This window comes from Nocardia elegans NBRC 108235 (assembly GCF_001612845.1).
Classification (GTDB): Bacteria; Actinomycetota; Actinomycetes; order Mycobacteriales; family Mycobacteriaceae; genus Nocardia; species Nocardia nova.
In genome coordinates, this window is sequence record NZ_BDBF01000049.1 from 1 (window position 1) to 57,264 (window position 57,264).

Below are 57,264 nucleotides of genomic sequence, written 5' to 3' on the forward strand. Positions count from 1 at the left end.
GCCGACCTTGTTCGCGATCCCGGCCTTCACGTTGGCCTCGTGCACCACCAGCGGCACCCGGCGCGAGCGCCGCAGCACTCCCCCACCGGCCGCGAGGTAGGCGGGCACCGAGACGTAGCCGCCGAATCCGATGATCACATCGGCCTCGACCGCGTCGATCACCGCGCGGGTGCGGGCGACCGCGGAGCGGACCCGGCCGGGCAGGCGCAGCAGGTCGGCGGTGGGTTTACGCGGCAGCGGGACCGGCGGAATCAACTCCAGCGGATAGCCGCGTTCGGGGATCAGCGTCGTCTCCAGCCCGCGCTGGGTGCCCAGTGCGGTGATCCGGATCGAGGGATCCAGCCGGCGCAGTGCGTCCGCGACCGCCATCGCGGGTTCGATATGCCCGGCCGTGCCCCCACCGGCGACGATCACCGAGAGCGTCCGTTGCCCGGAACCCGTCGTGCCGCCGCTCTCGCCGGTTGTCACCTCGAATTACCTCGTTCTCTCGCATGTGTCATCGGATAGCTGGGCTCCCAGGCCCGGGTCGTGCGCCACGACGACGCTCCGCGCGCCTCCCGCCGCCCGGCGTCGGCGCTGCGTCGTCGTGCCGAATCCGAATCTATCGACCGCCGGGGTATCGGCGCACCCCCACCCCGCGCCTGAGCGGCCCCGCGGGACGTGCCCGCGCCGGGCGACCGACCGGATTTGTCCGACCGCTTGCGCGCCGGCGGCAGTTCCCGCCGGCGCGGGCCGGAGACCGCGCGGGCCCGGCCGGCGCGAGCGGGTGCGTAGGTTTCCGGGATCGGCAGCCGCAGCAACCGGCTGAACCGCCCGTCCTGCCCGGCCTTCAACGCGGCGATCGCCTCGGGTTCGTGCCGGGCCGCACTCGCGATCAGGCCGAACATTATCAACGTGATCGCCAGCGACGAACCACCGGCCGACACCAGCGGCAACTGCAGGCCCGTCACCGGCAGCAGACCCACCACGTAGCCGATGTTGATCAGCGCCTGCCCGGTGATCCAGGTGGTCGCGGCCGCGGTCAGCAATCGCAGGAACGGATCGGCCGACCGGCTGGCGATGCGCAGGCCGACGAAGACGAACAGCGCGAAAAGCCCCAGCACCAGGGCACATCCGAGAAATCCGAGTTCCTCGCCGATGATGGCGAAGATGAAGTCGTTGTGCGCGTTGGGCAGATAACTCCACTTGGCCCGGCTCTGGCCGAGCCCGCGCCCCCAGATCCCACCGTCGGCGAGGGAGAACAGCGCCTGGCGCGCCTGATAGCCGATGCCCTGTGGATCGTCGCCGGGATTGAAGAACGCGCGCATGCGATCGGACCGATAGCCGGCCGACAGCGCCAGAATTCCCGCCGCGACCGCACCCGAGACCGCGATGGTCACGAACAGCCGCACCGGCAACCCGCCGAACCACAACAGCGCTACCAGCACCAGGCCGACCGCGATGGTCGTCGACAGGTTCGGTTCCAGCACGATCAGCAGACAGACCAGCAGACCGGCCGGCACCAGCGGCACCAGAATGTCCTTGTAGCCGGTCTGGTCGCTGCGGCGGGTCGCCAGCAGGTGCGCACCCCACAGGATCAGGGTGACCTTCACGATCTCCGACGGCTGCACCGAGACGAATCCGAGGTCGAACCAGCGCCGCGATCCCTGTACCTGCGAACCGATGCCGGGAATCAGCACCAGCACCAGCAACAGCACCGACGCCGCGAACAGCGGGAACGACAGCTGCCGCAGCACGCGCATCGGGATCCGCAGCGCCACGTAGAACAGCGCCGCGCCCAGGGCCGCGAAGAACGCCTGCTGCATGAACAGCGAATACGCCGAACCGCCGTCGGCGTAGGCCTCCACGCTGGATGCCGACAGCACCATCACCAGCCCGAGCACGGTGAGCAGGGTGGCGATGGTGACGACCAGGTGGAAATCGGCCAGCGGGCGCGCCAGCCAGGCACCGAACCAGGTGCCCACGGGCTTGCGCGCCGGTTTCGTCACTGCTGGCTCCCGATATCTCTCTCGTCCAGGGCCTGCACCGCCGCCACGAAACTGCGGCCGCGGTGGGTGTAGTCGGCGAACATGTCCAGGGAGGCCGCGGCCGGGGCGAGCAGGACGGTGTCACCGCGCCCCGCGTATCCGGCGGCGATGCGTACCGCGCGGGCCATCACCGCGTCGGCGCCGTCGATCTCGGCGACCAGAGAGGCCGTGGAGGGTTCCCCGCTCATCTGTGCATCGTCACCCGAACCGAGCTCGACCACCGGGACATCCGGCGCGTGTCGCGCCATTGCCGCCGCGATGATCGGCGCGTCCTGACCGAAGACCACCGCGGCGACGAGGCGCTCGGCGACCTCCTCGATCAGATCGTCGATATGGGCGCCCTTGAGCTGACCACCGGCGATCCACACCACCTGCGGATGCGCCAGGATCGACGACCGCGCGGCGTGCGGATTGGTCGCCTTCGAATCGTCGACGAATCCGACTCCGGCCAGTTCCCGTACGAAGGCGGCGCGATGCGGGCCCACCTTGTGCTCGGCCAAGCCCTCCTTGACGAACTGCGGGGCCACGTCGATGGCGCGGGTCAGCGCGGCCGCGGCCAGCGCGTCGGCCACACCGGCGGGTCCGGGCGGGCTGATATCGCCGACCTCGGCCAGGATCGCGGCCTTGGTGAAGGCGCGGTCCAGCAATTTACCGTCGACCACGCCGAGTTCGCCGTCGGCCGGCACCCCGATCCGGAAGCCGACGGTGCGGCGCGCCTTGGACTTTCGCGCCAGCGCGGCCGCGACGGGGTCGTCCAGGCCGACCACGCCGACCCGTCCGGTCAGGGCACGCGCCTTGGCGGCGGCGTAGGCGTCGAGGCCGCCGTGCCAATCCAGATGATCCTCGGCCACATTCAGCACCACACCTGCCTCCGGGCGCACCGACGGCGCCCAGTGCAGCTGGAACGACGACAGCTCGACCGCGAGGATCTGCGGCCCCGGGGTGCGGCGCAGCGCGTCCAGGATCGGCAGTCCGATATTGCCGCAGGCGACGCTGGGCAACCCGGCCGCGCGCAGAATGGCGTGGGTCATCTGGGTAGTGGTGGTCTTACCGTTGGTTCCGGTGATCACCAGCCATTTGCGCACCGGACCGTAGAGCCGGGCCTGATCCACCCACCAGGCGAATTCCACATCGCCCCAGACCGGAATGCCCTCGGTGACCGCGGAGACCAGCACCGGCGAACCCGGTCGCCAGCCCGGGCTGGTGATGACCAGCGCGAACCGTTCCAGCGCACCGGGTTCGACCAGTTCGGCGGCGGTGGCGGTGTCGAGGCCGAGTTCGGCGGCCTCGGCCATCGCCTTCTCCCCGGCGTCGGTGACGACGGGGCGGGCGCCGATATCGCGCAGCGGCTCGATCAGCGAGCGGCCCGACACCCCCCATCCCGCGACGAGAACGTCACGGCCACGCAGAAATTCGAGCATGGGACCCGGTGATCGCAGGGCCCGCGGAGTATGTTCGACCATCGCTGCTTACCCGACCTGAGAGAGGTATTCGCTGTAGAACAAGCCCAGACCCACCGCCGCCGCGATTCCGGCGAGCAGCCAGAACCGAATGATGACCGTCGTCTCCGCCCATTTGCTCAACTCGAAATGGTGATGGAACGGCGCCATCTTGAACAACCGGTTGCGGGTGGTCCGGAACACCGCCACCTGCAGCACCACCGACACGGTCTCGGCGACGAACAGCGCGCCGATCACGACCATGAGCAGTTCGGTGCGGGTGGTGATCGACAATCCGGCCAGCAGGCCACCGAGGGCCAGCGAACCGGTATCGCCCATGAAGATCTTGGCGGGAGCCGCATTCCACCACAGGAATCCGATGCACGCCGCCGCGCCCGCGGCACACACCAGCGCCAGATCCAGCGGATCGCGCACGTTGTAGCAGCCGGCCTCGGCCTTGAACTCGCAGGCGTGGTAGTACTGCCAGAACGTGATGATCACGTAGGCGCCCAGCACCAGGCTCATCGAACCCGCGGCCAGGCCGTCCAGGCCGTCGGTCAGATTCACCGCGTTCGACCACGCGACCACGACCAGGCAGACGAACGCCAGGAAGATGATCACGCTCATCGAGACGGTGTTGATCTCGCGCACGTACGACAGATGCCGGCTGGCCGGGGTGCGCCCGCCCGCGCCGCGGAACTGCAGCGCGAGCACCCCGAAGATCACCGCGGCGCCGAGCTGGCCGATGTACTTACCGGCGGCGGTCAGGCCCAGGTTGCGCTGTTTGCGCAGTTTGATGAAGTCGTCGATGAAGCCGACCACGCCGAGCGCGGTGGCCAGACCGAGCACCAGCAGACCCGAGACAGAGGGCCCGTCGGCGTGATAGCCGATCCCGATCAGATGCGAGCCCAGATATCCGGCCCACATGCCGATCAGGATCGCGACGCCGCCCATGGTCGGGGTGCCGCGCTTGGCCTGATGACTCTCGGGGCCGTCGATACGGATCTCCTGGCCGAATCCGCGGCGGGCGAACATGCGGATCAGCAGCGGCGTCAGCAGGATCGATACCGCCAGCGCGATCCCCGCCGCGAACAGAATCTGCCTCATCCAGCTGCCTCCGTGCCCTGCCCACCCGATGCGAGCACGTGCTGCGCCACCGCCCACAGACCGGCGGAGTTCGACGCTTTGACCAGTACCACGTCACCGGCCGCGATCTCGTTGTCCAGCAGGGCGATCGCGGATTCGATATCGGGTACGAGGATCGATTCCTCGCCCCACGAGCCTTCCATGACCGCGCCCTGGTGCAGCGCGCGGGCCGGGCGCCCGGTGCCGACCACGATCAGCCGGTCGACGTCCAGCCGCACCGCGAGCCGTCCGATGTTGTCATGTTCGACGACCGATTCCTCGCCCAGTTCGGCCATTTCGCCCAGGACCGCCCAGCTGCGCCGGCCGCGCGGCGCATCCGGCGTACCGCCGGCGCGCGACATCGACACCAGCGCCTTGAGCGCGGCGCGCATGGAATCCGGATTGGCGTTGTAGGAGTCGTCGACGACGGTGACCCCGTCGGCCCGGGTCCGCACATCCATCCGGTGCGCCGAATCGACCGTCGCACCGGCCAGAGCCCGGGCCACGGTGTCGAGATCCGCACCGCATTCCAGCGCCACGGCGGCCGCGGCCAGCGCGTTCGAGATCTGGTGCTCGCCATACACCGCCAGATGCACCTCGGCGTGAGACCCGTTGGCGTGCAAGGTGAATCGCGCCCGCGCCGCGGAGTCGAGCACGATGTCGGTGGCCCGCACGTCCGCGCCGGACGCCTGACCGAAGGTCACCACCCGGGCCCGGGTCCGCTCGGCCATGGCCGCCACCCGCGGGTCGTCGGCGTTGAGCACCGCGACGCCGGTGGGCGGGAGCGCTTCCACCAGTTCGCCTTTGGCCTGCGCGATGGCGTCCCGGCCGCCGAACTCACCCAGGTGCGCGGTGCCGACGTTGAGGACGACACCGATCCGCGGGGGTGCGATCTCGGTCAGCGCCTTGATATGGCCCGGACCGCGCGCGGACAGTTCCAGCACCAGGAAGCGGGAGTCGGCTCCCGCGCGCAGCGCCGTCCACGGATGGCCCAGTTCGTTGTTGAAGGATCCCGGCGGGGCGACCACCGCGCCCAGCGGCGCGAGCACGCGCGCCAGCAGATCCTTGGTGGAGGTCTTTCCGGCCGAACCGGTCACCCCGACCACGTTCAGGCCGGCGGCGGCCAGCCGGTCCACACTCGCCCGCGCCAATTTCGCCAGCGCCGCCAGCACCGCGGCGCCCGAGCCGTCGGTGTCGTGGGCCAGCACATAGGAACGATTCGCCGACGCGCCGGCCGCGGGGGCGAAGGGTTCGACCACGATCGCCGGCACGCCGACCGGCCGCGCCGCCAGCACCGCCACCGCACCGGAGGCCACGGCCTTGCCCGCGTAGTCGTGCCCGTCGACATGCTCCCCCGGCAGGGCCAGGAACAGGTCGCCGGAATTGATTCGGCGCGAATCGAATTCGACCGCACCGGTCACCGTCACCGCGGGATCGCTCACATCGTGCAGCGTGCCGCCGACGATCTCGGCGATCTCCCGCAGAGTCATTTCGATCATGAAACCGTCAGGTCTTTCGTTTTACGTTCCAGGGCCTGTCCCAGCACCTCACGGTCGTCGAACGGATACTTCACACCCGCAATCTCCTGCCCGGTCTCGTGTCCCTTACCTGCCACCAGCACCACATCCCCCGGCCGTGCCCAATCCACGGCGGCGGCGATGGCGGCGGCCCGATCGCCGATCTCGCGCACCTCACCGCGTTCGGCCTCGGCGATGCCCAGCGCGCCCGCGCGGATCGCGGCGCGGATCTCGGCCGGATCCTCGGTGCGCGGATTGTCGTCGGTGATGACCAGCAGTTCCGCGCCGCGCGCCGCGGTGGCGCCCATCAGCGGCCGCTTACCGGCGTCACGATCGCCACCGGCGCCCACGACCACGGCCAGGCGGCCGCCGGAGTCGCGCAGATGCCGGCGCAGCGTCGCGATCACCGATTCCACCGCGGCCGGCTTGTGCGCGTAGTCGACGACAGCCAGGAAATCCTGTCCCGCGTTCACCCGCTGCATCCGGCCGGGCACATCCACCTCGCCCAGCGCCGCGGCCGCCACCGCCGCGTCGACACCCGCCGTGGCGCACACCGCGATCGCGAGCAGGCCGTTGGCGATGTTGTAGCGCCCAGGCAGCCGCAGCCGCGCCGGAATCTCGCCCGCGGGGCCGATCGCGGTGAACTGCTGCCCGCCGTCGGCCAGCGCGGCGGCGCCGGTCACCGTCCACTCCGGTTCGGTCTCCCCGGTCGGGCAGTCCGCGGTCGCCACGGTGACGACCCGGGCGCGCCCGCCCGCCTCCCGCGCCAGCCGCCGGCCCCAGGCGTCGTCCACGCAGATCACGCAGGTGTCGGCCGCGACCTGTCGCTGCGGCGCGCCCGGATCCGGGACGAACAGCCGGCGCTTGGCGGCGAAGTAGTCCTCGAAATCGGCGTGGAAGTCCAGGTGATCCTGCGACAGATTCGTGAACGCGCCGACGGAGAAGTGCACACCGTCCACGCGGCCCAGCGCCAGCGCGTGGCTGGACACCTCCATCACCACGGCCTGCACGCCCTGTTCCACCATCAGCGCGAACATCGCGTGCAGCTGCGGCGCCTCCGGTGTGGTCAGCGCGCTGGGCACCCGGCGGTACTCGACGGCGGCGCTCGCACCGGCCGCGGTCTCCTCCGGATTCGGATCGACGCGCCGCGCGATCCGCGTCTCGATCGTGCCGATCAGCGCGGTAGACAGCCCGGCCGCGGTCAGGCCCGCCTCCACCAGATACGAGGTGGTGGTCTTGCCCGAGGTGCCGGTGATGCCGATGACCTGTAGTCGCCGCGAGGGGTGACCGTACACAGCCGCCGACAGCTCGCCGAGTACCGCGCGCGGATCGTCGTGCACGAGCACCGGCACATCCAGTTCGCCGATCAGCTCCGCCCCCGCGGCGTCGGTGAACACCGCGACGGCACCGCGCTCCACGGCGTCGGCGGCGAAGCGGGCGCCGTGAGCCTTGGCGCCGGCCAGACCTGCGAACAGGTCACCGGGCTGCACGGCATTCGAGCGCTGTTCGATGCCGGTGATCTCGATCCCGGCCGGGTCGCCGGAGTTCAGCCGCGCACCGGTCAGTTCGGCAACGGCCTGCACCGGCGTCGACAACGCAACGGCGGGGCGAAGCACCTGCGGGCTGGGCTGCACGGGCACCAGGCTCCTTTCGTGGGCGCACATCTGTGCATCGGGTCGAGATTCGGGGTCGGGGAGTCAGGTTACCTGTGGGGGATCGGCGGCCACGCAGCGTGGCCGCCTCGCGCGCACCGGCTCCTCGGCCTCACCGCGCCCGCACCCGCCCGTGCGGCGGGCCGCAGACGGACACCCACGGTTCCGAAACCGGACATTGAGCCGCGCACACCACTACATCGCCTGGAGCACAAGCTGTTTCGGCGGCACGGTGGACGGCGGAATCCGATCGCGCTGCAGCGCCCAGGAGGCGATGCTGTGGAACAGCGGCGCCGCCGACTGCCCGCCACTGCCGTCGGTGCTGCGCACGGGTGCGTTCAACATGATGCCGATGACGTAGCGCGGATTGTCGGCCGGGGCGATTCCGGCGAAGGTGATCCAGTAGCGATCGCTGGAATAGCACTGGCATTTGTCGTCGATCTGCTGCGCGGTTCCGGTCTTCCCGGCGATCTGATAGCCCTCGATCGCCGCGGGAGCGCCCGTACCCTGCTGATAACCCATCGGATCGCGCTGCACCACGGCCTGGAACATCTGCCGCAGCGTACTCGCGGTCCGCGGGCTCACCACCCGCACGCCGTCCGGCTGCGGTTCGCCGGTGCGGTGCCCGTCGGGGCCGATCACGTCCTTGACGATGCGCGGCGGGATCCGCACACCGTCGTTGGCGATGGCCTGGTACATCCCGGTCATCTGCAGCAGCGTCATCGAAAGGCCCTGTCCGATGGGCAGATTCGCGAACGTCGAGCCGGACCACTGGTCGCGCGGGGGCACGATGCCACCGCTCTCGCCGGGCAGTCCGACACCGGTGCGCTGCCCCAGGCCGAAACGCTTGACCATATCCGCGAAGCGGTCCTCACCGACCCGCTGCGCGAGCATCAGCGTGCCCACATTCGACGACTTACCGAAGATGCCGGTGGTGGTGTAGGGCATCACGCCGTGCGACCACGCGTCGTGCACGACCACACCGCCCATGTGGATCTCACCGGGGACCTGGTGCACCTCGTCCGGATTGGTCAGGCCGTACTCGATGGAGGCCGCCGCGGTGATGATCTTGTTCACCGAACCGGGCTCGTAGGCATTGGTCACCGACGGATTGCCGATATCGGCCGAGGCCCAGAACTTCGGATCCTGCGCCGGATTGAAGGTGTTGTCGTTGGCCATGGCCAGCACCTGGCCGGTGTGGGCGTCCAGCACCACCGCCGAGGCGTCCTGCGCGCCGGATTTGTCCTTGGCCTCCTGGACCTGCTGCTGCACGTGGTACTGCAGATCGGAGTCGAGGGTCAGTTCCACATCGGAGCCGTTGACCGCGGGCACCTTGTCCCGCTCGCTGCCGGGGATGACCGCCCCGTCGGAGCCGCGATCGTAGGTATGCGAACCGTCGGTGCCGGCCAGCGTCGCGTCCATCGACGCCTCGAGCCCCACCTGGCCGTGCCCGTCCCAGCCGGTCGCGCCCACCACGTTGGCCGCCAGCGCGCCGCCCGGATAGACCGGCGTGTCCTGACGTTCGGTCCCCACTTCGGGGAACTTCTCGGTGATCTCGTCGGCGACCCGGGAGTCGACGTTGTAGGCCAGATAGGTGAACTGGTCGTCGCTGCGCAGTTTGGCGAGCAGTTCCGCTTCGGGGGGCGCGTCCTTGCCCAGCTTCTCGTGGATCGTCTTGGCGATCTCCTCCAGACGCTTGTCGACCTCGGGCGCCTTGTCGCTCTTCGCCCGCGCGTCGGCCAGATCCTTGCGCACGGCCACCGGCCGGAAGTGGAGCTTCTTGGTCACGACGGTGAACGCGAGCCTGCGGCCGTCCCGATCGAGGATGGCGCCGCGTTGCGCCCAGTCGGTCTGATGCACCGTGCGCTGGCTGGCCGCCTCGGCCGACAGGTTGGGCGCGGAAAACGTTTGCAGCCAGAGCAATTGCATCGCGACGACGAGCAGCGCCACCAGCATGAGGACGCGTCCGACTCCGAACCGCAGCCGCGTGGAGGCATCCGCGGGTGAACCCGCCCGCGGCCGGGGAGTGCGACGCGGCCGGGCGGGCGTGGATCGCACACCCGCCCGGCCGCGTCCTGTGGCACCCCCGCCGGTTCTGCCTCCGCCGCGGCCGGTCATCGATCGGCCCCCTCGGGTGCCGCCTGGACCATTGGCTGGGTCCCGGCCGGCTGCGCGGCGGGTGCTACGGGTGCGGGCGGACCGGCCGGTGCCGTCGGTTGCGTGCCGGCGGGTGCGACCGGCGCCGCCTGTGCCGCGGGCTCCGGCTCGGCAGCGGGTGCGGCCGGGGCCGCCTGTGCCGCCGGTTGGGTACCGGCCGGCGGTGCGGCCGGCGTTGCCGGTGCGGCCTGCACCGGGACCGGAACCTGTGTCGGCTGCGCGGGCGGCTGCGGCGCGGTCGTCGTCGGCGCCGGAGCCTGGTTCTGCTCGGCCGGGCCGGGAGCGGGCGCCGGCGGGGCCGGGGTGGTGGTCACCGGGACCAGCCGTTCGCCTTGGGCTTGAGCGAGTTTCGGCGGGAGTTTGGCGGGACTCGTGTTGAGCGGCGGCACCGGTGCGCCCTCGGCCGGCGTCTCCTTGCCGACCACCGTGACCGAACCGTCGGGCGCCACGAGCAGGCGGGCGGGATCCTTGGCCGGGATCATGCCCAGTTCGCGTGCGCGGTCGGCCAGTTCGGGCGCCGAGTCGGCGGCCTCGACCTCGCGCTGCAGCGCCGCGCGCTCGTCGAGCAACTGCCGGTTGATGCGGCGGGCGTCGCTGAGCTGATAGCTGTCCTCGGCGGCATGCGTGGTCAGCACCAGGGTCGCGAGCAGACCGCAGCCGAGCAGAGCGAGAATCGCCGCCACGAACGGCAGCCGCCCGGCCATCATCGACCCGGCGCGCCGGGGCAGCGGCGGAAGCACGCGCTCCCCCGCCCGATTGCGCCGGCGCGCATAGGCGCGTTGGGCCGCACCGGATTTCACGCGGTCGGCGCTGTGCGCTCGCCGCGGCGCGGACCGCTGCGTCCGCTGTGGTGCGTCCACCCGTGTCCGCACGCTCATATTCCTGCCTCCCCTACCGATTTCCTGTGGGACTGCCCGTCGTAGTGCTGCCGAACCGGCAATACCCCCGTCGCCGGATCGCTGTCACCCGGCCGCCTGTATTCGCTCCGCGGCCCGCATGCGCACCGGCGCCGCGCGTGGGTTCTCCTCGATCTCCGTTTCGCTCGCCTTCTCCGCGCCCCGGGTCAGAATCGCGAATTCCGGTCCCATGCCGGGCAATTCGACCGGCAGGTCCAATGGTGTGCGCGAGGCCGAGGCCTGCGCGAAGATGTGTTTGACGACCTTGTCCTCCAGCGACTGGTAGGACATGACGACGATCCGGCCGCCGACCTCCAGCGCCGCCAACGCCGCGGGCACCGCGGCCTCGAGCGACTCGAGTTCGCGATTGACCTCGATCCGCAGGGCCTGGAAGGTGCGTTTGGCGGGGTGCCCGCCGGTGCGCCGGGTCGCCGCGGGGATCGCGTCGTAGAGCAGTTCCACCAGTTGAGCACTGGTCGTGAACGGACGCTGCGCGCGCCGGCGGACGATCTCACTCGCGATCCGGCCCGCAAAGCGTTCCTCGCCATAGGTTTTCAGGATCCGGGCCAGATCGCCGTGGCTGTAGGTGTTGAGCACATCGGCCGCGGTGAGGTCGGAGGTCGGGTCCATCCGCATGTCCAGCGGGGCGTCCACCGAATAGGCGAATCCCCGCTCGGCCTCGTCGAGCTGCATCGAGGAGACACCGAGATCCATCAGCACCGCGCGCACGGAGCCGCGTTCGGGCAGCCCGGCCTGCCGCAGCGCGCCGGGCAGGCCGTCATATCTGGTGTGCACCAGCGTGATTCGATCGGCGTAGGGCGCGAGCCGCTCGCCCGCCAGGCGCAGCGCCTCGGTATCGCGATCCAGCCCGATCAGGCGGATCGCGGGATAGGTCCGCAGGAAATGTTCGGCATGCCCGCCCAAACCGAGCGTGGCGTCGACCAGGACTCCGCCGGATTCCAGTGCGGGGCCGAGGATTTCGTCGGCACGACGCAAAAGAACCGGAACATGGCGGGGGCGGTCGCTGTCATGGTTCACCTCGACCTCCCGGATCCTGGCTCACGGTGCTTGCGACGGGTGGATGGCCTAACGAGTGGACAGCCAATGCCCCGGGGTCTCTGACCGAACACGGCACCTGGCGTTGGGGAAGTACGTCAGGGTCCGTGCCGGGCAGAGGCCGCAGGGCACTCGCCTGTCTCGGATCAGAAAATTCCGCCCAGCGACTCGTCTCCTGCCAGCGAGTAGTCCTCCTCGTGCTCGGCGAGGTAGGAATCCCACGCCTGTTTGTCCCAAATCTCGAGGAAATCGACCGAGCCGATCACCACGCAGTCCTTGGACAGATTCGCGTAGCGGCGATGTTCGGCCGACAACGTGATCCGGCCCTGCCCATCGGGACGTTGCTCGTCCGTGGACGCCGCCAAGGCACGAACGAAAGCCCTTGCCTGCGGGTTGCTTCGGGACGCCGCCGCGGCTCGCCGCGCCAGGGCGGTGAACTCTTCTTTGGGATAGACGGCAAGGCTGTGGTCCTGACCTTTCGTGACCATCAACCCTCCCGCCAGTTCGTCGCGAAACTTCGCAGGCAACGTCAGTCGCCCTTTGTCGTCCAGGCGAGGCGTGTAGGTACCGAGAAACACAGTCTCGACACCTCCCGCTCGATCACCTCGTCTGGTCGGCTCTTATCAGTGCGCGCTCCACATTACCCCACTTTCCCCCACTTTCAATCGAAAGCCGCGGTGATCTCGGTCCCCGGCTCGGGGATTGAGCAGGTCAGCTCAGCTATCACCGCGGTGGGGAGATTTCGTCGAGTTCCCCCGACACGCGCCGCCGGCGGGCCGGGCGGCCCGACAACCATCAGCAAACCCGCAGCTGGGAGCGGCCCCGACCGGTGGTGGGTGAGAGTGGGGACCGGGCGTGGGGAAAGGTGGGGAAATACGGGGACCGACGAATCCGCCACCCCGTGAACGCGATCCGGATCACTCCGTGACAAGAAAAACGACACGCCGCACATCACGGCGTGTCGTTCGAGGTGGTTCAGTTGTCGGCTACTCGCCGCTGGGCGCGGCAATCATCGCGCAATCACGTTCGGCCGCTCGCCTCCGCTTTCGCGGACGCGAGCGGAGGCTCAACTGTCCTGCTCGAAGCGGCGCCTGAACCGATCTTCCATGCGGGCGGAGAAGCCACCGGCCTTGCGTTGCTTACCCTTTGCCGCACGGCCGGGAATGCCACCGGGACCGGAGGGGGCGTCGCCGCTGCCTCGGCCGCTCTTGGTCATACCCGAGCCGCCCAGCAGCAACAGCACACCCGCGCCGAACATCACGATGAAGCCGAGCAGGCTGATGATGGGGAATCCGCCGGGCTTGACGGGCAGGGCGATTCCCGCAATGAGAAGAACGAGGCCGAGGACGAAGAGCGCGGCCGCCTGAAGTCTGCGTCTTCCGGTGGCAGAGCGAAGCCGACCACCACGCACGGTCGAGGCGAATTTAGGGTCCTCAGCATAGAGCGCGCTCTCGATCTGTTCGAGCATGCGCTGCTCGTGCTCGGAGAGTGGCACGGTACCTCCCCCGGCACTAGGTCCTGGTTGTCGCCTCCGGGTAGACGACAAGTAGCCGACCTTGGCGGCTACTGCCACCAATGATACGAGTTCGATCAGTGCGCTACCACCTACTCGCCGATGTTCACGCCGTACCGTCGGCGAGCCAGCCCGGCGCGGGACGCAACCGTGCCGCCGTAATCGCCAGCGCATCCTCCACATCACGCAGGAATGCCTCCACCCGCGAGGCGAACTCGTCGGCCTGGGTATCGCTGATCGCCCGGTCCAGTCCGGCTTCGAGCGCGGCCCGGGTCTCGGAGAAGGAACTGAAGTAGTCCGACCACATCACGAATTCCGGTGCGGCCTGCTGCATCAGCACCCAGGCGTTGCGGGAGCGGGCCCGCGGTGCGCGGTCGGCACCGGTCGCGGCCAGCACCGCCCCGGCCCCGCGCAGCGCCGCCAGGTAGGCGCTGCGCAGCCGCTCACGCGGATCGGGTTCGGCCCAGGCCTGCTGCACCATCGTGTCCGCCCGGTCGAGCAGTCCGCCCGCCCGGCCGGTACGTCGTGGATCGTCCATCCGACCAGCCATCTCGACACCTCCACATTTCGCATACCGCGCCCGGTCGACCGTGCCGAACCGAACAGGTATTCGAACGTTTCAATTGAATGTGAATATAGAGACGACCACCGACAGACTTTCGCGCCGAACGCGCGCCGCGCACCCTGGATGGGGACCCCCGCACCCCACGCACCCAACTCCGACGCCCGCCCCCGACACCACAGACACCTTCGACAGACAGAGACGGCCCCGAAGATATGGCTCCCCGCTCATGACCGCCGTCAGGCCCCGCCACACTCCCGCGCCCGTCGTCGTCGACCTTTCGGCCGCGACGTTGCGCCACCGGCTGCACGACGCCCTCGCCGTGTACGTCGCGGCGATGGACTATCCACGCGGCACCGAACACCACCGCGCCCCGATGTGGGCCGAACACACCACCCGGCCGGGCTGGCAGGCCGTCGCCGCGGTGGTCCCCGACGACAGCGGCCAGGTCGATCTGCGCACCGCGCCGATCGTGGCGATCGCCTACGGCTATCGCGGCGCGCCCCACCAGTGGTGGCATCAGCAGGTCCACACCGGCATGCGCCGCTCGGGCTGGCCGGAGCAGACCGCGCGGGCCCTGCTGTCGGACTACTTCGAACTCACCGAACTGCACGTCCATCCGTCCGCTCAGGGCCGCGGCATCGGCGAGACCCTGCTGGTACGGCTGCTCGAGCAGCGCACGGAGGCGGCGGTGCTGCTGTCCACCCCGGAGGTCGACCGCGAGGCCAACCGCGCCTGGCGGCTGTATCGCCGGCAGGGATTCACCGATGTGGTCCGGCATTTCGTCTTCTCCGGCGATACCCGGCGCTTCGCCGTGCTCGGCCGCCGGCTGCCGTTACGGACGCCCGAACAGTGACGACACTGGTTCTCGGCTCCGGCCACAACGCACTGGTCGCGGCCTGCTATCTGGCACGCGCGGGACATCCGGTCGAGGTCCTCGAGCGCGACGAGGTGCTCGGTGGCGCGGTGTCGACGGTCGAGCGTTTCCCGGGCCATCTCATGGACCGCGGTTCCTCGGCGCACATCATGATCCGCCACACCGGCATCATCGAGGAACTCGAGCTGGAGAAGTTCGGCCTGCGCTACATCGATTGCGACCCTTGGGCTTTCGCGCCCGCACCGGTGGGCTCGGATGCCGAGCCGATCGTCTTCCACCGCGATGTCGACCGCACCTGCGCCTCGATCGAACGGGCCTGCGGTCCCCGCGAGGCCGAGGCCTACCGACGGTTCGTCCGCACCTGGGGTCCCCGGGCCCAACGGGTGATGCGGGCATTCGGCGGTGCGCCGACACCGGGCCGGTTCCTGCGCGCGTTCTGGGGCCTCGACGCCCGGGGCGGCGGCAGCGCGCTGTCGCGGGAATTCCTGCAGTCCGGGGATGCCTTGCTGGACAGCTGGTTCGACGACGAACGGCTGAAGGCGGCGCTGGCCTGGTTCGGCGCGCAGTCCGGACCGCCGATGTCGGAACCCGGCACCGCGCCGATGGCCGGTTTCGCCGCCCTGATGCACACGCTCCCGCCCGGCCGCGCGGTCGGCGGCAGCGGTGCGCTCACCACGGCACTCGTGGCGCGGCTGCGCGCCGACGGTGGCACCGTCTCGGCCGGTGACGAGGTCACCGAACTGCGCCGCTCGGGCGAGGGCTGGCGGGTGCGCACGGCGAGCGGCCGCGACCTGTCCGCCCGCACCGTGATTTCCGGCACACACGTGCTCACCACCCTGGAGTTGTTGCGGCGCGGCGGATTCGACGACACCGTTCTCGCCGACTGGCGGCGGCGTATCCGGGTCGGCCCCGGCATCGGCATGGTCGTGCGGACCGCGACCTCCGCGCTCCCCGTATACCCCGGTGCCACGCCGGAGGAGTCGACGCGCGGACTGCAATTGCTGGTGACCGATCGACGGCAGTTGCGACTCGCCCACGCCGCCGCGCTGGCCGGGGAACTGCCGCCGCGTCCGGTGGTGCTGGCCATGAGTTTCAGCGCCCTCGACCCCACGATCGCACCGCCCGGCGAACATCAACTGTCACTGTGGGCGCAGTGGCATCCGCACCGGCTCGCCGACGGCAGCGAGTGGAGCGCGCACGGTGAGCGCGAGGCCGACCGCATCATCGCCGAAGTCGATTCCTACGCACCCGGTTTCGCCGATTCGGTGCGGCAGCGGTATGTGCAGACACCCGCCGATCTGGAGACCGAATTGGGGCTCATCGGCGGCAATGTCATGCATGTGGAGATGTCGATGGATCAGATGTTCTTCTGGCGGCCGATTCCGGAACTGTCCGGACAGAAGGTGCCGGGGGCGCCCGGGCTGTATCTGACCGGCGCCTCCACCCACCCCGGCGGCGGGGTGTCGGGCGCCAGCGGGCGTACCGCGGCGGGGCTGGTGCTGCGATCGCTGCGCCGCGGTCGCTTCACTCGGCGATGACGGCGCGGCAGTGGCCGGCGGTGACCGCCGTGGCCTGGGTCGCGGCCCAGATCGCCTATCCCCTCACCGACGGCTCGGCGCGCGATCGGGTGACGATATTGATCGTCGGGCTGTCGGCGGCCACCGCATTGCTGCACGCCTGGGTGGCTCGAGGCATCGGCTGGGCGGCCGGCTATGCGGTGATCGTCGGCGGCGTCGGCGCGGTCGCCGAAATGATCGGCACCGCAAGCGGATTCCCGTTCGGCTGCTACCACTACGCGCACGGCCGGCTGGGTCCCGATCTCGCGCAGGTGCCGCTGCTGGTGCCGGTGGCCTGGGTCGGCGGTCTCTACCCGATCTGGGTGGCAACCGGGCTGCTGTGCCGCCGCACCGTCACCCGCGTCGCCGCGACGGCCGTGGGGGCGGTGGGCTGGGACCTCTACCTCGACCCGCAGATGGTGGCCGACGGGCAGTGGACCTGGTGTTCGGCCCAGCCGGGCCTGCCGGGAATCGGCGATATCCCGTATACGAACTATGTCGGCTGGTTCGCGGTCGGCGCCCTGATGGCGACACTGCTCGCGGCGCTCGAACGCCGCTGCGCACCGCGCGGCGCCGGACCCGCGGTACCGATCGCGGTGCTGTTGTGGACCTGGTTCGGATCGGCCCTGGCCCATGCGGTGTTCCTGGATCTGCCCGCGTCCGCGGGGTACGGCCTGATCGGTCTCGGGCTGGTGGCCGTACCCACGGCGGTGTGGGTGCTGCGGGCGGCGCGGCACCGCGACCGGCTGCCCGCGCCGCCGTAAACGCCCGTCGCGTGCCGACGATCACTGCGACTCATGGCACGATGTGTGCCGTGCAGCCGAGTCCGACACCATCGATGCCAGAGTCGACCCACACGCCGCGGCGAACCCGGCGTCATCGCCTCTGGTCCGTAGCCCTGCTGGCGCTGCTGCTGGCGCCGCTGCTGACCGGCTGCCTGCGGGTCCAGGTATCGATGGGCGTGTCCTCCAACGACCGCGTGTCCGGCCATCTGGTGGCCGCCGTGATCCCGGCCAACGACAAGGACAAGGGCCCCGAGCTGAAGGCCCCCGAAACCCTGGCCGCGAAGATCCGGGTCGAGCCCTACAGTCAGGACGGCTACGTCGGCAGCCAGGTCTACTTCGACGACCTGACCTTCGGCGAGGTGCAGCAGCTGGGCGCGCTGTCGGACCAGACGCAGGGCATGTTCAACCTGCAGTTCATCCGCACCGGCGACAAGGTCACCCTCACCGGCCGGGTCGACCTGAAATCCGTTCCGCCGCAGGGTTCCGACGTGCAGTTCACCGTCGCCTTCCCGGCCCGGGTGGCTACCACCAACGGCACTCGCCAGGGCGATTCGACGGTCTCGTGGAAGCTGCCGGCCGGCGATGTGAGCACCGTGCGCGCCGAGGTCAACTACGCCGACCCGAACACCCGCTCCTTCGCCGGATGGGCCGGCATCGTCGGTGGCATCACCCTCGCGGTGGCCGCCATGGTCGCGGTGCTGGCGTATCTGAATCGCAACCCCACGCCGCCGTGGCGTCCGCGGGTGAAGCAGGACGCCTGATCAGGGACCACGATGGGCGCCCGTGAGCACCGCCTCCGCCGACTCGGCCCAGCCGCCGGGAACGGCCACATGACACGGCTCGGTGCGCGGTCGGTCGTCGAGCCGCTCGTCACGGCGGGCGCGATCGTGGCCGGCGCGGGATGTGCGGTGGCCCTGGTGAACCGGCTCGGCATGCGGCGGCTGCGGGCCGATGCCACCCCCGCCATCGAGCCGGTGATCATCGCGATCCCGGCCCGCGACGAAGCATCACGACTACCGCGGCTGATCGCGGATCTGCGTGCTCAGCAAGGTGTTTCGCGCATGCGGATCTGGATCCTCGACGACGGATCCACCGACGGCACCTTCGCGGCCGCCGTCGAGGCGATCGGTGACGACGATCGATTCACCGTGGTCGCCGCCGACACCGACCCCGAACCCGGATGGACCGGCAAGAACGCGGCCTGCGCGCGTCTGGCCGAACTCGCGGGCGTCACCGCCGACCCGCCGCCCGGCGTCCTGATCTTCCTCGACGCCGACGTACGGCTGCGCCCGCAGGCGATCGCCGCGGCGGTGAGCGAATTGCGCCGCAGCGGTGCGGGTTCGGTGTCTCCCTGGCCGTATCAGCGGGCGGGATCGCTCGCGGAGGCGCTGGTGCAGCCGCTGCTGTGCTGGTCGTGGGCCACGACGCTGCCGGTGCGACTCGCCGATCGCGGCCTGCGGCCGTCGACCGCGGTGGCGTGCGGGCAGTTCCTCGTCTTCGACACCGCGGTCTATCGCGCGGTGGGCGGGCATGCGGCGGTGGCCGGTTCGATCACCGAGGATCTGGCGCTGGCGCGGGTGCTGCGCCGCGCCGGACATCGCACCGTGCTGGCGTCGGCGGGGACGCTGGCGAGTACCCGCATGTACCGCGGCGCGGCCGAAGTCGAGGGTGGCTACACCCGCTGGCTGTGGTCGGCCTACGGCGGCCCGGCCGGTGCCCTGGCGGTGGATATGGTGGCCGCGGTCGCGTACGTGCTGCCCGCCCTCGCCGCGCTGTTCGGTCGCGGCCGGATCCGGCGAATCGGTATCGCCGGCTACGGCTCGGGTGTCGCGAGCCGGCTGCTGGCCCGCTCACTGGAATCCGGGACGCTGCCGCGCGGCGCCGATATCGGTGCGGCGCTGGCACATCCGGTGTCGATCGGCGCGTATCTGCGCCTGTCGGGCCGGTCGTGGCTGCTGTATCGGCGCGGGGCGCTGCGCTGGAAGGGCCGCCCGGTGCCGGACGGCCCGGACCGTTCCCGGCCCGGGCGCGCCGAACTCAGGGCACCGAGGTAACGCCGACCGTCGGCAGGAACGCACAGGTGTTGGCGCCGTTGCGGACCGTGCCGAACACCGCCGCCAGCACCGTTCCGGAGCCGGTATCCACCGGCACCGCGCGCACGCCGCCGACCGGCAGCGCCGCCAGGAAGAAGTTGCGGATCGCCTGCTCGAACGCCGGGCGCACCTCCGGCGGCAGATTCGGCGGCACCATCGAGCCGACGACCTGGGACAGCGGGCCCATCGCGGCGAATCCACCGCGGCCGTTGGACACGTTGAACCAGGCCACCTGCATACCGGTGGTGTCGGCGCCGTCGGGGCCCATGCCGTAGGGGACGAAGGCGAACATCGTCTGCCCGGCCTTCACCGCGGACAGATCCAGTCCGGGCACCGGCACCGCCAGCTTGGGCCACGGCCCGGGTACCGCACCGGCGAGCGCCGGGACGAGTCCGAGGGTGCTGCCGTCCTGGCAGAACGCCGACCCGGACGGATACAGGAACGGCTGGATGCCCAGCTGTTTCAGCGATTCGACCGCGGTCTGATAGGCGGTCAGCAAATCCGTCGCCGCCGCCGGGTTCTGGCCCACGGCGGCGATGGTGGCGGCGGGGTCGGGCGGGGCGGCGGTCGCGACGGCGGCGCCGGCGAAGGTCAGCGCACCGGTCACGGTGAGCGCTGCGGAAAGACGGACGAGACTGGTCACCACGGCCATCGGGGTTCTCCTGAGTTCAGCGGAACATCCGCACCAGGGTCGGTCCGCCGGGCCGCACAGCATGACTCGGGGACCTCCGCGTCGTCACGGTGCACGAGAGGGTACCGCCGGTGGAGGCGTATGCGCGGCAACTCGCCCGCGAAACGCCGATCAGGCGCTGACGGCCGCCGGGGTCACCGTATAGCCGAGGTTGGTGAGCACCTCGGTGGTCGCCTTGGCGAAGTTCAAGGTGATGAAATGCAGGCAGGGCGCACCCTCGTCGATCAGTCGCTGCCCGATCTCGGTGGCGATCTCGATGCCCACCGCGCGCACGGCGTTGCGATTGGCCTCCGGATCGTTACCGGCCGCCTGCTCGAGCCGCTGCATGACCCGCGCGGGCAGCGGCCGGCCCGACAACTCCTCGGCCCGCTGCACGGTGCGCAGCGAGGTGATCGGCATCAGCTCGGGAATGATGGGCTTGGCGCCTTGTTCGGCATCGTAGGCCGCGACCCGATCCCGCAGGCGCAGATAGTGTTCCACGTCGAAGAACATCTGCGTGATCGAATACTCCGCTCCCGCACGCAGTTTCGAGACCAGGTAGCGAGTGTCGTGCTCCAGGTCGGGAGACCGGTAGTGGCCCTGCGGGAACGACGCCACTCCCACGTGGAAGTCGCCGAGCTCGCAGACCATGCGGACCAGTTCCTCGGCGTATTCGACACCGTCGGGATGTTTGCGCCACTCCCCCAGCGGATCGCCCGGCGGGTCGCCGCGCAGCACGAGCATGTTGCGGATGCCGGCATCGGCGTAGCTGCCGACGATGGACCGCAGTTCGGCCACGCTGTGCCCGACCGCGGTCAGATGCGCGACGGTCAGCAGTGTGGTTTCGCGGGCCAGCTGCCCGGTGATGCGCGCGGTGCGATCGCGGGTGGATCCGCCCGCTCCGTAGGTCATCGATACGAACGCCGGATGCATCCGCTCGAATTCACGGGCGGCGCGCCACAGCCGCGCCTCGGCCGCGGCATCGCGCGGCGGATTGAATTCCACCGAGAACGGGATGGTGCCGTCGGGGCGGCGGCCCAGCTGCCCCACCACGGAGGGAGTTCCGGACGGCGTCCGGGAAGGTCGGCCTGGGGTCGATCGTCCCCGTACGTTGTCGAAACTCACCGGTCCAGTGTAGTAGGACACCCTCTCCGGACGGGCCGCCCGGCCCGGATCCGCGCCGGTCCAGCGGCTGGTGCGCCTCCGGCCGGAGCTGTGCGTCGCCGTCGCGGCCCACCGGCCGGCCCGACGACGCCGGGCCGGCGGTCCCCACCCGCCTGCGATCTGTCGACCGACCACCCCGAGCGCCACGAGACGGTCGCGCACGGACCGGCCGACCGGCCGCGATCTCTCCCGTGCGATGCGATGCGGTGCCGGTAACGCGCGGGCTACGGCGCTGTGGGGCGACGGAACCGACGCAGTAAGGTTCACGGTGGTCCGGCAGCCGCGACGCGAACCCGTTCGCGATGGCCGGCCGGAGGGAATCGGCGGGACCGCCGCAGCCGTCGCCGGTGCAGACGCAGGGTCTCGCCGGCCACATCCTCGGCACGCCGGAGCCGCCCCGGCGTACCCGGTATCGGCTCGCCGATACGACGAACTACCTGGAGGTTGCGTTGTCCGTTGGTCCGGCCAGCCCGGCACGTCCGGCGCCGAACGACTCCGCGGCGCTGGTGCGCGCGGTCGAACAGGCGCTGACCGGATTCTTCGCCGACCGCCGCGAACTGGTCGCCGAACTGGGACCGGTCGTCATCTCCGCGACGGCCGCCCTCGAGGATTTCGTGTTGCGCGGCGGCAAGCGGACCCGGCCGTCGTTCGCCTGGACCGGATGGCTCGGCGCGGGCGGCGATCCATCCGGTGACCAGGCCGAATCGGTGCTCACCGCGTGCGCGGCCCTGGAACTGGTGCAGGCGTGCGCGCTGATCCACGACGACATCATCGACTCCTCACGCACCCGGCGCGGCTTCCCGACCGTGCACGTGGACTTCGAAGATCGCCACCGCGACCACGGCTGGGGCGGCGATTCGGCGCATTTCGGAGTGAGCGTGGCGATCCTGATCGGCGATCTCGCGTTGACGTGGGCCGATGACATGATCGCCGCCGCCGGTCTGGACGCCGCGGCCCGGGCGCGGTTCGCACCGGTGTGGGCGGCGATGCGCACCGAGGTGATGGGCGGCCAGCTGCTCGACGTGCACGGTGAGGCCGGCGCCGACGATTCGGTGGCCGCCGCGCTGCGGATCAACCGGTACAAGACCGCCGCCTACACCGTGGAGCGGCCGCTGCATCTGGGCGCCGCGCTGGCCGGGGCCGATCCGGACCTGATCGCCGCCTACCGGGAGTTCGGCACCGATATCGGCATCGCGTTCCAGTTGCGCGACGACCTGCTCGGCGTCTTCGGCGATCCGGCCGTCACCGGCAAACCGTCGGGGGACGACCTGCGCGAGGGTAAGCGCACGGTCCTGGTCGCCGAGGCGCTGCGCCGCGCCGACGCCACCGATCCCGCCGCGGCGCGGCTGTTGCGCTCGTCGCTGGGCACCGACCTCGCTCCCGATCAGGTCACCCGGTTGCGCGACCTCATCACCGGGCTCGGCGCCGTCGACGATGTGGAGCGCCGCATCACCGAACTGACCGACCGCGGCCTCGGCGCGCTGGCGGCCAGCTCGGTCACCCCCGAGGCCGGCGAACGGCTGCGCGCGATGGCGCTCGCCGCGACCAGGCGGGTCTCGTGAAAACCGTTGCCGGACGGTGCGATCGGATCGTCGTCGTGGGCGCCGGCCTGTCCGGGCTGGCGGCGGCGCTGTATCTGACCGGAGCCGGGCGCCGGGTGACCCTGCTCGAACGCGCCGATCATCCGGGTGGGCGAGTCGGCCTCTATCGCGGGCCGGACTACGAGATCGATTCCGGCGCAACGGTTCTCACCCTGCCCCGGCTGATCGACGAGGCGCTGGCCGCGGTCGGCACCGACGCCGCGGCCCACGGACTGCGGATCCACCGCCTCGATCCCGCCTATCAGGCGCATTTCGCCGACGACAGCGTGGTCGGGGTGTATTCGGATCCGGAGCGAATGGCGGCCGAGGTGCGCCGCGCATGCGGAGCCGCACAAGCACAACGCTATCGGAACCTGCGCGACTGGCTGGCCCGGATCTACGCCGGCGCCTACGACCAGTTCATGGACACCAATTTCGATTCCCCGCTCGATATGGTCCGCATACCCGAGAAGCGCGCGGCGCTGTGGGAACTGGTGCGGCTGGGCGCGTTCGGCCGGCTCGGCCCGCGGGTCGAGCGCATCCTGGGCGATCCGAAGCTGGCGCGGCTGTTCACCTTTCAGGCTCTCTACGCCGGGACCGCACCCGCACAGGCATTGGCCGTCTACGGCGCGATTCCGCATATGGACACCTCGCTGGGCGTCTACTACCCGGTCGGCGGCATGCGGGCGATCACCGCGACGCTGGCGGCCGCGTTCACCGGCGCCGGTGGGCAACTGGAACTGAACTGCGAGGTCAGCGGTATCGATTACCAGGCCGGGCGCGCCCGGCGGGTCCGCACCGCCGGCGGGCGCGACTTCGACTGCGATGCGGTGGTCCTGACCGCCGACCTCGGCTCGCTGAGCCGCTTCGGCATTCGCCGGCACCGCCCGCTGCGAGCGGCCCCTTCCGCGGTGGTCGCGCACGGCACCATCCCGGCCGAGGTGGCGGCGCGGTGGCCGCTACAGGCCCACCACACCATCGATTTCGGCCGGGCCTGGGAGGAGACGTTCGCCGAAATCGCCGCCCGGCGCGGCCGCGGGCGACTGATGAGCGATCCGTCGCTGCTGATCACCCGGCCCGCGCTCAGCGATCCCGGCCAGTTCGTCGAACGGCCCACCGGCCGCTGCGAACCGCTGTCGGTGCTGGCACCGTGCCCGAATCTCGATGCCGCGCCCCTGGATTGGCCGCGTCTGGGGCCGGCGTACCTGCGAGAACTGCTGGCCGTACTGGAGCAGCGCGGATACCGGGGTATCGCCGGACATTTCACCGTCGATCACCTCGACACGCCACAGACGTGGTACGAGCAGGGAATGATCGCCGGAACTCCGTTCTCGGCCGCGCACCTGTTCCGCCAGACCGGACCGTTCCGCACCCGCAATCTCGCTCGCACCCCGGCCAACGTGGTGCTGGCCGGATGCGGGACCACGCCGGGGGTCGGCGTGCCGACCGCGCTGCTGTCGGGAAAACTGGCCGCCGAACGCATTACCGGCCCCTTCCGGCACGCCACGGCGCCACGGCGCCGACCGGCGCGCTAGGGTTGCCGACAACCCATTAAACTGGCCCGCGAACTGACCACTCCCGCGGTTCCGCACCGCACCGACATTCCCGGGGGGAAGACGAACCATGCCGACCCCCGATATGGACACGGCCCCCGCGACAGCGCCGATGACCAGCACCGTTACCACGGTGCCGGTGACCACCGTGCCGGTCCCCGAGCCGGCCGTGCACACCGTGCGCTGGTGGGTGCGCTGGGCCGGCGACTTCTTCCGCAGCCCCGAGGGCCACGCCGCCCTGCTCGGCTTCTGGGGCGCGGTTCTGATCACCTTCGGCGGCTTGGGCGCCGGCGCGGTGCGCCGCAGCGATCCCCTGCTGGAAGCGGCCCACCTGTCCTGGCTGCGATTCGGGCACGGCTACGCGCTGGCCACCATCGTGGTGTGGCTGGGTGTGCTGTCGATGATCATCGCGTGGGTCCGGTTGGGACGCATCACCATCGGCACCGGCGCCCGTCGCGGCCCCGGCAGCACCGTGACGCTGAACGAACTGCGGGTGATCGTCGGCATCTGGATTTTGCCGCTGCTGTTCGCGGTGCCCATGTTCAGCCAGGACGTGTACTCGTATCTGGCGCAGGGCGCCCTGTTGCGCGACGGTTTCGACCCGTACAAGGTCGGGCCGGTGGTGAATCCCGGTGTGCTGCTGGACAATGTGAGCCCGGTCTGGACCACCACCACCGCACCCTACGGCCCGATCTTCCTGCTCATGGGGCAGGCCATCACCAGCATCACCGGTGACAACGTGGTGGCCGGCACCATCGCGATGCGACTGGTCATGCTGCCGGGACTGGCCCTGATGATGTGGGCCGTCCCCCATATGACCAAACACCTCGGCGGTAAGCCGACGGTGGCGCTGTGGCTGGCGGTGCTCAACCCGCTGGTGCTGATCCATCTCATCGGCGGCGTGCACAACGAGATGCTCATGGTCGGCCTGATGGCGGCCGGCATCGCCCTGGTGCTGGAGCGCCACCACGCGGCCGGCATCGTGGTGGTCGCGATCGGTGTCGCGATCAAGGCGACGGCCGGGGTGGCGCTGCCGTTCCTGGTGTGGATCTGGATGATTCACGAACGGGAGCGGCGAGCCGCGGAGAACAAGGGGCCGCTGCCGCACCCGATTCGGACCTTCGTCAAGATCGCGGGCCTCGGCGTGTCGGTGTTCGCGGTGGTCTTCGTGGCCGCCTCCGCGGCCGCGGGTGTCGGTATCGGCTGGCTGACCGCGCTGTCGGGGTCGAAGAAGATCATCAACTGGCTCTCGCTGCCGACGATCATGGCGCACATGGTCACCTGGGTAACGCCGCTGAATCTCGGCGAGGTGCTGGTGTGGACGCGCGGACTCTGCGCGCTCGCACTGGTCGCCATCCTGGTGTGGACCTGGTGGCGCTACAAGAGCTCCGAACGCGATGCGGTGATGGGCATTCTCATCGCCTTCGTCGCGATCGTGATCCTGTCGCCCGCGGCGCTGCCCTGGTACTACTCCTGGCCGCTGGCGCTGGCCGCCGGATTCGCCATGTCGACCACCACCCTGATGATCCTGGTGGGGTTGTGCACCTGGTTGATGCTGGTGTTCCAGCCGGGCGGCTCGATCGGCCTCTACAACGTCTGGCACGTCGCGGCGGCCACCTTCGTCGCCGTGGTGGCGGCGCTGTCGCTGCGCAAGGTGGATCCGCTGCGGCTGCGCGCCGATTCGGGCAGACCCAAGCAATGACCGGCCGCGGCGCCGACGCCGAACTGGCGGCCGCATACCGGCACTGCAGAGCCATCGCGGCGGAACACGGCCGCACCTATTTCCTGGCCACCCGGTTACTGTCACCACCGCAGCGGTCCGCGGTGCACGCGCTCTACGCGTTCGCACGTACCGTCGACGACGTCGTGGATTGCGCCGAAAGCACATGCGACGCGGCCGATTTCGGTGCGCTGGGCGCCCAGCGCTCCGGGGCGGCACGGGATCTCGCCTCCGGTCGCACGAGCAGTCAGGCCGCGCCCGATTCCGGAAACGCCGACCTCACGGCGGCATTGCGCCTGGACCGAATCGACACGCAACTCCGTACCGCACTGACGGATGCGGGGCTCCTCGCCGAGATGCGGTGGACCGCTGCCGGCACAACGGAGGCCGAGACCCCGCACGCGGAAAGCGTGGCGATCGACGCCCCGGTACTCGCCGCCCTCGTCGACACCGTCGCCCGGTATCGCATTGCGCCCGAACACTTCCGGGTGTTCCTCGATGCCATGCGGATGGATGTGCCGGGTAGCCCGCTGTTCCGGAATCGGTATGCGGATATGGGCGAATTGCGGGAGTACATGCGCGGTTCGGCCGCGGCGATCGGGCTGCAACTGCTCCCGATCCTCGGCACGGTGGTGCCGGTGGCCGAGGCCGAACCGGCGGCCGCCGCGCTGGGTGAGGCGTTCCAGCTCACCAACTTTCTGCGGGATGTCGGCGAAGATCTCGATCGCGGGCGCATCTACCTGCCGGGCGACGAACTCGCGGCCTTCGGCGTCGACGCCGATCTGCTCGCTCACTGCCGGCGTACCGGCCGGACCGATCCGCGGGTCCGCCGCGCCCTGGCACATCTGATCGCGACCAACCGCGCGGTCTATCGCACCGCCGCGCCGGGCATCGATCTGCTCCGGCCGCGGGTACGCCCCGCCATTCGCACCGCGGCCGTGTTGTACGGCGGAATCCTCGACGAGATCGAGCGCCACGACTACGCCGTATTCGACCGCCGCGCAACGGTTCCCACCGCACGGCGGCTCCGGGTCGTGGTCACCGAATTGGGTTCCGGATTGCGCCGCCCGGCGAATCCGGCCTCGCCGCTGCGCGCCCCGCTCCCCCGCGCTTCTCACACCGCGGTCCCCCGCGCGTTCCGCACGGCACGTCCGAACGCGCCCCGCGCCTGACACCGAACTCACCGTCACCGACGGACCTCTGCCCCGCCATCGCCCTCGACCCGTCCGCGGCGACCACCGCGCGGCACACCTGCGACGGCCTGCAGGCCGCGACCAGGGCCGCCACCGGCGTCACCGCGGTCGGACTGCCCGACGCCGACCGCCACTGCGCGGCGGACGCCTGAACGGACGGTTTCCACCGCCCGACCGTCGACGATCCGACGAGGGTGGTCAGTTCGTACCCCCCGAACCCGGCGGCCACAAACACCGCCGACTATCTCACGCGGCGGTCGCGGCGCCGAGCGGCCGCGCTCCCGAGCCGAGGCCGAGCGCTCGCCTCAGAACGGTTCGGCCGCGGCCCGGCGGACGACCTCGCGGGCGAGCGGCCCGTGGATGGCGTCGATCGGGCGGCCGGGCAGGGTGTCGTCCTCGGCGTAGATCCACTCGAGGATTTCCTCGTTCGTATATTTCGCATCCCGCATCACCGTGATGAGGCCGGTCAGGGGCTTGGCGACCGCGCCCGAGGAATCGAAGAAATCTTTCGGGATACCGGCGATACCGCCGCGGCGGATCGCGATCAATTGATGATCGCGCAGCATCTGATGCACTCTGGTCACCGCGATGCCGAGGTTTTCGGCCACATCCGGCAACGGGAGCAGGGTTACCGATTCGGGAACGACATCGTCGCTGCAAGGAAATGCACTCACCCGCACAACGGTAGTCCGTCGGCATCCGGATACGGCGTACGCCCGGTTTCGACGGGGGCGTTAGCACGTCATCAGCGACCGGGACGGCGCACGCCTATACGATCGGGGGTGCCGTCACGGGGGCGGCAACCGCTAGGTGAAATTCGGAGGACAGCAGTTGATCGGCCAGATGCTGGACGGGCGCTACCGCATCGACGCGCCGATCGCGCGCGGTGGGATGTCGATGGTGTTCCGGGGAGTCGACACCCGGCTGGACCGGCCCGTGGCGATCAAGGTGATGGACCCGAAGTTCGCCGGCGACCCGCAGTTCCTGACCCGCTTCGAATTCGAAGCCCGCTCGGTGGCCAAGCTGAAGCACCCCTCGCTCGTGGCGGTCTACGACCAGGGCATCGACGGGGAGTATCCGTTCCTCATCATGGAGCTCGTCGAGGGCGGCACCCTGCGCGAACTGCTGCGCGAACGCGGCCCGATGCCGCCGCACGCGGTGCGCGCGGTCGCCGAGCCGGTGCTGCGCGCGATCGGGGTCGCGCATGCCGCGGGACTCGTGCACCGCGACGTCAAACCGGAGAACGTGCTCATCTCCGATGCCGGTGAGGTGAAGATCGCCGACTTCGGCCTGGTGCGGGCGGTGGCGGGCTCGAATATGACCTCGGCCAGCGTCATCCTCGGCACCGCGGCGTACCTGTCGCCGGAACAGGTCACCGCCGGGAACGCCGACGCCCGCAGCGACGTGTACTCCTTCGGCATCCTGATCTTCGAAATGCTCACCGGCCGTGCGCCGTTCACCGGCGACACCTCGCTGTCGATCGCGTATCAGCGGGTCGAGAAGGACGTGCCGAGCCCGAGCCGGTTCATCGAGGGCGTGCCGCCGGAATTCGACGATCTGGTCGCGCACGCCACCGCCCGCGAACCCGCGCATCGCTTCGCCGATGCCACCGAGATGGCCGCCGAACTGAATCGCATCGCCACCGTGCTGCATCTGCCCGACTACCGGGTACCGGCCCCCCGGGAATCGGCCGAACACCTGTCCGCGCGATACCGCGTCGTGCAGACCCCGGCCGCGGCCCCCGGACCGGCCCACACCCCGCAGCCGGTCACCGAGGCGACGACCCGGCTCGCGTCCGAACCGTCCCGCACCCGGGTCATGACCGCGGCCCATCCGATGCCCGAGCCCGAACCGGAGCGTCCGCACCAGCCACCGGCCCCGCCGCATCGGCCGGAATTCGTACCCGATCGCGGCAGATCCCGGCGCCGGGTGCTGATCTGGGCGGCCGTGGTGGTGGTGCTCGCGCTGCTGCTGGGCATCGGCGGCTGGTGGCTGGGCGTCGGCCGTTATTCATCGGTGCCGGCGATCGCCGGGATGACCACGGAACAGGCGACCGCGAAGCTGAAGGACGCCGGATTCGGGACGACCGTGCGCGACAAGGCCTCCGACATCATTCCGGTCGGCGGGGTGGTCGGCACCGATCCCTCCGCCGGGGCCAAGGTGCTGAAGGGGTCGACGGTCGCCGTCCTGGTGTCCAGCGGACAGCCGCACGTGCCGCAGTTTCAGCCCGGCCAGGACACGAAGGCGGTGAACCAGCTCATCCGCGATGCCGGGCTCACCCCCGTCGACGGTGGCGAGAAACCCAGCACCGCCCCGAAAGGGTCGGTGGCGCAACTGGATCCGGCCCCCGGCACGGTTCTGCCGACCGGCGCGCAGGTGAAGGTCTACCGCAGTAAGGGTTCGCAGCCGGTGAAGCTGCCCGATGTGCGCGGCAAGACCGTCGAGGAGGCGAAGGCGGCGCTGCAGAACGCCGGACTCTCCGTCGGTGACACCCGCACCGACTTCGACGCGAGGATCAAGTCGGGTCAGGTCGCGGGCACCGATCCGGCCGCCGGCACCCAGGTGCTCTCCGGCGCCACGGTGACGCTGATCGTCTCCGACGCCATCCAGGTTCCCGATGTCACCGGCAAGAACGCCGCCGTGGCCCGCTCCGAACTCGAGGGGATGGGCCTCAAGGTCGTGCTGAACCAGGTGTTCAGCGGCGACCGCGGCACGGTCCGCGTGCAGTCGCCGTTCGGCGGTTCGAATGTGGCGCCCGGATCCACGGTCACCCTCACCGTCCTGCCGTTCTGATCCGAGCTCAGCCGAGCACGCCACCCACATCCGCGCCGCCGAGCAGTTCGGCCTCGCTGATGCCCAGCCGCCGACTGGCCAGGTCGAGCGCCTGCTGCAGCACCGCGCTGGCACTGGCGCCCACCACCTGGGAATGTTCGAGTCGGCCGTTGCCGCGCACCACCCGCACCCGGCAGCGCCACGCGATTCCGGCGCGGTCGACCTCCGGGCGTTCGATCACGATCGTCACCGGGACACCGTCGATCTCGAGCACATGTTCGGCGAGGGCGGCGATCGGCCTGCTCGCAGCTTGCAATCCCCTGGCTACCGATGCGCTCTGCATAGCGATCCTCTCAGCACATTTCCCGCACAGCCCGTTGCCGCTGCAGTGTCACGCCTGGAAACCTAGTGCAGGTTCGAGCGTTCAGCAACTGGACAGCTAACTTTTGCGGATCATGTCACGATCGCGTGATTTCCCGGCAGACGGTGTCAGCCGACCGCCAGCAACGGATCACCGGTCTCCGGATCGTTGATCGCCACCACCGCCGCGGTGGTGAATACCTCCACCGGCACCCCGCCGATACTCGGGCTGATGTTGGTGGTGATCTGTGCGGCGGCAGCGGCAGGCGCGTAGCCGTGGGACACGTCGAACTCCCAGGAGATCTCGTAGCCCCAGCAGATGTTGAAGATCAGCAGGCGACTGCCGTCGCGCAGCACGACCTCCGACGGAATCCCGTCGCGGTCGCGATCGCGCAGCAACCGCAGGATGGTGCGATCGGCGTTGCCGATCCTGAGCGCGCTCTGCGCGCTGGCCGGACCTTCCCCGCGCGGGCGGCCGTCACCGCGCGAGGGGCCCTCGTCATTGCGAAATACGACGTCCACTACGGCCGATCCGTCACCGCAGCATCTCGGCGACCAGGAATGCCAATTCCAAGGACTGCTGGGTATTGAGGCGCGGGTCGCAGGCCGTCTCGTAGCGGTCCTCCAGGTCCAGATCCGAGATGTCCTGGGCGCCGCCGAGGCATTCGGTGACGTTCTCGCCGGTGAGCTCGATATGCAGGCCGCCCGGATGGGTGCCCAGCGCGTGGTGCACCTCGAAGAAGCCCTGCACCTCGTCGACGATGCGGTCGAAGTGGCGGGTCTTGTAGCCGGTGGAGGATTCGTGGGTGTTGCCGTGCATGGGATCGCACTGCCAGATCACCTGATGTCCGGTGGCCTGCACCTTCTCGATGATCGGCGGCAGCACGTCGCGGACCTTGGTGTTGCTCATCCGCGCGACCAGGGTGAGCCGGCCCGGCTCGTTGGTGGGATCGAGCCGCTCGACATATTCCACCGCCTGATCCGGCGTGGTGGTCGGGCCGATCTTGATGCCGATCGGGTTGGCCAGAAGTTCGGCGAAGGCGATATGGGCACCGTCGAGCTGCCGGGTGCGCTCACCGATCCACAGGAAATGCGCGGACAGGTCGTAGAGCACCGGATCGCCGGCGGCATTGTGGGACAGCCGCAGCATCGCCCGCTCGTAATCGAGGACCAGCGCTTCGTGGCTGCAGTAGATCTTCGCCGACTGCAGGCTGGGATCCTGCACCCGGCAGGCGTTCATGAACGCCAGGCCGCGGTCGATCTCGGAGGCCATCTGCTCGTAGCGGGCACCGGCCGGCGACTGCGCGACGAAATCGCGGTTCCAGTCGTGCACCTTGTGCAGATCGGCCATCCCGGCGCCGGTCAGCGCGCGCACCAGGTTCATCGCCGCGCTGGCATTGGCGTACGCGCGCACCAGCCGGGAGGGGTCGTGCTCGCGCTGGGCCGCGTCGGCGACCAGCGCGTTGACCATGTCGCCGCGATAGGACTTGAGGCCGAGTGCGTCGACGTCGGCCGAGCGGGGTTTGGCGTACTGGCCCGCGATCCGGGCCACCTTCACCACCGGCAGGCTCGCGCCGTAGGTCAGCACCACCGCCATCTGCAGCAGGGTGCGGATGTTGCCGCGGATATGCGGCTCGGTGTTGTCGGCGAAGGTCTCCGCGCAGTCGCCACCCTGCATCAGGAAGGCTTCGCCGCGGGCCACCTCGGCCAGTCGCAGGCGCAACTCCTCGACCTCGGCGGGCACGCACAGCGGCGGCACACTCTCGAGGACGGTGCGCATGGTGGCGGCCTGCTCGGGATCCCACGACGGCTGCTGCAGGGCGGGGCGGGCGAGTGCGGCGTCGAGTCGCCGACGGAGCTCGGCAGGCAGCGGTGGCAGTTCCGGCAAGCGATCGATCGGTACGTCGACGGTCCAGTTCACCAGATCAGAATACGGACCTTCCGCAATCCCGGGGTAACCCGGAGGGTAGGGGGCGATGATTACGTCGGCGCGGGCGGGGCCGTAACCTCGAGCCGGGGCCGGGTCGGGCGGTTCGGCCGAGATATCACCGCGAGCGCCGGTGTACGCCGAATCGGAAAGGGCACGACCGCGTGAAATATTTTTATGACTGCGAATTCATCGAGGACGGGGTGACGATCGATCTGATTTCGATCGGCGTGGTCTGCGAGGACGGTCGGGAATATTACGCGGTGTCAACGGAATTCGACCCCGAGCGAGCCGGGCAGTGGGTACGGCGCAATGTGTTGCCGAAACTTCCCTCCCCCTCCTCGCCGCTGTGGCGCAGCCGGCAGCGCATTCGCGACGACCTCTATCAATTCCTGGTGCCGCGACCGACCGTGCGTCCGGAATTGTGGGCGTGGGTGGGGGCCTACGACCATGTGGCGTTCTGCCAGTTGTGGGGGTCGATGGTGGATCTGCCGACGGCACTGCCGCGCTACACCAACGAGCTGCGCCAGCACTGGGATCACCACGGCCGGCCGGAATTGCCGCCGGTGCCGGCCGATGCGCACGACGCGCTGGCCGACGCCCGGCACAATCTCGCCAAGTACGAGGCCATCGAGGCGTTCCGGCGCAGCGGCGCGATCACCGGTATCGATCGGCGGTAGGCGGCGGGCGCCGCGCTGCGGTGCAACGCTTTCAGCGGCCGCGACAACGCTCGTGCGGCAGATTCTCGTGCCGATACGACTCGGCCCCCGGACGGTTGTCCGGGGGCCGAGAACGTAACGGCGATAGTCAGCTCGCCAGGGTCTCCGGGATCCGTTCGGCCTCGGGGCGGCTGCCGGAGGGCACGCCCTTCTTCAGGCTGGCGGCGTAGACGTCGACGTATTCCTGACCCGACATCCGCATCAGCTCGTACATGATCTCGTCGGTGACGGCCCGCTCGACGAAGCGGTTACCACCCATTCCCTCGTAGCGGGAGAAGTCGATCGGCGCACCGAATTTCACGGTGACGCGGCGGCGGCGCCACCGGAACGGGCCGGGAGGGCACACCTCGTCGGTCCCGATCAGCGCCACCGGGATCACCGGCACACCGGTCTCCAGGGCGAGGCGTGCCACACCGGTCTTGCCCTTGTACAGGCGGCCGTCGGGCGAGCGGGTGCCTTCCGGGTACAGGCCCACCATGCGACCCTCGCTCAGCAGTTTGCGAGCGGTGTTGAGCGCATCCTCGGCGGCGCTGGCGCCGCTGCGGTCGATCGGATACTGGCCGGTGCCGGAGAAGAAGAACTTCTGCAGCCGGCCCTTGAGTCCGGGCGTGGTGAAGTATTCGGCCTTGGCCAGATAGGTGATGCGACGCGGGCTCAGCAACGGGGTGAACAACCAGTCGGTGAACGACAGATGATTGCCGGCGAGGATGACTGCTCCGTCGGCGGGAATATTCTCTACGCCCTCGACCTTCGGCCGGTTGTAGATGTGCATGAAGGGCCCGACCAGCACGAATTTGAGCAGCCAGTAGAACATTGCGTCCTTTCCCCTGAGATTGTCGAACGGGACCGGCCTCGTCGCAGGCACCTCCGTCGGCACCGACTCTACCGTCGCCGACCTGCTGCGACCAACCCCACACGAGGTATTTCACATGCCCGCAATCACATCGGTGAAATCGGGTACACATGAGGTGCTTACATGCGCGAAAACCGACCGGGCGTCGAGCGAATCGGCGGGATGTATGACGCCCCGGATCGTTTGCTCCCTACCTAGTGCGACCCGGCCGCCCGGTCGACGCCCCGGGGCGAGAAAGCCGATCCGTTTCCCGTCGCGCGGCATCGGCGGGGAGGACGAAGACTATTCCCGGCCCGCGGCGGAGCGAGGTCGGCTCACGGCCGCCGAATCGACACCGCTGCCGGTTGTCCGCGAACGCCCTTCGGCCGCCCCGGTCTCGAGCGCCGTGCGCGCGAGTTCGGCCGCGCCGATCATCCCCGCCGCCTCACCCAGTTGTGTGGTGCGGATGCGGGCCAGCGGGCGATGACGGCCGCCGGTGATGGCGGCGGCGTAATGCTCGCGCGCGTCGTCGAGGAACAGCGGCGCCGAGGAGCTGACGCCACCCGCGATGACGATCAGGTCGGGATCGAAGATGTCGCTGACGAAGGCCAGTCCCAGCCCGAGCCAGCGGGCGAAATCGGCCATCACGTGCAACGCCACCGGATCACCGTCGTGGGCCGCGCCCGCGACCCGGCGCCCGGTCAGCGATCCCGGATCGCCGACCACCTCGCGTGCCAGGATCGTCGAGGGCATCGGATCGGTAGCCAGCATTTCGATCGCGGTGTCGACCAGGGCGGTACCGCTGCAGTAGCGCTCCCAGCAGCCGCGTTTGCCGCACGGGCAGATCCGGCCGTGCGGCACCACCTGCAGATGGCCCAATTCCGGTGCGACACCGTAACTTCCGCGATACAGCCGCCCCTCCACCAGCAGCGCCGCGCCGATGCCGGTGCCGATGGCGACCAGTACGCCGTTGTGCGCGCCCGCGGCCGCGCCGAACCGGTATTCGGCCCACATCGCCGCATTGGCATCGTGTTCGAGGATCACCGGCAACCCGAGCCGGCGTCCGAGCCGGTCGGCGACCGCGGTGTCCTCCCACGGCAGATGCGGCGCGAAACGCACCGAGGAGCGGGATTCGTCGACGAATCCGGCGACCGCCAGCCCGACCGCCCCGATGTCGTGGCGCGCGCACAGTTCCCGGACCGCGCGGTCGAGGCCGTCCTCGAGTGCGTGCGCCGAATGCGGCGTCGGCGCCTGGACGGTGTCGAGAACCTCCCCGTCACCGTCGACGACCGACGCCCGGATATTCGTCCCGCCGACATCGATGCCGACGGTGAGCGGAGCCTCTCTTCCGACCCTGCTGGTCATTTCTTGATCCGCACCGGGATGGGAACGTATCCGGGTCGCTCGACCGAATCCCGCCCCCGCCCAGCACGTTCGGCCGCGCGCCGGCCACCTCGGCGCGCCTTGCTCCCCTGATCGTCGGCCGCCGGCTTCGCTCCCGGGGCCTTCTCCGTAGCGCCGCCGCGATCGTGTCCGGGCGCGTCCGCATCCCGCCGGACACCCTTCGCGCGACGGTCGGCTCCGGGACCACTGCCGCGCACCTCGGCACCGCCGGCCGACACATCGCCGGCCGCCCCGCCCGCGATCCACCCGTCGTGCTCCGTTCGCTCCGAACTCGGATCGGCGCCGACTTCCGTTGCCGCGGAATCGTATTCGCCGGATTCGTCGTCGGCGTCCGGAAGGTCGTCCGGGAGCAGCGGTTCGACCGGCACTCCGGCCAGCGCCTCGCGCAGCACGGTCACGATCGCGGTGCCGTGGTCGGCGACCGCGGCGACCACCTCATGGTGTTCGCCGCGAACCAGCGCCGCGGTCGCGCAGACGGGACACCAGCTGCAGCTGTCCCATTCGCGGCCGTCGGCGGCCGCGCGGCGCAGGGCGGGTTCGACTCGTTCGAGCAGGGTTTCGGCGAGGGCACGCAGTTCCTGGGCGAATTCGCCGAAACTGTCCTCGTGGGCGTGGGTCATTGCGGCCAGACCCCCGGGTCGGGCCGGAAACGCACGATGAGCTGCTCACCGTCGAGTTCGGCGCTGTCGACCGTGCACCGCCGCAATACCGGCGCCAGTCGTAGCCGCCGCCGGACCCCGTCCGCTCCCACGATCACATCGTCCTCCACTCGTCCGAGTCGCAGCGTGCCCGGGTCGACCACCGGCAGGCGCATCCGCAGCGTGAATACCGAATCCAGCCCGGTGCCCGACTCCCACCGCACCTCCGGCTCCCCTGCCGCGGTACCCGGCTCCGGCGTCGTGTCGCCCAGCATAGGGTCCGGCTCGGCAGTCGGCGGGTTGCCACGAACGGGCAATGCCTGTGCCAGCGCCGACAACGCCCGCGGTCCGACCGGTTCCGGGCCGCTGTGATGGGCGATCACCACGGGCACGTCGGGCATCCGGCGGCGCAGGTCCGCGATCACGTCGAGCTGTTCCGCGCGCCGCTGCAGGTACCACTGCACCGCGGGGTGCGCGCCATCGTCGGCCGACGGCACCGGTGGCAGCACTTTGTTCACCACCACCGCGTCCAGACGTATACCCAGAAGCGCCGCCGCCGAACGCACCCGCGCGGATTCGGCCAGCGCGACCCGTTCGGCGCCGGTGATCAGCCGCGCCCCGGTGCGGTGCGAATCGGCGAGCAGATCCCGAATCGCCGTGACCGCGGCCGCGATCCGCTCCACCGTCGCCGCCAGCACCGCGCGCCGCATATCCGTACCGGTCGCGCTCAGCACCCGGGCATGGGTGGGCCAGATTCGCTCGAGGTAGCCGAGCAGGGTGTCGGGTGCGGTGACGATGCGCAACATATCCGCCGAGGGCGGGCAGTCCACGATGATCAGATCCCAGTCGTCCTCACCCGCGAACTGGGCGATCTCGGTCAAAGCCAGTAGTTCCTGCACGCCCGGCAGTCCGGTGAGTTCGGCCGGATCGAGCGCGGCGAGGTCGATGCCGTGGTCGTGGCCGGCGCCGGAGAGCATCCGCGCGACGTCGCGGAATCGATCCTCCAGCAGCGCAAGCGAATCGATCTCGATGACGTCGAATCCGGGGGCGACGGTCACCACCCCGGCAACCGTGCCGGGATCGTGGGCGAAGCGGAAACCCAGTGCGTCGCCGAGCGAATGAGCCTGGTCGACCGAGGCGACCAGCACGCGCTGTCCGGCCTGCACCGCGGCGATGGCCGCCGCGCAGGCGAGCGTGGTCTTACCGACTCCGCCCTTGCCGATGAACAGTTCGAGACGGGTCGTGACGGCACCACGACCGCGCTGCGGAGGCCGGGTCAGCCTTCGACCCGTTTCTTGAGTTCTTTGAGGGCCGTATCGGTGATCACCTTCTCGGCCTTGCGTTTGAACATCCCGATCATCGGGATGGTGAGGTCCACGGTCAGCTCGTACACCACCTGGGTGGTGCCGTCGGGCTGCTCGATGAGCTCGTAGGTACCGTCCTGCGCCTTCTGCAGTTCGCCGCTGACCAGTTTCCAGCTCACCGCCCGGCCGTCGGCCCGCCAGGTGTAGGACAGCACGTAGGTGTCCTTGACGACGCCGGCGTCCAGCACGAATTTCGCCGTGCGGGCCCGTCCGTCGGGAAAGGTCTCCAGTACGTCCACCGATCGTGCCGCCGATACCCATTCCGGATACGACGGTAGATCGGCGATGACGGCCATCACCCGATCCGAGGGGGCATCGATGGTGATCGACCTCTGGGTCCGGTCGGCCATGACTGACAGCGTTTCCTTTCGACCTAGCGTGACGGCGCCACACCGGCCGGACGGCCGGCCTCCAGCCGCGATTTCACCTCGAACGACATCTTCTTGCCGGCTACCCGCCGGGAACGGTTGGCCGCCATCAGGGTTCGGGGCGAGAGTGCGGCCGCGCCCGGCGGTTCGGCGTGCAGGAAGTAGTGCAGGATCACCCCGTCCAGCGACGGTTCCAGCCAGACCTCCATGGTGCCGGTCAGCGGCCCGCTGACCGACCAGCGAATTCCCTTGTCACCCCGGTCTTCTCGCACCTCGAGGGTGAGGTCGGGCCACCAGCGGTGCCATCGCGACCGATCGGCCAGGACCTCGGCGACCGCGGCGCCGGGCGCGGCGACGAAGGTCTGGTCGGCCACCTGGATGCTGCTCACCGCTGTGGCTCGCTGCTGCGCTCGCTCATGAGGCCCGAGCCTACTGGGTCGGAGCCCGGAGGCGGTAACGCAGTGCCGAGCCCGCGCGACCTGCCGTCACGCGCGGTCGGGGCGCCGGCCGGCTCACCGGACGGAGCCGTCGGATCCCAGGACACCGGAATGCGCGCCGGGATCGAGCAGACCGCGCAACCGGCCGCCCAGAACGTCCCAGCGCCACTGGTCGGCGACCCATTCGCGACCGGCGGCACCCATCCGGGCCGCGGCGTCGCGATCGGACAGGATGTCGACGACGGCGGCGGCCACGGCTCGTTCGTCGCGCCCGTCGACCACCGTGCCGGTGCGACCCTCGAGAACGGTTTCCGGTGCGCCGCCGGAGTTTCCGGCGACCACGGGAACGCCGGTGGCCGATGCCTCCAGATAGACGATGCCGAGGCCTTCCACGTCGAGCCCGGCGCCGCGGGTGCGCGAGGGCATCGCGAAGACGTCGGCGAGGGTGTGGTGGGCGGCCAGTTCGGCGGCGGGGACGCGACCGGTGAACACCACGTCCGACTCCAGGTCCAGCGAGCGCACCAGCGCGCGCAACTTCTCCTCGTACGGACCACCGCCCGCGATGACCAGCACCGCGCCGTCGATGCGGCGGCGGATCTCGCGCATCGCCAGAATCAGCATGTCCTGGCCCTTGCGCGGGACCAGCCGCGACAGGCACAGCACCGTGGGCCGCTCGCCCAGGCCGTACCGGGCGCGCAGTTCCGCCCGCGCGGCGGGATCGGGATGGAAGACGGTGCTGTCCACACCCGGCGGCAGATATTCCAGGGCAGCCTGGGCGCCGAAGGCCGCGGCGAAGCGGCGGCGCGTGTATTTGCTGACGTAGGTGACGACATCGGTGTGGTCACCGATCACCCGCAGTACCTGCCGGGCGCCCGGCAGCATGGACCAGCCCACCTCGTGGCCGTGGGTGCTGGCGAGGATCCGATCCGCGCCGAAGCGGCGCAGCGCCGGGGACATCAGGGCCAGTGGCGCGGCCGCACCGAACCAGACGGTGTCGCATCGTTCGTCACGCAGCAGCGCGGCGGCGCGGCGCAGCACCAGCGGGGTCGGCAGCATCAGGGTGGTCGGGTGGCGCACCACCCGGAACGGCTGCTGGGCATCGAACCGCAGATGGGAGTCGCCGCGCCAGCGGGGCGCGTAGACCACGAGGTCCTCCGGCGGCATCCGCAGCGCGAGCGAATGAACATACGACTGGATGCCGCCCGGCCGGGGCGGAAAGTCGTTGGTGATCAACAGCGTGCGGCCCATGGGGGCGAGTCTATGGGTGTGGCCGCCACGTCCGGCGCAACGGGTGTGGCCGCGCGACCGGGCTCCTAGGCGGCCACGCGGGCCTTGATCCAGTCGCGCCAGGCGGAGACGAATTCGGTTCGGCCCAGGCCGAGTGTCTCCCGCAGGCCGCGATCCAGCGCGGCCTGGTCCTGCGGGCCGGTGGCGAGCCGGTGGTAGAGCGCCACGAGTTTCGGCTCTCCGAATCGGTCGGCGACGAACGCGTTGGCCGACCATGCCTGTTCGTAGGCCAGGGCGGCATCGGCGCCGGGGCTGGGCGTGAACGCGGTATCGGACGGCAGGTCCGAGGGCAGGTCACCGGAGCGGGCGCGGGTGGTGACGGTCGGCGCGAGTTGCGCGAAACGCTGCTGATTTCCGCGGTGGCCGCAGTACTCGGCGAACCCTTCCAGCACCCACTGCGGGGAGCCGTCGACGGTCCCGGCCCGGGCGGCGACGTGGGTGAGTTCGTGGCGCAGGGTTTCGCGCAGACCGTCCGGGCCGAGCCGGCGCCCGGCATCGGGCGAGAAGACGATCCGCTGACCGGTGGGCTGGGTGCCGGGTACGAAGGGATCCGACACCGAGGCCGCCGCGACCTGGTCGGACACCGGGCCGGTGGCGTGGGTCAGCGCCGCGAATTCGGAACTGCTCGACGCGACGGCCACCACGGCTTCGTGGGCCCAGTCGGTACCCCACACCTGGGAGACCGCCGTGACCGCCGGGCCGGCCTCGCGGGCGAGCTGGTCGACGTCGCCGCGCTGGTACGGATGGCCCAGCACCACCGACAACTTGCCGTCGTCACCCGAAACGTGTTGCGCGACAACGGGTCCGTACGAACTCATGATGCGCCGCAACTCGGGCAGCTGCGGATCGGCGTGCGAGGGCGCGGAATCGGTTTCCGCAGCGGGCACGGTGTGCAGGCCCGTCTTCGGCAGCAGCAATAAGGCGCCGCCGGCCGCGGTCAGCGCCACCACCACGGCGAGGGTAGCGACGAATTCGAAGCGCCCACGATGCGCCAGCCATGTCCGGACCCGCAACAATCCGCTCATACGACACGATCCTCACGTCGGTGTGATGACTCGCCGCCAGATTCTCGCAGTGTTTACGGCATTCCGATCCAGTATCGGCGCGCGGAATGGAAGGGGGTGTTGCCCATCGGCGCCACCGCGACCGGCACACCGAAAGTGGAGGCGTGCAGGATCATGCCATTTCCGGCGTAGATGCCGACGTGCGAGGCGTCCGAATAGAAGAACACCACGTCGCCGGGCTGCAACGAGTCCCGGGACACCGGCGTGCCGACGGTGGCCTGCGCCTGGCTGGTGCGCGGCAGATCGATACCCACGTGATGGAAAGCCCACTGCACCAGGCCGGAGCAGTCGAACTGATCGGGGCCGGTCGCACCCCAGACGTACGGGTCGCCGACGCGGGTCAATCCCGCGGCCAGCGCGCTGGTACCGCTGCCCGGGACCAGGCCGCGCAGCAGGGTGTCGCGATCGAAGCCGGGCGGGAACAGCGATCCGGCGAGGGTGGATTTCTCCCCGGCTGAGAGCGCACCCCAGGCCTGGATGACCTGAGCCATCGCGCCCTGCAGATCGGCGCGCTTGTGTTCGAGGTCCGCGCGCACCTGGTCGGCCTTCTGCGCGGCGGCCTGCGCGGCGTCGGAGGCGGATTTGGCGGCGGTTTCGGCGGCGGTGGCCGAATCGGTGGCCTTGGAGAACTGCGTCAGCTGATCGGCGGTCTGCGTGGACAGCACGTCCAGCGTCGACATCTGGTCGAGCAACTGCTGCGGGGAATCGGAGACCAGCACCGAGAACAGCCGGTTGGTCCGGGCGCCCTGATAGGCGGCGATCGCGGTCCGGTCCACGGCCGGTTGATATTTGCGCACCTCGGCCTTGGCGGCATCGAGGGCCTGGGTCGCGGTCGCGAGTTTGGCATCGGCGTCGCGGGCCACGCCCTGTTTGGCTTCCAGATCGCCCTGCGCGGCCAGCGCCTGCTGGTTGAGCTGCTCGGACTGATGCGACAACTCGATGAGCCGCTGCACCGCGTCACCGGCGGTAGCCGGTTGTTCCGCCGGCGCCGGATCGGCCGTCGCCAGCCCACCGGAAGACGCTCCGAACACGAGCGCGCCCACTGCCAGTGAGCCGCCGACCAGGCGTCTGGTTCTGTTGTTGCGTTGCGCGTTGCCCTTGTGCGCTGTCACGGCCTGCCGTGCCCCGTTCTCTCGTCCCGAGCTGGAAACCACGAAGGTCTCGATAAGGTTACGGAACGGCGACCGTCCATGTCCAGCAGGGCACGAAACGATCACGCCGTATAGCCCGAATGCCCGGATCGGCGGTCCGAACTGTGCGGAATGCGCCGATCCGGGCGGGTCGAATCAGTAGCGGCGAGCGCCCGCGACAGGCATCGAGGAGATCGGGGCGACCTTCACCGGCTCACCGGCGGTCGAGGCGTGCACCACGTTGCCGTCGCCGACATAGAGCGCGGAGTGGCTGCCGCCGTAGAAGGACACCACGTCACCGGGCTGCAGCGCGTCCAGCGAGACGGGGGCGCCCTCCTCGAGCTGTTCGTAGCTCGTACGCGGCAGTTCGCGACCGGCCTGCTCGTAGGACCACTTCACCAGGCCCGAGCAGTCGAAGGCGTTCGGGCCGGCGGCGCCGTACGAGTAGGGGGCGCCGACCTTGGACAGGGCGGCATCGGCCGCGCGCTGACCGACGGTCTGCTGCGGCGCGAACGGCGCGGGAGCGATCCCGGGGATCTGAATGCCCGGCGGGACGGCGCCCGGCGGAACGGCGCCGAGAACCTGATCGGGAACATCGAAGGTGCCGACGCCCGGTACGGTGACCGGCGCGGCCGCGGCGGTGGTCGCCGGGAGCAGCAGAGCGCTGAGGGTTGCTGCGCCAACGGCTCCGGCCGCAACGGCCCGGCGGGCGGTACGAGGCAGCCCCTGAACCTGTCGCTTGATCGCCATGATGCGGTACTCCTCATCTGCCCCACGACGCCGCACCCGGTGGTGCGTCGGACTCCGTGAGGTCTCGAAAAGATTACGAGGACATAACGGTGCGTTGTAAAGCCCGGACGCGTCGAGTCGGGTTCGGGTATGTGCTCCCGCTCGACGGCATGCGAGATAGCTCACAGCGATCACGAAACGATAACGATGGCCATCGCCGGATGCATTTACCCAGGTGTGTCCCGCCCCGAGATCAGGCGAGCCACCACCGGAGCCGACAGGCGCTCCGATCGGGAAACCGCAAGTAACCGAGAGCATGTCGACCAGAAACCAACCGAACAGTCCGCACGTTTGAGGACCGGCACCGCACAGTCAAGCCCGGCTTCGCCGTCGCCGTCGCGGACCTCGCCCGTTCGCCGCTATTTCATAGCTATATCGAATTACCGTGACCCTGATCACTTTTCGGCATGCTCGTGCAATCCGAACCTCGCAGAGCGCAAATCTCGCGCCGGCCCAGCTGCCCGCCGACATCCGGAACGATCCTGTCGGACCCTGCGCCTACGCTGCTCGCCGTGCCCTCCCCCGTCCCGCGACCGGCCCAGCTGGCCCTCGAACTTCCCGGTCACGGCGGTGACGAGCCCGAGATCGCACTGCGAGACGTCACCTTCGTCGTGGTGGACCTCGAGACCACCGGGACCCGGCCCGACGGGGACGCCATCACCGAAATAGGTGCGGTGAAGGTGCGCGGCGGCGAAGTACTCGGCGAATTCGCGACGCTGGTCGATCCCGGCTGCGCGATTCCGCCGCAGATCGTGCAGGTCACCGGCATCACCACCGCGATGGTCCTGGAGGCCCCGCGGATCGAGGCCGTGCTCCCCGGATTTCTCGAATTCGCGTCGGGCGCCGTGCTCGTCGCCCACAACGCGCGCTTCGACATGTCCTTCCTGAAGGCGGCGGCCCAGCGCTGCGAGACCGCATGGCCGGCCTTCCAGGTGCTGTGCACGGTTCAGCTGGCGCGGCGCATTCTCGATCGGGACGAGGCGCCGACGGTGCGGCTCTCGGCGCTGGCTCAGCTCCTCGGCGCCTCCACCCGGCCCACCCACCGCGCCCTGGACGACGCGCGCGCCACCGTCGACGTCCTGCACGCGCTGTTCGAACGGGTGGGCAATCTCGGGGTCCAGACCCTGCCCGAATTGATGGACTATCTGCCCGAGGTCACGCGCCGCCAGCGCTCCAAGCGCATCCTCGCCGCCGATCTGCCCGCCGCACCGGGGGTGTACCTGTTCCGGGGACCCTCGGAGGAGGTCCTCTATATAGGGACGGCGGTGAATCTGCGCCGGCGCGTGCGCAATTACTTCACCGGCTCCGAAACCCGCACCCGCATGCGGGAAATGGTCATGCTCGCCACCCGCGTCGATCACGTCCGCTGCGCGCACGGACTGGAAGCGGGAGTGCGCGAGCTACGCCTGCTGGTGGCGCACACCCCGCCCTACAACCGGCGCTCGAAATTCCCCAAGCGGGCCTGGTGGCTGACGATGACCGACGAGCCCTTCCCTCGATTCGCGGTCAGTCGCACCCCCACCGCAGATGCTCTGGGGCCCTTCCATTCCCGCACCGACGCCACCGAGGTCGCGGCAACCCTCGCGGAATACAGCGGACTGCGGACCTGCACGACCCGCATCCCCCGCGGCGGGGTGCACGGCGTCGACTGTCCGCCCGCGGCCGTGGGCGGGTGCCCGGCCGCGATCTTCGGCGAACGGGTGCCGGCCGCACAGTACGCGGCCGCGCCGCGGGCGGTGCGGGATCTGTTCACCGGACGCGACGACGCACCCTTGCGCGCGATCGCCGCCCGCATCGACGAGTACGTCGCCGCAGAGCATTTCGAGGCCGCCGCGCGGCTGCGTGATCGCACCTGCGTCGTGGTGCGGGCGCTGCGGCGCACTCAGCGCCTGGCCGCCCTCGCCCGGATCGCCGAGCTGATCGCGGCCCGCCCCGACGGCAGCGGCGGATGGGAGTTCGCGGTGATCCGCTACGGCCGCCTCGCCGCCGCCGGAACCGCCGCGCGCGGAATCCCGCCGATGCCGGTGGTCGAGAGCCTGGTCGCCGCCGCCGAGACGGTCCGCCCGACCACGATCACAGCAAACCCGTCACCGGAGCCGCGCATCCCCACCGACACGGATGATCTGCACGATCCCGACCACCCGCCGCTGCGCGGCGCACCACCCGAGGAGACCGGCGTGATCGCCCGCTGGCTCGACCAACCCGGGACCCGCATCGTCCGCACCAGCGACGGCTACCGGGAACCGCGGCTGGGCGCGGGTCCCTGGCTCGCCTGGGTCGAACGTGCCGAGGCGGCCACCCGCGTGGAATCGGCTGCGAGCGAATACCTCACGCGTACCAGCGCGTAGTAGCTCACGGCCGGTTTTCTCCGGACACCAGGTGCAAGCGCGGCACTCACTCCCCCAGCGAGAACCCCGCGTCCACATCCGCACTCGAATACGACTTGAAGGCGATATGCGTCGTCGTGCGCAGAACTCCGGCGGTCTTGTTCACCCGGCCGGTCACCACCTCGGCGATCTGTTCGTGATCGCGCACCCGCACCACCGCGATCAAATCGACGTCTCCCGCGCACGAGTAGACCTCGGCGACGCCGTCGAGATCGGCCAGTGCCTGCGCGGTTTCGGGAATCCGGGCCGCCTCGGCGTGGATCAGAACGATCGCGGTAATCATGAGCGCGAGTCTAATTGCGCGCCGGCGACGAGCCCGCACCGTGGCCGTATCGCCGCCGCAACGCGGTCGCCACACACGGCACCGGCCGCACAGGACACGCCCGCACATACGACGGAGCCCCGAGTCGAAAGTCGACTCGGGGCTCCGAAACAGCGAACTCAGTGGCTGTGCTTGCCGCCGCCGCTGGTCTGCTCCTGGTAGGTGGCCAGGACCTCCAGCTGCTTGTGCTCGGCCTCGTGCTCGCTCGCGGTGAGCGCCTCGGCCTCGGCGGGCGGATCGGCCCGCAGGAACGAACCCGAACCCGGCTTGCCGGCCCAGCCCAGCTTGTTCATCTTCTTCGGCACCGGCGCGCCCTGGTACTCCAGCGGAATCGGGTGGCCGTGGGCGTCAACCGGGCCCAGCGGCTGGTGCACCTCGATGTACTCACCGTGCGGCAGGCGCTTGATCACACCGGTCTCGATGCCATGCTCGAGGACCGTGCGGTCGGCGCGCTGCAGGCCCAGGCACAACCGGTACGCCAGGAAGTAGGCGATCGGCGGCGCGAGGAGCAGGGCGATGCGGAAGAACCAGGTCGTCGCGTTCAGCGACACATCGAACTTCAGCGCGATGATGTCGTTGACACAGGCCAGGGTCAGCACCAGGTAGAAGGCGATGGCCATGGCGCCGATCGCGGTGCGCACCGGCACGTCACGCGGACGCTGCAGGATGTTGTGGGGCACTGTGTCGCCGGTGAGGCGCTTCTCGATCCACGGGTAGGCGATCAGCACCACGAAAACCAGACCCATGATCAACGCGACCCAGAACGGAGCCGGAACGGTGTAGCGGCCCAGATACAGCTCCCACGGCGGCATCAGACGGGCCATACCGTCGGTCCACATCATGTAGAAGTCGGGCTGCGAACCGGCCGAGACCTGTGACGGGTTGTAGGGACCCAGGTTCCAGATCGGGTTGATCTGCAGCACACCACCCATGACGGCGAGCACGCCCAGGGTGAACATGAAGAACGCGCCCTGGTCGGCGGCGAACACCGGCACGATGCGGGCACCGACCACGTTGTTCTCGGTGCGGCCCGGTCCGGGGAACTGGGTGTGCTTCTGGTACCAGACGATCGCCACGTGCGCCGCGATCAGCGCCAGCATGATGCCCGGGAAGAGCAGCACGTGCGCGATGTACAAACGCGGGATGATAATCGTGCCCGGGAAGTCACCGCCGAAGATCAGCCAGTGCATCCACGTGCCGACCAGCGGAATACCCATGGTGATACCACCGAAGGCGGCCCGCAGACCGGTACCCGACAGCAGGTCGTCGGGCAGCGAGTAACCGAAGAAGCCCTCGAACATCGCCAGGATCAGCAGCAGTGAGCCGATCACCCAGTTCGCCTCACGCGGCTTGCGGAACGCGCCGGTGAAGAAGATGCGGAACAGGTGGATGATGATCGAGCACGCGAACAGCAGCGCCGCCCAGTGGTGCACCTGACGGACGAACAGACCGCCGCGCACCTCGAAGGAGATGTTCAGCGCCGTCTCGTACGCCCGCGACATGGTGACGCCGCGCAGCGGCTGGTAGGCGCCGTGGTAGACGACCTCGCTCATCGACGGATCGAAGAACAGCGTCAGGTAGATACCCGACAGGATCAGGATGATGAAGGCGTAGAGCGCGATCTCACCCAGCAGGAACGACCAGTGGGTCGGGAAGACCTTGTTGATCGACCGTTTCACGAACGCCGCGGCACGGTACCGCTCGTCCATCTCGTTGGCCTGTGCGACCACTTTGCTCGGACTCATGAACGACGCTCCCAGAAGGCCGGACCGAGCGGCTCGATGAAGTCGCCGTTGGCGACCAGGTAGCCGTCGGTGTTGACGGTGATGGGCAGCTGCGGCAGCGCGCGGGCGGCGGGACCGAAGATCGGCTTACCCCACTCGGTCGCCGAGAACTGCGACTGATGGCACGGGCACAGGATCCGGTTGGTCTGCTGCTCGAACAGCGAGGTCGGGCAGCCCAGGTGAGTGCAGATCTTCGAGTACGCCCAATAGTCACCGAAGTTGAAGCTCTCCTGGCCCCTGCGCTTGATCGCCTTCTGCCCGTCCTCCGGGCGCAGGCGGATCAACATGACCGCGTTACGGATGCCACGCAGCGACTGGAGGGTCTCCTCCTCGTTGCCGCGCCACTCCTCTTTCCACGGGAACACGGTCTCCATGGCGCCGGCGTCGAGGTCCTCCGGCCGCACCAGCACGATGTCCTCGGGCCGGCCGGTGTCCTTGCGCAGGTAGATGGTCTGGCCCGGGAAGTCCGGAGTCCAGCCCGACACCCACAGCGGGGACTTCATGCCCTTGGCCCACGGGTTCTTGATCATGCCGCCGACGAACAGGAACAGTGCGCCGATACCCAGCACACCCACGCCCAGTCCGGCGGTACGGGTGATCATCTTGCGACGTCCCAGCGTCGAGGTCTCCAGCGCGTCCGACAGCTGCGCGCCCAGGGTGCGCCGGTCGACCTCGTCGGAGGGACCGTCGTGGCGGGTCTGGATGGAGATCTCGTTCGGGATGAACTTCTTGCGGATGATGACCGCGGCGACACCGATGGCCAGCACCGCGATACCCAGCAGCAGGCCGTAGAGCGGCGTGGCCAGCGAGTACAGGCCGTTGCCGTCCTCGTTGCGACCCTTGTACTCCCAGGGCCAGAACAGGAAGACGCCGATCAGCCCGGCCGCCGCGAGGGCGGAGATGGCGAACCAGAACGTCACGTGCCGCTCGGCGCGCTTCTCCGCGCGTGTGCCCGGAACCGGCCAGCGCGGAGCGCGGTAGACGACGTCGACGCCGTCGCGCGCGGTACCGAGTTCAACCAGCTCGGCGGTCGACATCGCGTCGAGCTGCTCCTCGGTGGGGTTCAGGTTCACGCCCTTACCGCCGCCATCCTCAGGCCGGCTCATCTCGTTTCGCTCCTGTTCGCTCATGATCGCGATCCGATCCACATCGCGGCGCCGACCAGCACGATGATGCCGGCGACCCAGATGGCGATGGCCTCGGTCGCGGGACCGAAACCGCCCAGGCCGTATCCGGCCTCCGGCTTGGTCTCGGTGCGGTCCTTCACATAGGCCACGATGTCACGCTTCTCCTCCGGAGACAGCTGCCGGTCGGAGAATTTCGGCATGTTCTGCGGGCCGGTGAGCATCGCGGTGTAGATCTGCTGCGCGTTGGCCGGCTCCAGCGGCGGCGCGAACTTGCCGGAGGACAGCGCACCGCCCTTACCGGTGAAGTTGTGGCAGGACGCGCAGTTGAGGCGGAACAACTCGCCACCGCGTCCCAGGTCGGCTCCCTTGATGAGGGAATCCTGCGCGATCTCGCCGTTCGGGTCGCGAACCACGGTCGGGCCGCCGCCGTTGGCCGCCACGTACGCGCCCAGCGCGTCGGTCTGGCGGGCGTCGAACTTCGGGGGCTTGCGCTGGATCTGCGCGCCGTTGCCCGCGGCGGGCATGCGACCGGTGGACACCTGGAAGTAGACCGCCGCCTCGCCGACACCGATCAGGCTGGGGCCGCGGTCCTGCACACCCTGCAGGTTGGCGCCATGACAGGTGATGCAGGAGGTCTCGTAGATCTGCTTACCCTCGCGGATCAGCGCCGACTGATCCTCGTTGGCCGTCGCGACCTGTGCGTGCGGGGTGAGCGCCGATGCCGCGAAGCCGGCTCCGACGAGGCCCATCAGAAGAACCAGACCGCCGGCGAGCTTGCGGCGCATCCGGCGCTGCTTGCGGGTCTTGATGGCCTGGTTGTTCTCAGCGCTGCCGATCCCGCTCATGGGATCTGGCGCTGACGGGGGAGATGAACTCATCTGTGTCCCTTTGGAGTAGACGGAACCGACTTGTGCAAAGTGTGTATTTGTCGCGGACCGCGCGTGACGGCCGCCGCCCGGCTAGCGGACGAAGTAGATCGTGGCGAACAGCCCGATCCAGACGATGTCGACGAAGTGCCAGTAGTAGGAGACGACGATGGCCGCGGTGGCCTGCGCCGGCGTGAACTTACTGACCTTGGTGCGAATCAGCAGGAAGATGAACGCGATGAGACCGCCGATGACGTGCAGACCGTGGAAGCCGGTGGTGATGAAGAACACCGAACCGTAGATGCTGCTCGAGATGGTGGTGCCCTCTTGGTAGAGCGCGTGGTACTCGGTGCCCTGACCGGCCACGAAGAACGCGCCCATGAAGAAGGTGAGCAGGTACCAGCGGCGCAGGCCGAAGACATCGCCGCGCTCGGCCGAGAACACACCCATCTGGCAGGTGAACGAGGAGGCGATCAGCACGGCCGTGACCGGCACGGCGAGCTTGAGGTTCAGCTCGGTCGGTTCCGGCGGCCAGTTGCCATGAGCCTGGGCACGAGCGACGAAGTACATGGCGAAGAGGCCGGCGAAGAACATCAGCTCGCTCGACAGCCAGATGATGGTTCCGACGCTGACCATGTTGGGCCGGTTCAGCGAATGCACACGCTGAGTAATGGCCGATCCTGGGGTCCCTACTGCGGTCGTCACGCCGGTAAGTATGACTCGTCGTAGTACGACAGGCGTAGCCGGGTGCGAATTCGGGGTGTCGGACTCGGAATCATCAGCGCCCGTGCGGGTCTGGGGCCCGGTTCGGCGTGTCCGGTGAACCCGCAGGTCGAGCGCCGATGCGACCACGGTGACCAGCGGAAATACCGAGTATGCGATGCTGCGTCGACGCGCAGAGGAAGGCGGGTGGCATGGGAATTCGATCGGTGTGGCAGCGGCTGTCGGGCCGGGGTGCGGCGACGGAATTGGATCCGGCACGAACGGATCTGATGGTCGTCGTGTCCAGTTTCGACGATGCCGAAGCCTGCTCGAGCGCGCTCGCGCGGGCGAGCGGCTGGCGGGCCGAGGAGCAGGCCCTGCTGCGTCATCATCTGCGCATCCCGGCCGCCGCCCGGGACGAGGTCGTCGACATCGCCGCCCAGGACGGCTACTCCCCCGCCGCGACGTCCGAGGCTTCCGATCCGACCGGCAGTCATATCGAATTGGTATTACAGCGGGTGCAGGTCCTCGATGCGCTGCACTGCTCGCAAGAACGGTCGCGGATGGCCGGATTGGCGCAGCGGCACGAGGGCACGGCGGTGGGCTGGGACGCACTACAGCCGAGCGGAATCGAGCCGGGTTCTCCGTAATCTTCTTCCGCAACGCCGAGAACAAAGAAATTGCCTCCGCCGATTAGGCTGCTAGCCGGGCGGCCGACGACGATCCGATGGCCCCCACGCCCGCGCGGACGAGCGATGCGGGTGTCCGATCGCGAACGGGAGATGTGATGAGCGCGCGCAGCTGGCCCGAGATTCTCGGTGCCCTGACCGACGGGGTCGATCTGACCGCGGAGGAGGCGGCGTGGGCGATCGACGAGATCTTCTCCGACAACGCCACCCAGGCGCAGATCGCGGCCTTCGGCGTGGCCATCAAGATGAAGGGGCCCACCGCGATCGAGCTGTCCGGCCTGGCGACCGGCATGTTGAGCCATGCGCGGCGGGTGTCGCTCGATATGGGCGCGGTCGACATCGTCGGTACCGGCGGCGACCGCTCCGGCACGGTCAATATCTCCACGATGTCCTCGATCGTGGTGTCCGCGGCGGGCATTCCGGTGGTCAAGCACGGTAATCGGGCGGCGTCGTCGAAGAGCGGCGGCGCGGACGTGCTCGAGGCGCTGGGTGTGCGGATCGCGTTGAGCCCGGAGTCGGTGGCCCAGTGTGTGCGCGAGGTGGGCATCGGCTTCTGCTTCGCCCCGCTGTTTCATCCGGCGCTGCGGTTCGCCGGTCCGGCGCGCAAGGAGATCGGCATTCCGACGGTCTTCAACGTGCTGGGCCCGCTGACCAATCCGGCGCAGCCGAGCGCGGGCCTGATCGGATGCGCCTTCGCCGAACTCGTCCCGGTGATCGCCGGGGCGTTCGCCGAACGCGGCGCCAATGCGCTGGTGGTGCGCGGAAACGACGGCCTCGACGAGATCACCACCGCCGATACCACCGATGTATGGGTCGTCGCCGCGGGTGAGAAGTACGAGACCGTCATCGATCCCACGCGCCTGGGTATCCCCCGCGTGGATCCGGCGGCACTGCGCGGCGGCGATGCGACCGTCAACGCCGCGATCGCCCGCGACATGTTCAACGGCGCCCCGGGGCCCGTCCGCGACGCGGTCCTGCTCAACTCCGCCGCCGCGATCGTGGCCTTCGAGCTGACCCCCGAGACCGCCCGCACCGACATCCACGAGCTGCTGCGACCGGCCCTGGAGCGGGCGGCCGCCTCGGTCGATTCGGGCGCCGCCACTCAACTCCTGGACCGCTGGGTGAAGGTGAGCAACGAACTCGGCGAGTGAGAGCGCGGCGCACGCGACAATCCGGCCCGTGCACAGACCATTGCCCCGAGACGACCTGATCGACGACCCCGCGACGGGAGCGGACCGAATTCCGCCCCGCCGCGGCCCACGCTTCACTTCAGGTAGCGCACGATGCTTTCCGCGACGCACGCGGGCTTGTCCGCACCGTCCAGTTCGATGGTGACGGTCCGCACCGCCTGGATGCCGCCGGGGATCTCGGAGACCGAGTCCAAGTGGACGCGGGCGCGGATGCGGCCGCCCGACGGCACCGGCGTGATGAAGCGAACCTTGTTGAGCCCGTAGTTGATTCCCATCGTGATGCCGCCCACCGTGGTCGCCTTGTTGCTCAGCGGCACCAGCAGCGACAGGGTGAGGAATCCGTGCGCGATGGTATGTCCGTAGGGGCCCTGCGCGGCCTTCTCGGCGTCGACGTGGATCCACTGGTGGTCGCCGGTGGCGTTGGCGAAGGTATCGATGCGGTCCTGGTCGACCTGCAACCAGTCGCTGACACCCAGTTCGGTGCCCACGGCCGCGGCGAGTGCGTCCAGATCGGCGAAATCGGTCATATCTCGTCCCTTCGTGCTGCCGGGGCGCAAGCCGCCGGATCACATGAAACGTTGCTTCAGTTCGCGTTTGCGAACCTTGTGCGTCGCCCGAGCGGCAGTTCGGACACGAACTCCACCCGCCGCGGATATTTTTGACGTACTTACCTGCGCTCCACAGGCGTTTGATCTCTCGGCCCGCCCGGCCGCGAGAATATTCCTTGCCGCATTCACGTCACGGTCATGTACCGTGCCACACAGCGGACACTTCCAGGACCGAATCGACAGCAACTTCGCCTCGTCGACCTGTCCGCACTGTGAGCACATTCGAGACGAATGGGAAATAACGATCGACCTTGTAGAAGTGCCGGCCGCGTCGCTCGGCCTTCTGCTGTAAGAGCCGTACGAAGCTACCCCAGCCCGCATCGTAGATCGACTTCGCAAGCCGCGTACGCGCCAATCCGCTCACGCAGAGGTCCTCGGCATACACCGCTTGGTTATCGCGGATGAGTTCGGTGGACCGCTTCTGCAACCAGTCTGCGCAGTGCGCGTCGCTGTCCGGGCGTCGGATAGATCCGGAACGAGTACCTGGAGTACACGCTCCCACAGTACCTTTCGTCTCCGACATGGCCCGAAGCTGTGGATGAGGAGACCGACAGCGTCGCGTTCACAGCCCCATATCCTTGGCGATGATCATCTTCATGACCTCGTTCGTCCCGCCGTAGATGCGATTGACCCGATTGTCGGCATACAGCCGGGCGATCGGATATTCGTTGATGAAGCCGTAGCCGCCGTGCAGTTGCAGGCAGCGATCGATGACGCGCGCGGCGACCTCGGTGCAGAACAGCTTCGCCGAGGCGGCGTCGGCGGCACCGAGTTCACCGGCGTCGAGGGCCTCGAGGGCGCGATCCACCACGGCCTCGGCCGCGTCGACCTCGGCCTTGCAGGCGGCGAGCTCGAATTTGGTGTTCTGGAACGCGGCGACGGGTTTGCCGAAGACGTTGCGCTGCTGGGTGTATTCCTGCGCGAACCGCACCGCGGCCGCCGCCTGGGCGTAGGCGCCGGCGGCGATGGAGAGCCGCTCCTGGGGCAGATTCTGGCCCAGGTAGGAGAAGCCCTTGTTCTCCTCGCCCAGCAGATCCTCGACCGGCACCCGGACATCGGTGAAGCTCAGCTCGGCGGTATCGGAGGCCCGCAGCCCCAGCTTGTCGAGTTTGCGGCCGATCGTGTAGCCCGGTGACTTCGTGTCGACCACGAGCAGGGAGATGCCGAAGCGGCGGTCGTCCTCGCGGGGCGGCGCGGTACGGGCGCAGACGATCACCCGATCGGCGTTCACGCCACCGGTGATGAAGGTCTTGGCGCCGTTGAGCACGTAGTGCGTGCCGTCCTCGGAAAGCTTGGCGGTGGTGCGCATTCCGGCCAGATCCGACCCGGTGCCGGGTTCGGTCATGGCGATGGCGAACATGATCTCACCGGCGGCGAATCCGGGCAGCCAGCGCTGTTTCTGTTCCTCGGTGGCGAGCTTCTTCAGATACGGCAGGCACAGCCCGACGTGCACGCTGGATCCGCCGAACGACACACCAGCGCGCGCCGTCTCCTCCATGAGGATGGTCTGGAATTTGAACGAGTCGATGCCGGCGCCGCCGTATTCCTCGGGCACCTCGATGCCGAAGACGCCCAATTCGGCGAGTTTGTAATAGAACTCGCGGGGCACGATGCCCGCCTCCAGCCACGTGTCGTAGACCGGTACCACTTCGGTCTCGACGAATTTGCGGACCGTGCCGCGGAAGGTGTCGTGATCCTCGGTAAAGCTGGTTCTGCGCATGATGTTCTCCTGGAACGGTTTCAGAGCCGACGGCCGCCGTCGACGTAGATGGTCTGGCCGGTGATGAAGGACGCCTCGTCGGAGGCGAGGAAGGCGACGGTGTTCGCGATGTCGTCGGGGCGGCCGACCCGGCGCACCGGAGTGATCTCGGCCGACTTCGCCTGCCATTCCTCGACCGGCACACCGACGCGGGCAGCGGTGGCGGCGGTCATCTCGGTGACGATGAAGCCCGGCGCGACCGCGTTGACGTTGATGCCGTAGGGGCCCAGCTCGATCGCCAGGGTGCGGGTGAGTCCCTGAATGCCCATCTTGGCGGCCGAGTAGTTGGCCTGGCCGCGGTTGCCGAGCGCCGAGACGCTGGAGGTGTTGACGATCTTGCCGTAGCGGCGGGTGACCATATGCCGTTGTGCCGCACGGGAACACAGGAACGCGCCGCGCAGGTGTACCGACATCACGGTGTCCCAGTCCTCGGCCGACATCTTGAACAGCAGGTTGTCGCGCAGCACGCCGGCGTTGTTGACCAGAATGTCGAGCGACCCCAGCTCCGCGGCGACCCGATCGAAGGCGGCGTCGACGCTCGCCTCGTCGGTGACATCGCAGGCCAGCGCGACGGCCACCCCACCGGCGGCGACGATCTCGTCCGCGGTTGTCTTGCAGGCGTTCTCGTCGAGGTCGGCGATGGCCACGGCCGCCCCGTCGGCGGCCAGGCGGGCCGCGGTGGCCGCACCGATACCCCGGGCGGCCCCGGTCACCACGGCCACTCTGCGCTGATCTGTCATCGAATTCTCTCCTCGAAATCGGTTGTCACACGAAGGCGTTCACGCCGGTGAGGGCGCGGCCGATGAGTAGTTTCTGGATCTGGCTGGTGCCTTCGTAGAGGGTGAGCACCCGCGCGTCGCGCAGGTACTTCGACACCGGGTATTCGTCGATGTACCCGTATCCGCCGAATACCTGGATGGCGTTGTTGGCCGCCTTCACCGCGGCCTCGCTGGCGAACAGCTTCGCCACCGAGGCCTCGGTGCCGAACGGTTCGCCGCGATCGACCAGGTCGGCGACCCGCCAGGCCAGCAGCCGCGCGGCCTCCACATCGACGGCGATATCGGCGATCAACTCCTGAACGAGCTGGTAGGAGGCGATCGGTTTACCGAACTGTTCGCGTTCCCCCGCATAGCGCACGGCGGCCTCGAGGCAGGCGCGGGCGACCCCGACGCATCCCGCGGCCACGCCCATGCGCCCCTTGTCGAGGGCGGCCATCGCGATCCGGAACCCCTGCCCCTCGCCGCCGAGTCGCGCCGAATCCGGCACCCGCACCCCGTCGAGCACGATCTCCGCGGTCGCCTGTCCGCGCAGACCGAGTTTGCCCTTGATCTCGGTGCGGCCGAAACCCGTCGCGTCCGTGGGCACGAGGAACGCGGTGACCCCCTTGGGTCCCGGTTCGCCGGTGCGCGCGAAGATCAGCGCGATATCGGCCCAGGTGCCGTTGGTGATGAACATCTTGGTGCCGGAGAGCACCCAGTCCCCGCCGTCGCGGACGGCACGGGTGGTCAGATTCGCCGCGTCGGACCCGGTGCCCGGTTCGGTGAGGCCGAAGCAGCCCAGCGACTCTCCCGCGCACAAGCGCGGCAGCCAGTGCTGTTTCTGCTGCTCGCTGCCGTAGCTCTCGAGCGATTTCCCGACCAGCCCGAGCGAGACCGACACGATGCCGCGCACCGAGCTGTCGCCGCGGCCGAGTTCCTCGAGCAGCAGGCAGTACGACAGCGCGTCACCACCCGAGCCGCCGTACTCCTCCGGGATCTCGATACCGAGAAAGCCCATGTCGCCGAGCTTGCGCACGATCGCGGTATCCACCGATTCGGCGCGATCCCAGGCCGCGGCGTAGGGCACGACCTCCTTGTCGACCCAGGCGCGGGCAACCTCGCGCAGCTCGCGGTGGGCATCGCCGAGTTGCAGATCCATGACGAAAACTCCTAACCGAACGTTGTTAGGTATCTATTGCCACGATAAACTAACAGCGTTCGGATGTTCAAGGCCCCGGTGCCCGACGGTGTAGGTTGACTCGGCACGGTCCGGTTTCGCGGCGAAGGAGGTGGCGAGGATGCCTCGGCCACGGGTACCGCTACTGAGTCGCGAACGCATCCGCGAGACGGCACTGGAATTGATCGACCGCGACGGACTACCCGAGCTCTCGATGCGGAAATTGGCCGCCGAGCTGGGCGTTCAGGCTGCCTCGCTGTACGGCCACTACCCCACCAAGGACGATCTGCTCGACGATATCGCCGCCGGCATCATGTCCCATGTGGACGCCTCGGCCTTCGAAACCGCCGACTGGCGCACCGGCCTGATCTCGTGGGCGCGTTCCTACCGCGCCGCCCTGGTCCGCCACCCCAACTTCGTCCCCTACCTGGCCTCGGGCCCCGGTAAGCGCGAGGAGAATCTGCGCGCGGCCGACGCAGTGCACGGTGGCCTGGTCGGCGCCGGCTGGCCACCCCGCCAGGCCACCATGATCGGCGCGGCCACCCGCTATGTGGTGATGGGTTCGACCATCGGCTCGTTCTCCCGCGGCTTCGTCGACGACGTCCAGGTCTATCGCGACCGTTACCCGCATCTGGAACAAGCGCACCTGCTGCGCGCGAAGGCCGACGAAATCGACTCGGAGAGTTTCGAATTGGCGCTGGAATCGTTCGTCACGGGCCTGGAAATCCGCTTCGCCGCCATCCAGCAGCGCCGCGCCCGCCGCCGCGAGAAATCCGCCGAGGTCTGACCCGGGCCCACCCGGCGGAAACGCCGCGGGCCGGCTCGGTGATTCCGAGCCGGCCCGCGGCGGGTACAGCGATGTCAGAGGTCGGCGAAGACCGATCTCACCTCGTCTTCGGTCAGCCCGTAGTCGGCCAGCGAATACTTGTGCGCGGGCTTGCGGTCGCCCGATTTGCTCTCCTCGTCCAGCGCCCGCATCGCGTTCCGGGCCGCCTCGGTGTAGTCCAGCCCGAACGTCGAATAGATCTTCTCGACGGTGCCGAACGGGTCCGCCCGCAGATCCTCGAACTGGATGTCGAGGAACTGATCGGGGTTGTATCGCGCACGCGCGGAATTGAATTCGCGCAGGCCACGCGACCAGAGTTCAAGCTGGGTGCGGCCGATCGTCTCCCCGGCGAAGGTGTTCGACCAGCCCTTGGTGGCCTGTTCGGAGAGGCTGCACGACGAACCGACGATGGTCACCGGGTCACGGTGGGTCTGGATGATCAGCGCGTCGGGGTAGACCTCCATCAGCGCGTCCAGCGCGAACAAGTGGCTCGGGTTCTTCAGCACCCAACCCCTGGTGTCACCCAGGCCGATCAGCTGCAAATTCTGCTTGTGCCGCTGATAGGCGTTGGTCCAGTCCTGCTTCTGCAACCACTGCGAATAGGTCGGCAGATAGGCCAGCGATTCGTAGGCGATGGACTTCACGGTCTGCCGCAGCAGCTGCCAGCATTCCTCGACCTCGGCGGCACTCATGTAATGCAGGCCCATGAATTCCGGATTGTCGATGTGATGCTGTGCGAAACCGGCGTCGATCTGCTGGAACACCGGATTGTCGGCCCAGGTCTCGCGCGGCGGGCGCGGCTGCGGCAGTTCGGTCAGCCACATCTCGAGCGCCTGATGCTGC

At 69.3% G+C, this 57,264-nt stretch carries 55 protein-coding genes (1 of these 55 only partly in view); 15 read left to right on the plus strand and 40 right to left on the minus strand.

Annotated features, from left to right (window positions below; translation table 11 throughout):
• The 12 genes from NE2_RS27955 to NE2_RS28010 all read right to left on the minus strand — a co-directional run.
• Positions 1 to 468: glycosyltransferase (locus NE2_RS27955; RefSeq protein ID WP_174553991.1), on the minus strand; the 468-nt coding region annotated here is incomplete at its 3' end.
• Positions 465 to 1,988, minus strand: coding sequence for a putative lipid II flippase FtsW (gene ftsW, locus NE2_RS27960; protein WP_084494382.1), 1,524 nt, complete (start codon positions 1,986 to 1,988; stop codon positions 465 to 467). The genes NE2_RS27955 and ftsW, both read right to left, overlap by 4 nt.
• Positions 1,985 to 3,448, minus strand: a complete 1,464-nt coding sequence (gene murD, locus NE2_RS27965) for a UDP-N-acetylmuramoyl-L-alanine--D-glutamate ligase (protein WP_063030907.1) — start codon at positions 3,446 to 3,448, stop codon at positions 1,985 to 1,987. The genes ftsW and murD overlap by 4 nt, the downstream gene beginning before the upstream one ends.
• A gap of 48 nt (positions 3,449 to 3,496) precedes the next feature.
• Entirely contained in the window at positions 3,497 to 4,573 is a 1,077-nt protein-coding gene (gene mraY, locus NE2_RS27970) for a phospho-N-acetylmuramoyl-pentapeptide-transferase (protein WP_063030909.1), read from the minus strand.
• Positions 4,570 to 6,090, minus strand: coding sequence for a UDP-N-acetylmuramoyl-tripeptide--D-alanyl-D-alanine ligase (locus tag NE2_RS27975; protein WP_063030911.1), 1,521 nt, complete (start codon positions 6,088 to 6,090; stop codon positions 4,570 to 4,572). Before NE2_RS27975 ends, mraY begins: the two co-directional genes overlap by 4 nt.
• Positions 6,087 to 7,772, minus strand: a complete 1,686-nt coding sequence (locus NE2_RS27980; RefSeq protein WP_063030913.1) for a UDP-N-acetylmuramoyl-L-alanyl-D-glutamate--2,6-diaminopimelate ligase — start codon at positions 7,770 to 7,772, stop codon at positions 6,087 to 6,089. Before NE2_RS27980 ends, NE2_RS27975 begins: the two co-directional genes overlap by 4 nt.
• A 183-nt stretch (positions 7,773 to 7,955) precedes the next feature.
• Positions 7,956 to 9,716: a peptidoglycan D,D-transpeptidase FtsI family protein gene (locus tag NE2_RS27985; protein ID WP_063030915.1), complete on the minus strand. Its 1,761-nt coding sequence runs from the start codon at positions 9,714 to 9,716 to the stop codon at positions 7,956 to 7,958.
• Between the two features lie 158 nt (positions 9,717 to 9,874).
• Complete coding sequence (gene ftsL, locus NE2_RS27990; protein WP_233429899.1) at positions 9,875 to 10,795, minus strand: cell division protein FtsL; 921 nt, start codon at positions 10,793 to 10,795, stop codon at positions 9,875 to 9,877.
• Between the two features lie 84 nt (positions 10,796 to 10,879).
• Positions 10,880 to 11,851, minus strand: a complete 972-nt coding sequence (rsmH, locus tag NE2_RS27995) for a 16S rRNA (cytosine(1402)-N(4))-methyltransferase RsmH (protein WP_063030918.1) — start codon at positions 11,849 to 11,851, stop codon at positions 10,880 to 10,882.
• 164 nt (positions 11,852 to 12,015) lie between these two features.
• Entirely contained in the window at positions 12,016 to 12,447 is a 432-nt protein-coding gene (gene mraZ / locus NE2_RS28000; RefSeq protein WP_030514722.1) for a division/cell wall cluster transcriptional repressor MraZ, read from the minus strand.
• Positions 12,448 to 12,935: 488 nt separating this feature from the next.
• Entirely contained in the window at positions 12,936 to 13,364 is a 429-nt protein-coding gene (locus NE2_RS28005) for an SCO2097 family morphological protein (RefSeq protein ID WP_062966235.1), read from the minus strand.
• 124 nt (positions 13,365 to 13,488) lie between these two features.
• Positions 13,489 to 13,932, minus strand: a complete 444-nt coding sequence (locus tag NE2_RS28010) for an SAV_6107 family HEPN domain-containing protein (protein ID WP_228818027.1) — start codon at positions 13,930 to 13,932, stop codon at positions 13,489 to 13,491.
• A 241-nt stretch (positions 13,933 to 14,173) separates the two neighbouring features.
• Here NE2_RS28010 and NE2_RS28015 point away from each other — a divergent pair, with 241 nt between their 5' ends.
• From NE2_RS28015 to NE2_RS28035, 5 genes are all read left to right on the plus strand, one after another.
• Positions 14,174 to 14,800 (plus strand): GNAT family N-acetyltransferase, encoded by a 627-nt coding sequence (locus NE2_RS28015; protein WP_030514725.1) that lies wholly within the window; start codon positions 14,174 to 14,176, stop codon positions 14,798 to 14,800.
• Positions 14,797 to 16,359 (plus strand): phytoene desaturase family protein, encoded by a 1,563-nt coding sequence (locus NE2_RS36770; protein ID WP_063030922.1) that lies wholly within the window; start codon positions 14,797 to 14,799, stop codon positions 16,357 to 16,359. Before NE2_RS28015 ends, NE2_RS36770 begins: the two co-directional genes overlap by 4 nt.
• Positions 16,356 to 17,141 carry a carotenoid biosynthesis protein gene (locus NE2_RS28025; protein WP_063030924.1) on the plus strand — a complete coding sequence of 262 codons (786 nt, stop codon included), beginning with the start codon at positions 16,356 to 16,358 and terminating at the stop codon, positions 17,139 to 17,141. The genes NE2_RS36770 and NE2_RS28025 overlap by 4 nt, the downstream gene beginning before the upstream one ends.
• Before the next feature lie 74 nt (positions 17,142 to 17,215).
• On the plus strand, positions 17,216 to 17,923 hold the full coding sequence (locus tag NE2_RS28030; protein ID WP_030514728.1) for an LppM family (lipo)protein: 708 nt from the start codon (positions 17,216 to 17,218) through the stop codon (positions 17,921 to 17,923).
• 69 nt (positions 17,924 to 17,992) lie between these two features.
• Positions 17,993 to 19,216, plus strand: coding sequence for a glycosyltransferase family 2 protein (locus tag NE2_RS28035; protein WP_063030926.1), 1,224 nt, complete (start codon positions 17,993 to 17,995; stop codon positions 19,214 to 19,216).
• Here NE2_RS28035 and NE2_RS28040 read toward each other — a convergent pair.
• Complete coding sequence (locus NE2_RS28040) at positions 19,200 to 19,907, minus strand: hypothetical protein (protein WP_063030928.1); 708 nt, start codon at positions 19,905 to 19,907, stop codon at positions 19,200 to 19,202. The genes NE2_RS28035 and NE2_RS28040 overlap by 17 nt on opposite strands.
• A 150-nt stretch (positions 19,908 to 20,057) precedes the next feature.
• On the minus strand, positions 20,058 to 21,050 hold the full coding sequence (locus tag NE2_RS28045; protein WP_063833572.1) for a methylenetetrahydrofolate reductase: 993 nt from the start codon (positions 21,048 to 21,050) through the stop codon (positions 20,058 to 20,060).
• A 476-nt stretch (positions 21,051 to 21,526) separates the two neighbouring features.
• Here NE2_RS28045 and NE2_RS28050 point away from each other — a divergent pair, with 476 nt between their 5' ends.
• From NE2_RS28050 to NE2_RS35265, 4 genes are all read left to right on the plus strand, one after another.
• Entirely contained in the window at positions 21,527 to 22,651 is a 1,125-nt protein-coding gene (locus NE2_RS28050; RefSeq protein WP_063030979.1) for a polyprenyl synthetase family protein, read from the plus strand.
• The gene (gene crtI, locus NE2_RS28055; protein WP_063030930.1) at positions 22,648 to 24,204 is read left to right on the plus strand and encodes a phytoene desaturase family protein; all 1,557 of its coding nucleotides are present in this window, start codon (positions 22,648 to 22,650) and stop codon (positions 24,202 to 24,204) included. Before NE2_RS28050 ends, crtI begins: the two co-directional genes overlap by 4 nt.
• Positions 24,205 to 24,334: 130 nt before the next feature.
• Positions 24,335 to 25,924 (plus strand): alpha-(1->6)-mannopyranosyltransferase A, encoded by a 1,590-nt coding sequence (locus NE2_RS28060; protein ID WP_084494388.1) that lies wholly within the window; start codon positions 24,335 to 24,337, stop codon positions 25,922 to 25,924.
• On the plus strand, positions 25,921 to 27,114 hold the full coding sequence (locus tag NE2_RS35265; RefSeq protein ID WP_084494385.1) for a phytoene/squalene synthase family protein: 1,194 nt from the start codon (positions 25,921 to 25,923) through the stop codon (positions 27,112 to 27,114). Before NE2_RS28060 ends, NE2_RS35265 begins: the two co-directional genes overlap by 4 nt.
• 326 nt (positions 27,115 to 27,440) lie before the next feature.
• Here NE2_RS35265 and NE2_RS28070 read toward each other — a convergent pair whose 3' ends face one another.
• Positions 27,441 to 27,809, minus strand: a complete 369-nt coding sequence (locus NE2_RS28070) for an Rv2175c family DNA-binding protein (protein WP_063030983.1) — start codon at positions 27,807 to 27,809, stop codon at positions 27,441 to 27,443.
• Positions 27,810 to 27,945: 136 nt separating this feature from the next.
• On the opposite strand from NE2_RS28070, the gene pknB reads away from it, so the two are divergent.
• A complete protein-coding gene (gene pknB / locus NE2_RS28075; protein WP_106958527.1) occupies positions 27,946 to 29,928 on the plus strand; it encodes a Stk1 family PASTA domain-containing Ser/Thr kinase in 1,983 nt (660 codons plus the stop codon).
• A gap of 7 nt (positions 29,929 to 29,935) precedes the next feature.
• On the opposite strand, the gene NE2_RS28080 is transcribed toward pknB, so the two are convergent.
• The 3 genes from NE2_RS28080 to NE2_RS28090 form a co-directional block, all read right to left on the minus strand.
• The gene (locus tag NE2_RS28080) at positions 29,936 to 30,250 is read right to left on the minus strand and encodes a hypothetical protein (RefSeq protein ID WP_146165249.1); all 315 of its coding nucleotides are present in this window, start codon (positions 30,248 to 30,250) and stop codon (positions 29,936 to 29,938) included.
• Between the two features lie 146 nt (positions 30,251 to 30,396).
• Entirely contained in the window at positions 30,397 to 30,789 is a 393-nt protein-coding gene (locus NE2_RS28085) for a hypothetical protein (RefSeq protein WP_030514739.1), read from the minus strand.
• Between the two features lie 13 nt (positions 30,790 to 30,802).
• Entirely contained in the window at positions 30,803 to 32,188 is a 1,386-nt protein-coding gene (locus NE2_RS28090; RefSeq protein ID WP_030514740.1) for a class II 3-deoxy-7-phosphoheptulonate synthase, read from the minus strand.
• A 170-nt stretch (positions 32,189 to 32,358) separates the two neighbouring features.
• Between NE2_RS28090 and NE2_RS28095 the strand changes: the two genes are divergently transcribed.
• The gene (locus NE2_RS28095; RefSeq protein ID WP_030514741.1) at positions 32,359 to 32,874 is read left to right on the plus strand and encodes a polyadenylate-specific 3'-exoribonuclease AS; all 516 of its coding nucleotides are present in this window, start codon (positions 32,359 to 32,361) and stop codon (positions 32,872 to 32,874) included.
• Between the two features lie 127 nt (positions 32,875 to 33,001).
• On the opposite strand, the gene NE2_RS28100 is transcribed toward NE2_RS28095, so the two are convergent.
• The 10 genes from NE2_RS28100 to NE2_RS28145 form a co-directional block, all read right to left on the minus strand.
• On the minus strand, positions 33,002 to 33,727 hold the full coding sequence (locus NE2_RS28100; RefSeq protein WP_030514742.1) for a lysophospholipid acyltransferase family protein: 726 nt from the start codon (positions 33,725 to 33,727) through the stop codon (positions 33,002 to 33,004).
• A gap of 321 nt (positions 33,728 to 34,048) precedes the next feature.
• Entirely contained in the window at positions 34,049 to 35,110 is a 1,062-nt protein-coding gene (locus NE2_RS28105) for an ROK family protein (protein ID WP_063030934.1), read from the minus strand.
• Entirely contained in the window at positions 35,107 to 35,769 is a 663-nt protein-coding gene (locus NE2_RS37315; protein WP_228818023.1) for a hypothetical protein, read from the minus strand. The genes NE2_RS28105 and NE2_RS37315 overlap by 4 nt, the downstream gene beginning before the upstream one ends.
• Entirely contained in the window at positions 35,766 to 37,016 is a 1,251-nt protein-coding gene (locus tag NE2_RS28115) for an ArsA family ATPase (protein ID WP_063909507.1), read from the minus strand. Before NE2_RS28115 ends, NE2_RS37315 begins: the two co-directional genes overlap by 4 nt.
• A gap of 47 nt (positions 37,017 to 37,063) precedes the next feature.
• Positions 37,064 to 37,501 carry an SRPBCC family protein gene (locus tag NE2_RS28120; protein ID WP_063030936.1) on the minus strand — a complete coding sequence of 146 codons (438 nt, stop codon included), beginning with the start codon at positions 37,499 to 37,501 and terminating at the stop codon, positions 37,064 to 37,066.
• A gap of 23 nt (positions 37,502 to 37,524) precedes the next feature.
• Positions 37,525 to 37,908 carry a polyketide cyclase / dehydrase and lipid transport gene (locus NE2_RS28125; protein WP_063030938.1) on the minus strand — a complete coding sequence of 128 codons (384 nt, stop codon included), beginning with the start codon at positions 37,906 to 37,908 and terminating at the stop codon, positions 37,525 to 37,527.
• A 123-nt stretch (positions 37,909 to 38,031) separates the two neighbouring features.
• Positions 38,032 to 39,204, minus strand: coding sequence for a glycosyltransferase family 4 protein (locus NE2_RS28130; protein ID WP_063030940.1), 1,173 nt, complete (start codon positions 39,202 to 39,204; stop codon positions 38,032 to 38,034).
• 65 nt (positions 39,205 to 39,269) lie between these two features.
• Positions 39,270 to 40,268 carry a hypothetical protein gene (locus NE2_RS28135; RefSeq protein ID WP_063030942.1) on the minus strand — a complete coding sequence of 333 codons (999 nt, stop codon included), beginning with the start codon at positions 40,266 to 40,268 and terminating at the stop codon, positions 39,270 to 39,272.
• A gap of 53 nt (positions 40,269 to 40,321) precedes the next feature.
• Positions 40,322 to 41,419: an NlpC/P60 family protein gene (locus tag NE2_RS28140; RefSeq protein WP_030514750.1), complete on the minus strand. Its 1,098-nt coding sequence runs from the start codon at positions 41,417 to 41,419 to the stop codon at positions 40,322 to 40,324.
• 174 nt (positions 41,420 to 41,593) lie between these two features.
• Positions 41,594 to 42,187 carry a C40 family peptidase gene (locus NE2_RS28145; RefSeq protein WP_030514751.1) on the minus strand — a complete coding sequence of 198 codons (594 nt, stop codon included), beginning with the start codon at positions 42,185 to 42,187 and terminating at the stop codon, positions 41,594 to 41,596.
• A gap of 551 nt (positions 42,188 to 42,738) precedes the next feature.
• Here NE2_RS28145 and NE2_RS28150 point away from each other — a divergent pair.
• Complete coding sequence (locus tag NE2_RS28150; RefSeq protein WP_195050367.1) at positions 42,739 to 44,574, plus strand: DEDD exonuclease domain-containing protein; 1,836 nt, start codon at positions 42,739 to 42,741, stop codon at positions 44,572 to 44,574.
• 46 nt (positions 44,575 to 44,620) lie between these two features.
• On the opposite strand, the gene NE2_RS28155 is transcribed toward NE2_RS28150, so the two are convergent.
• The 5 genes from NE2_RS28155 to ctaE form a co-directional block, all read right to left on the minus strand.
• Positions 44,621 to 44,896, minus strand: coding sequence for an Lrp/AsnC family transcriptional regulator (locus NE2_RS28155; RefSeq protein WP_063030944.1), 276 nt, complete (start codon positions 44,894 to 44,896; stop codon positions 44,621 to 44,623).
• Between the two features lie 158 nt (positions 44,897 to 45,054).
• On the minus strand, positions 45,055 to 46,680 hold the full coding sequence (qcrB, locus tag NE2_RS28160) for a cytochrome bc1 complex cytochrome b subunit (protein WP_063030946.1): 1,626 nt from the start codon (positions 46,678 to 46,680) through the stop codon (positions 45,055 to 45,057).
• The gene (gene qcrA / locus NE2_RS28165; RefSeq protein ID WP_030514755.1) at positions 46,677 to 47,825 is read right to left on the minus strand and encodes a cytochrome bc1 complex Rieske iron-sulfur subunit; all 1,149 of its coding nucleotides are present in this window, start codon (positions 47,823 to 47,825) and stop codon (positions 46,677 to 46,679) included. The genes qcrB and qcrA overlap by 4 nt, the downstream gene beginning before the upstream one ends.
• 20 nt (positions 47,826 to 47,845) lie before the next feature.
• A complete protein-coding gene (gene qcrC / locus NE2_RS28170; RefSeq protein WP_063030948.1) occupies positions 47,846 to 48,724 on the minus strand; it encodes a cytochrome bc1 complex diheme cytochrome c subunit in 879 nt (292 codons plus the stop codon).
• Positions 48,725 to 48,805: 81 nt separating this feature from the next.
• A complete protein-coding gene (gene ctaE / locus NE2_RS28175) occupies positions 48,806 to 49,417 on the minus strand; it encodes an aa3-type cytochrome oxidase subunit III (protein WP_082857314.1) in 612 nt (203 codons plus the stop codon).
• A gap of 209 nt (positions 49,418 to 49,626) precedes the next feature.
• Here ctaE and NE2_RS28180 point away from each other — a divergent pair, with 209 nt between their 5' ends.
• Together NE2_RS28180 and trpD are read left to right on the plus strand one after the other, a co-directional pair.
• Positions 49,627 to 50,064, plus strand: coding sequence for a hypothetical protein (locus tag NE2_RS28180; RefSeq protein ID WP_063030950.1), 438 nt, complete (start codon positions 49,627 to 49,629; stop codon positions 50,062 to 50,064).
• Between the two features lie 137 nt (positions 50,065 to 50,201).
• Positions 50,202 to 51,254, plus strand: a complete 1,053-nt coding sequence (gene trpD / locus NE2_RS28185; protein WP_063030952.1) for an anthranilate phosphoribosyltransferase — start codon at positions 50,202 to 50,204, stop codon at positions 51,252 to 51,254.
• Between the two features lie 113 nt (positions 51,255 to 51,367).
• On the opposite strand, the gene NE2_RS28190 is transcribed toward trpD, so the two are convergent.
• The 6 genes from NE2_RS28190 to NE2_RS28205 all read right to left on the minus strand — a co-directional run bounded on the left by NE2_RS28190 (position 51,368) and on the right by NE2_RS28205 (position 55,577).
• On the minus strand, positions 51,368 to 51,820 hold the full coding sequence (locus NE2_RS28190; protein WP_063030954.1) for a MaoC family dehydratase: 453 nt from the start codon (positions 51,818 to 51,820) through the stop codon (positions 51,368 to 51,370).
• A 39-nt stretch (positions 51,821 to 51,859) separates the two neighbouring features.
• Positions 51,860 to 52,222, minus strand: a complete 363-nt coding sequence (locus NE2_RS35270) for a zinc ribbon domain-containing protein (RefSeq protein ID WP_084494387.1) — start codon at positions 52,220 to 52,222, stop codon at positions 51,860 to 51,862.
• Between the two features lie 71 nt (positions 52,223 to 52,293).
• On the minus strand, positions 52,294 to 52,467 hold the full coding sequence (locus NE2_RS37740) for a helix-turn-helix domain-containing protein (RefSeq protein WP_373862287.1): 174 nt from the start codon (positions 52,465 to 52,467) through the stop codon (positions 52,294 to 52,296).
• On the minus strand, positions 52,464 to 53,621 hold the full coding sequence (locus NE2_RS28195) for an acyl-CoA dehydrogenase family protein (RefSeq protein WP_063030956.1): 1,158 nt from the start codon (positions 53,619 to 53,621) through the stop codon (positions 52,464 to 52,466). The genes NE2_RS37740 and NE2_RS28195 overlap by 4 nt, the downstream gene beginning before the upstream one ends.
• 20 nt (positions 53,622 to 53,641) lie before the next feature.
• Positions 53,642 to 54,400 carry a 3-oxoacyl-ACP reductase FabG gene (gene fabG / locus NE2_RS28200; RefSeq protein WP_063030958.1) on the minus strand — a complete coding sequence of 253 codons (759 nt, stop codon included), beginning with the start codon at positions 54,398 to 54,400 and terminating at the stop codon, positions 53,642 to 53,644.
• Positions 54,401 to 54,425: 25 nt separating this feature from the next.
• On the minus strand, positions 54,426 to 55,577 hold the full coding sequence (locus NE2_RS28205) for an acyl-CoA dehydrogenase family protein (RefSeq protein WP_063030960.1): 1,152 nt from the start codon (positions 55,575 to 55,577) through the stop codon (positions 54,426 to 54,428).
• Between the two features lie 139 nt (positions 55,578 to 55,716).
• Here NE2_RS28205 and NE2_RS28210 point away from each other — a divergent pair, with 139 nt between their 5' ends.
• Positions 55,717 to 56,382, plus strand: a complete 666-nt coding sequence (locus NE2_RS28210) for a TetR/AcrR family transcriptional regulator (RefSeq protein ID WP_036523997.1) — start codon at positions 55,717 to 55,719, stop codon at positions 56,380 to 56,382.
• A gap of 74 nt (positions 56,383 to 56,456) precedes the next feature.
• Here the strand turns inward: NE2_RS28210 and NE2_RS28215 are convergent, their stop codons facing one another.
• A protein-coding gene (locus NE2_RS28215; RefSeq protein WP_063030962.1) for a sulfotransferase family protein crosses the window boundary here: on the minus strand, positions 56,457 to 57,264 show its 3' portion. 329 nt of this gene lie beyond the right edge of the window; only the last 808 of its 1,137 coding nucleotides appear in the window; its start codon lies beyond the right edge, outside the window; it ends in the stop codon at positions 56,457 to 56,459.

Bases quoted from the DNA above. Each gene is read 5' to 3' on its own strand.
- murD (WP_063030907.1), bottom strand. From the start codon at position 3,448: ATGCTCGAATTTCTGCGTGGCCGTGACGTTCTCGTCGCGGGATGGGGG.
- mraY (WP_063030909.1), bottom strand. From the start codon at position 4,573: ATGAGGCAGATTCTGTTCGCGGCGGGGATCGCGCTGGCGGTATCGATC.
- NE2_RS27975 (WP_063030911.1), bottom strand. From the start codon at position 6,090: ATGATCGAAATGACTCTGCGGGAGATCGCCGAGATCGTCGGCGGCACG.
- NE2_RS27980 (WP_063030913.1), bottom strand. From the start codon at position 7,772: ATGTGCGCCCACGAAAGGAGCCTGGTGCCCGTGCAGCCCAGCCCGCAG.
- NE2_RS27985 (WP_063030915.1), bottom strand. From the start codon at position 9,716: ATGCTGGTGGCGCTGCTCGTCGTCGCGATGCAATTGCTCTGGCTGCAA.
- ftsL (WP_233429899.1), bottom strand. From the start codon at position 10,795: ATGAGCGTGCGGACACGGGTGGACGCACCACAGCGGACGCAGCGGTCC.
- NE2_RS28010 (WP_228818027.1), bottom strand. From the start codon at position 13,932: ATGGCTGGTCGGATGGACGATCCACGACGTACCGGCCGGGCGGGCGGA.
- NE2_RS28015 (WP_030514725.1), top strand. From the start codon at position 14,174: ATGACCGCCGTCAGGCCCCGCCACACTCCCGCGCCCGTCGTCGTCGAC.
- NE2_RS28025 (WP_063030924.1), top strand. From the start codon at position 16,356: ATGACGGCGCGGCAGTGGCCGGCGGTGACCGCCGTGGCCTGGGTCGCG.
- NE2_RS28030 (WP_030514728.1), top strand. From the start codon at position 17,216: ATGCCAGAGTCGACCCACACGCCGCGGCGAACCCGGCGTCATCGCCTC.
- NE2_RS28035 (WP_063030926.1), top strand. From the start codon at position 17,993: ATGACACGGCTCGGTGCGCGGTCGGTCGTCGAGCCGCTCGTCACGGCG.
- NE2_RS28040 (WP_063030928.1), bottom strand. From the start codon at position 19,907: ATGGCCGTGGTGACCAGTCTCGTCCGTCTTTCCGCAGCGCTCACCGTG.
- NE2_RS28060 (WP_084494388.1), top strand. From the start codon at position 24,335: ATGACCAGCACCGTTACCACGGTGCCGGTGACCACCGTGCCGGTCCCC.
- NE2_RS35265 (WP_084494385.1), top strand. From the start codon at position 25,921: ATGACCGGCCGCGGCGCCGACGCCGAACTGGCGGCCGCATACCGGCAC.
- NE2_RS28080 (WP_146165249.1), bottom strand. From the start codon at position 30,250: ATGCAGAGCGCATCGGTAGCCAGGGGATTGCAAGCTGCGAGCAGGCCG.
- NE2_RS28100 (WP_030514742.1), bottom strand. From the start codon at position 33,727: ATGTTCTACTGGCTGCTCAAATTCGTGCTGGTCGGGCCCTTCATGCAC.
- NE2_RS28105 (WP_063030934.1), bottom strand. From the start codon at position 35,110: ATGACCAGCAGGGTCGGAAGAGAGGCTCCGCTCACCGTCGGCATCGAT.
- NE2_RS37315 (WP_228818023.1), bottom strand. From the start codon at position 35,769: ATGACCCACGCCCACGAGGACAGTTTCGGCGAATTCGCCCAGGAACTG.
- NE2_RS28120 (WP_063030936.1), bottom strand. From the start codon at position 37,501: ATGGCCGACCGGACCCAGAGGTCGATCACCATCGATGCCCCCTCGGAT.
- NE2_RS28130 (WP_063030940.1), bottom strand. From the start codon at position 39,204: ATGGGCCGCACGCTGTTGATCACCAACGACTTTCCGCCCCGGCCGGGC.
- NE2_RS28135 (WP_063030942.1), bottom strand. From the start codon at position 40,268: ATGAGCGGATTGTTGCGGGTCCGGACATGGCTGGCGCATCGTGGGCGC.
- NE2_RS28145 (WP_030514751.1), bottom strand. From the start codon at position 42,187: ATGGCGATCAAGCGACAGGTTCAGGGGCTGCCTCGTACCGCCCGCCGG.
- NE2_RS28155 (WP_063030944.1), bottom strand. From the start codon at position 44,896: ATGATTACCGCGATCGTTCTGATCCACGCCGAGGCGGCCCGGATTCCC.
- qcrB (WP_063030946.1), bottom strand. From the start codon at position 46,680: ATGAGTCCGAGCAAAGTGGTCGCACAGGCCAACGAGATGGACGAGCGG.
- qcrA (WP_030514755.1), bottom strand. From the start codon at position 47,825: ATGAGCCGGCCTGAGGATGGCGGCGGTAAGGGCGTGAACCTGAACCCC.
- qcrC (WP_063030948.1), bottom strand. From the start codon at position 48,724: ATGAGTTCATCTCCCCCGTCAGCGCCAGATCCCATGAGCGGGATCGGC.
- NE2_RS28180 (WP_063030950.1), top strand. From the start codon at position 49,627: ATGGGAATTCGATCGGTGTGGCAGCGGCTGTCGGGCCGGGGTGCGGCG.
- trpD (WP_063030952.1), top strand. From the start codon at position 50,202: ATGAGCGCGCGCAGCTGGCCCGAGATTCTCGGTGCCCTGACCGACGGG.
- NE2_RS28190 (WP_063030954.1), bottom strand. From the start codon at position 51,820: ATGACCGATTTCGCCGATCTGGACGCACTCGCCGCGGCCGTGGGCACC.
- NE2_RS35270 (WP_084494387.1), bottom strand. From the start codon at position 52,222: ATGCGGGCTGGGGTAGCTTCGTACGGCTCTTACAGCAGAAGGCCGAGC.
- NE2_RS28195 (WP_063030956.1), bottom strand. From the start codon at position 53,621: ATGCGCAGAACCAGCTTTACCGAGGATCACGACACCTTCCGCGGCACG.
- fabG (WP_063030958.1), bottom strand. From the start codon at position 54,400: ATGACAGATCAGCGCAGAGTGGCCGTGGTGACCGGGGCCGCCCGGGGT.
- NE2_RS28205 (WP_063030960.1), bottom strand. From the start codon at position 55,577: ATGGATCTGCAACTCGGCGATGCCCACCGCGAGCTGCGCGAGGTTGCC.
- NE2_RS28210 (WP_036523997.1), top strand. From the start codon at position 55,717: ATGCCTCGGCCACGGGTACCGCTACTGAGTCGCGAACGCATCCGCGAG.